Below are 55,741 nucleotides of genomic sequence, written 5' to 3'. Positions count from 1 at the left end.
ACATCACCCATTCACCCTGAACGTCCAGAGTGATCTGAAGTCTCTAAAACTTACGCACGCCGTAAGGAAGCTTGTTATGCGTTGTCTGTTATTCGCCTGCCTGTTGCTGGGCAGTGCACAAGGATGGGCCCTGGATCGTTTCCAGGTCGAAGGCTACACCCTGCCCAACGGCCTGCAACTACTGCTCAAGCCCGGCAGCGAACGCGGCCATGTGGCGATCCGCCTGGTGGTGGGCGTCGGCCTGGACGATTTCGCCTGTGCCGACAAGGAACTGCCGCACCTGCTTGAACACTTGCTGTTCAGCGGCATCGACGCCAGCGGCGAAGGCGGCCTGGAAGAACGCATGCAAGCCCTGGGTGGCGAATGGAATGCCTATACCAGCAATGCCGATACCACTTTCGTCATCGAGGCCCCGGCGAGAAACCAGCGCAAGGTCCTCGACCTGCTGCTGTCGCTGCTGACCCGGACCCGCCTTGACGACCAAGCCGTGGCCGCCGCCAAACAGGTGGTGGAGCGCGAAGACGGCGGCCATTACTCGCACCTGCAACGCTGGCTCGACCGCCAGGACCTGGGCCACAAGGCCGGCAACCAGCTGGCGGTGGAACTGGGGCTCAAATGCGCCGAGCGCGCCGAAGTCGGGCACTTGACCCTGGCCCAGCTGGAGCAAGTGCGCAAAGACTGGTACGCCCCGAACAACATGACCCTGATCGTCGTCGGCGAACTGGATCGCCTGCTGCCGGCTTATCTGGAGCGCACCTACGGCGCACTCGAGCCGATAGAGCCCAGCGAGCACCGCGAGCTGCCACAGATCCAGGGCACGGCCGCCACCGAGCGCAATTTGATCCATGGCTGGGTAGGGCAGAGCGCACAATTGCACTGGCTGTTTCCCGAACCCCTGCTGGAGCAGCAGCACGACGAGACCTTCGACCTGCTCAAGGACTATCTGGACTGGGCGTTATACCGTCAGTTGCGCCTGGAGCATGAGCTGTCCTACGGCCCCTGGAGCGACCGTGAAGTGTTTGGCGGCGTCGGTTTTCTCAGCCTCAATGCCGACCTCGAACGCGATGACCTGCCCCAGGCCCGACAGGTGGTCGAGCAGCTCAAGGCCAAACTGCTCAAGGACGGTCTGGACCCTGCGACTTTCGAGCGCCTGAAGCAGGCCGCCATCGATCGCCAGGCTTGGGCAGTACAGGGCAACAGCGCCTTGGCGGATTATTACTGGAGTGCCCTCGGCGACTTCGACAACGGCCGCTTCAGCGACCCGGCCAAGCGCCTGCGGGCGGTGAGCCTGAAGCAGGCCAACCTGGCACTGAGGCAATTGCTGCAACAGCCGGGCTATGTGCGAATCGAAAAACCCCTGTTGGGGGACGAGCAACTGCTCTGGCTGACCGGCGGCCTGCTGGCCCTGATCGTCTTCGGCAGCCTGGGCGGCTACCTGCTGTACCGCCGGCGCACCCACTAGCCGGTGTGGCGAGGGAGCCTGCTCCCTCGCCACAGGCCGCGGCCAACAGGTATCCTGTCACGGTTTTTTCCTGCCAAGACTGTGACCCCGCCCGATGCCTAACCTGACCCACTCTATTCAGCGCGTTCTGGAACTGATGAAGCGCTACCCGGGGGTCATTGCGCTCGGCGGTTTCATCTCCGGAGTCGGCAGCTTCATCCTGGTGGACCGGCAACAGAGCCTGGCCTCGTGGATCGCCGTGATCCTGTTGGTGAGCTGGGTCTGGCTGATGCTGGAAAACAGCCTGACCCAACTGTTCACCAAGGTCTTCAAGCGCGAGATCCCACAACCGCTGCTGCGCTACGCGACACAAATGATCCACCAGGAAAGTCTGTTCTTCGTCCTGCCGTTCTTCTTCATCACCACCAGCTGGAACAGCGGCCAACTGGTATTCACCGGGCTGCTGGGGGCAGCGGCGCTGATTTCCATCACCGACCCGCTGTACTACAAGTGGCTGGCGCCGCGGCGCTGGCTGTTCCTCGCCTTGCACACCCTGACCCTGTTCGCCGCCTTGCTCACGGCCCTGCCGCTGATCCTGCACCTGACCACGGCCCAGAGCTTCAAGCTGGCCCTGGGCATCGCCATGCTCCTGTCCTTCCCGAGCCTGGCGTCGATCCTGCCGATCCGCAGCGTGCGCAGCGCACTGGCGGTGCTGTGTATCACCCTGGCCATTGGCAGCACCGGCTGGCTGCTGCGCTCCTGGGTGCCGCCGGCCACCCTGTGGCTGACCGAGGACGCCATCAGCACCCAACTCCAGGACCGCACGCCCGGGGACAGCCTGGAACAGGTGAGTGCCAGCCAGGTACGCAGCAGCGGTTTGTACGCCTACACCGCGATCAACGCCCCCCGGGGCCTGGACGAGCGCATCTATCACGTCTGGAAGTTCAACGGCAGCGAAGTGGATCGCATCGCCCTGGATATTCACGGCGGACGCAAGGAGGGCTACCGCGCCTGGTCCCACAAGCAGAATTTCCCCGGCAACCCGGCGGGAAAATGGCAAGTGCGGGTGATCACCGAGGACGGACAGGTGATTGGTGTGCTGCGCTTCGAGATCACCGACCCAGATCAAGATCCAGCCAAGAGCGGCGAGGCAAAGTAACGGGGATCGTGCTATTACGTAGCACTGCGCAATCGCCCCACAAGCTCGGAGCTTATGAATACCCGCATGACGCCCGGCACCGCTCAACTGGACAACGCCCACTCTCCGGCGCAACTGCGCATCGGCGGAGACTGGACGCTGGCCCACTACAGCGACCTCAAGCGCCTCTGCCAGAGCCTCAACGGCCACTACGACAGCAGCACCCACGTCGACCTCAACGGCCTGGGAGCCCTGGACACCGCGGGTGCCTCGCTGCTGGTAGAACTCCTGGGAGCCGAACGCCTGGGGCGATCCGCCGAACACCCTGATTGCACCCTGTCCACCGCCGACCGCGCATTGCTGCATACGGTCTACAGCTCGCTCAACGATTTTTGTGTGCCGGTCAAGGAACCGGAGATTGCCGTCAGCGTGCAACTGCTCTCACGCATTGGCAGTGCGGTCTACACCGTCTGGCAGGACACCCTCAAGGTCCTGGGCTTTATCGGCCTGATCCTCGAAACCCTGGCCCGGGGCCTGCTGCACCCCAAGCGCTGGCGCATCACCCCGGTGGTGGCGCATATCGAGCAGACCGGCCTCGATGCCGCGCCCATCGTCGCCCTGCTGACCTTCCTGGTGGGGGCGGTGGTGGCCTTTCTCGGGGCCACAGTGCTGGCCAACTTCGGCGCCAGCATCTTTACCGTCGACCTGGTGGCGTTTTCCTTCCTGAGGGAATTTGGCGTACTGCTGACCGCGATCCTCATGGCCGGACGCACCGCCAGCGCCTTCACCGCGCAGATCGGCTCGATGAAGGCCAACGAAGAGATCGACGCCATCCGCACCTTGGGCCTGGACCCGATGGAGTTGCTGGTGCTGCCCCGGGTGCTGGCCCTGCTGGTGGCGCTGCCGATGCTGACCTTCCTGGCGATGCTCTCGGGGATCATCGGCGGCGCCGTGGTCTGTGCCCTGTCCCTGGATATTTCCCCGGCGATGTTCCTTTCGCTGCTGCACTCGGACATTGGCGTTAAGCACTTTCTGCTGGGCCTGGTCAAAGCGCCGATCTTCGCTTTCCTGATTGCCGCCATCGGCTGCCTGGAGGGCTTCAAGGTCAGCGGCAGTGCCGAATCGGTGGGCGCCCACACCACGTCCAGCGTGGTGCAGTCGATCTTCGTGGTGATCGTCATCGACGCCGTGGCCGCGCTGTTCTTCATGGAGATGGGCTGGTGAGCCGCCCGACGCGCCCGCCCGCCGAGGCGGTGATCGAGGTCCGTGGCCTGTGCAACCGCTTCGGCAAGCAGAGCGTGCACGAAAATCTCGACCTGGACGTGTACAAGGGCGAGATCCTCGGCGTGGTCGGCGGCTCAGGTAGCGGCAAGTCGGTGCTGCTGCGCAGCATCGTCGGCCTGCGCCACCCCAGCGACGGCTCGGTGCGGGTCTTCGGCCAGGACCTGCCCAGCCTGCCGGAAAAGCAACGTTCCCTGATCGAGCGGCGCTTTGGCGTGCTGTTCCAGAAGGGCGCGCTGTTCACCTCGCTGACAGTGACCGAGAACGTCGCCCTGCCACTGATCGAGCATGCGGGCCTGTCCCGCAGCGACGCCGAACACCTGGCGGCAGTGAAACTGGCCCTGGCCGGGTTGCCCTTGTCGGCCGCCGACAAATACCCATCCTCGCTCTCTGGCGGCATGATCAAACGCGCAGCACTGGCCCGTGCCCTGGCCCTGGACCCGGACATCCTGTTTCTCGACGAACCCACCGCCGGCCTCGACCCGGTGGGGGCGGCAGCCTTCGACCAACTGATCCTGACCCTGCGCGATGCCCTGGGCCTGAGCGTGTTCCTGGTCACCCACGACCTGGACACCCTCTACACCATCACCGACCGGGTGGCGGTACTGGCACAGAAAAAGGTACTGGTGGCGGACGCCATCGATGTGGTCGCCGAAACCCCGGACGAATGGATTCACCAATACTTCCATGGCCCACGCGGCCGCGCGGCCTACCAGGCCGCTACACAGACCAACGAGGGATGACATGGAAACCCGAGCCCATCATGTACTGATCGGCCTGTTCACCGTGATCGTGGTGGCCGGCGCCCTGCTGTTCGGCCTGTGGCTGGCCAAGTCCAGCGTCGACAGCGCCTTCCAGGACTATCAGATTGTCTTCAACGAGGCGGTCAGCGGCCTGTCCAAGGGCAGTGCCGTGCAATACAGCGGCATCAAGGTCGGCGATGTGGTCAACCTGCGCCTGGACCCCAAGGACCCGCGCCGGGTACTGGCGCAGATCCGCCTGGGCAGTGAAACCCCGATCAAGGAGGACACCCAGGCCAAGCTGGCCCTGACCGGCATCACCGGCACCTCGATCATCCAGCTCAGCGGCGGTACACCGCAAAGCCCGCCCCTCAAGGGCAAGGACGGCCACTTGCCGACCATCATCGCCTCGCCATCGCCCATTGCCCGCCTGCTGAACAACAGCAATGACCTGATGACCGGGGTCAACCTGCTGCTGCACAACGCCAACAGCATGTTTTCCCCGGACAACGTGGAGCGGGTCAGCAACACCCTGGACAACCTGCAGAAAACCTCGGCCAGCATCGCCGGACAACGTGACGACCTGCGCCAGCTGATGCAGCAACTGGGCTCTATCAGCAAGCAGACCAGCGCCATGCTGGAACAGACCACCGCGCTGATGCGCAATGCCAACGGCCTGCTCAACGACCAGGGCAAGCAGATGTTCGGCAGCGCCGAGCACGCCATGCGCAACCTGGAGCAGAGCAGCGCCACCCTGAACAAACTGCTGAGCGACAACCAGGACTCGCTGAACAATGGCATGCAAGGGCTCAACGGTCTGGCGCCGGCGGTGCGCGAGCTGCGCGAGACCCTGAGCTCGCTGCGAGCCATTACCCGCCGCCTCGAAGCCAACCCCGGCGGTTACTTGCTGGGTAACGAGAAGAACAAGGAGTTCACGCCATGAAGCCTGTCTGTCATCTGCTGGCGCCACTGGCCCTGGGGACCGCCATGGCCCTGACCAGTGCCTGTTCGATCCTGCCCAAGGGCGAGCCATTGGATATCTATCGGCTGCCGGTGAGCCAGAGCACGCCCACCGCCACGGGCAAGGCACTGTCGTGGTCGCTGCAGTTGCTCAAGCCCCAGGCCGGCGATGCACTGAACAGCGCACGCATCGCGGTGATTCCCCAGGGCAACCTGATCAGCAGCTACAAGGCTTCGCGCTGGAGCGACCCGGCACCGATCCTGCTGCGCAACCGCCTGCTGGACGGCTTCCAGCGCGATGGCCGGGTGCAGTTGTTGAGCACCGACGACAGCAACCTGCAGACCGACCTGGCCCTGGGCGGCGACCTGCAAGCCTTTCAGACCGAGTACCAGGGCAACGCCGTCCAGGTGGTGATCCGCCTGGATGCGCGGCTGATTCGAGGTTATGACCAGAAGATCCTCGCCAGCCGGCGCTTCGAAATACGCCAGCCCCTGGAGCAGACCCAGGTGCCGGGAGTCGTGACCGGGTTTGGCCAGGCCAGCGATGCGCTGACCCGGCAGGTAGTGGATTGGGCAGTGGGGCAGGGCAACCTGGCGCTGAAACAATGACCGGCCCGTCGCCGGCAATACGGCCGCTTGTAGCAGCCGGCTTGCCAGCGAAGAGCCGGTCAACTCAACCAAAGAACCAGTAGCAAACCGCAATCGCCGCCACCACCCCGGCGAATTCCGCCAGCAAGGCACAGCCCACCGCGTGCCGCACCCGCTGGATACCCACCGCACCGAAGTAGACCGCCAGCACATAGAAGGTGGTCTCGGTGCTGCCCTGGATGGTCGCTGCCACCAGTGCAGGGAAACTGTCCACGCCCTGGGTCTTCATGGTCTCGATGAGCATCGCCCGGGCGGCACTGCCGGAGAACGGCTTGACCATGGCGGTGGGCAGGGCGTCGACAAAGCGCGTATCCCAGCCGGCCCAGGCCACCAGATGACGAATCCCGTCGAGGCCGAAATCCAGGGCCCCGGACGCCCGCAACACACCGATCGCGCACAGCATGGCCACCAGGTACGGCAAGAGGTTCTTGGCGACGTCAAAACCCTCCTTGGCTCCTTCGACAAAGGCCTCGTAGACCTTGACCTTGCGCAGCGCACCGATCACCAGGAACAGCATGATCAGGCCGAACAGGGTGAGGTTGCCGAGGATCGACGACAGGGAGGCCAGGGCCGTGGCCGACAGAGTCGCCAGCAGCGCCATGAAGGCGCCCAGAGCCAGGGCCCCGGGAATCAGGTAGGCCAGCACCACCGGGTCCCAGAGACGCAGGCGCTGCATCACCGCCACCGACAGCAGGCCGACCAGGGTCGAGGCGCTGGTGGCCAGGAGGATCGGCAGGAACACCAGGGTCGGGTCCGCCGCACCTTGCTGGGCGCGGTACATGAAGATGGTCACCGGCAGCAGGGTCAGGGACGAAGCGTTGAGTACCAGGAACAGGATCTGCGCATTGCTGGCGGTGGTGGCGCTGGGGTTGAGTTCCTGCAGGGCGCGCATGGCCTTGAGGCCGATCGGCGTGGCGGCGTTATCCAGGCCCAGGCCATTGGCGGCGAAGTTCAGGGTGATCAGGCCCAGGGCCGGGTGCCCAGGCGGCACTTCCGGCATCAGGCGCTTGAACAGCGGGCCCAGGATCTTGGCCAGCCAATCGACGATGCCGGCCTTCTCGGCGATCCGCAGAAAGCCCAGCCATAGGGTCAGGGTGCCGAACAGCAGCACCATCACCTCCACCGACAGCTTGGCCATCGCGAAAATGCTTTCCACCATGGCGGCAAAGATCCCGGCGTTGCCGCCCACCAGCCACTGCGCCAGGGCGGACACGGTCGCTACGATAAAGAAGCCAAGCCACAGGCCATTGAGCATCGGTCATATCCCTCGGAAGATGCGGCGAATGATAGCGGGGCCCGTAGAAACGACAAACCCCGGATTACCCGGGGTTCGTTCGTTGCAGGAGGCGGCTTGTCGGCGAAGGCGCATCTGAGCCGTATAGAGGACCTGAGGGCATCTGCGTCGGCAAGCCAGTTCCTACACCGAGGCGCTTAGCCTTTGGAAGCTTCGCCTGCTGGCAGCTTCTCTTTGCTGCGCCAGTGCGGCAGGGAGTTCCAGTAGCGCTGGCCCTTGGCATCGTCGTACATGCCCTCCCAACGGGCGATGACCAGTACCGCCAGGGCGTTGCCGATCACGTTCAGGGCGGTACGCGCCATGTCCATCACACGGTCGACACCCGCGATGAAGGCCAGGCCTTCCAGCGGAATGCCCACACTGCCCAGGGTGGCCAGCAGCACCACGAAGGACACGCCCGGAACCCCGGCAATGCCTTTGGAGGTGACCATCAGGGTCAGCACCAACAGCAATTGCTGGCTGATGGACAGGTCGATGCCGTACAGCTGGGCAATGAAGATCGCCGCGATGGACTGGTACAGGGTCGAGCCGTCGAGGTTGAAGGAGTAGCCAGTCGGCACCACGAAGCTGCAGATGGCTTTCGGCGCGCCGTAGGCTTCCATCTTCTCGATGACCCGCGGCAGCACGGTTTCCGAGCTGGCGGTGGAGTAGGCCAGCACCAGCTCATCCTTGAAGATGCGCATCAGCTTGAGCACCGAGAAGCCGAACAGGCGGGCGATCAGGCCGAGGATCACGAAGGCGAAGAAGGCGATGGCCACGTACACCAGGATCACCAGCTTGGCCAACGGCAGCAGGGAGGCGAAACCGAAGTTGGCGACGGTCACCGAGATCAAGGCAAACACACCAATCGGCGCGTAGTTCATGATCATGTGGGTGACTTTGAACATGCTTTCCGAGACGCCCTGGAACATCTTCACCAGCGGCTCGCGCAGATCGGACTGCAGGCTCGACAAGCCCAGACCGAACAGCACCGAGAAGAAGATGATCGGCAGCATCTCGCCACGGGCCATGGCCGCGAAGATGTTCGATGGAATCAGGTTGAGAATGGTCTCGATGAACGCATGTTCATGCTGCACTTCGGCGGCGGTGGCCTGGTACTTGGAAATGTCCACGGTACCCAGGGTGCTCATGTCGATGCCCGCGCCCGGATGGAACAGGTTGGCCAGCAGCAGACCCACGACGATGGCGATGGTGGTGACGATTTCGAAGTAGATGATGGTCTTCAGACCGATGCGGCCAAGTTTCTTGGCGTCGCCGACACCGGCAATGCCGACGATCAGCGAGGAGATGACGATCGGAATCACGATCATCTTGATCAAGCGGATAAAGATATCGCCTGCAGGTTGCAGAACGTTGCTGACCCACCAGGCCTTTTCAGCACTGAAATGATTGAGCAGCGCGCCAATTGCAATCCCCAGGACCAGACCGATGAGGATCTGCCAGGCGAGGCTTAATTTTGCCTTCTTCATATCATTACCCTTACTTCAGTTGGACTCGGGCTGATGCGCGAACTGGAACGCTCAATGGCGGAAAAGTTTGTGCATCGGCCCCCGTATAAGGTCATCCCGAACGAGCATTTACGGCTCTCTGCGGGCGAAAAAAGGCGCAACTATTCCGATGCTAGGGGGGCGCGTCTAATGCCGTAAACGCCTACCCTATGCCGAATCGGCATGAGTTTTTACAAACTAAACGGGCGTCCCAACCGGTTCGAATACGACATTTCGGCAGGCAGAAATACCGTGAAACGGCCATTTCAGGCGGCGTGCAGGCTTGTCGGAAGGGTCAGGAAAAGGTCTAAAAAAGTTTAGGATTACTCTGATTCGGGCGTTCGGAAAGGTTGCGCAATTGACGCAAAGTTTCTCGATATACGGTCGCAGAGAAACACCAGGAAACGTTTGACTGGAGTCAAAGGAAGATTTTTTCCTTGGGGAATCACTAAAAAGACGGACCGATGGCTCTAGGACAAGACTTTGCTCTTCAAGCACGCCGCAAGCTCGTCAAGTCGATGCTCGACCTGAGAGCTTACGCCGCTGCTCTTTCCTGACCCGGCCCTTGCGGAGGCACTCCCTGTACCCCTAGGTCACTCCGATCATCGGTGGATCAGAACGTCCCGGCCCCTTGGTCATGCACTCACCCTCCTCGGGTGGTGCAACAGTCGAAAGAGCCAGGGCGGCCCTTTCTTCTAGCTGTTATGCAAAATCGGCAATGCGCGCTCAGTACCAGTTCGGGTCTTTGCGCAACTGCTCCTGAAGCAATGCCCGCATTCCTTCATCGGGTTTGCCGAGAAAGCGGTAGCTCGCGTGACGGGTCGGTGACTTGTCCGCAGGCAAGCCCGCAGGCACCTCCACCAACATCGCGTAGGCATGCTTCTTGTCGAAACTGAAGGCCACGATCAGGCGCTGGTTCTGACAACTCTGCGCAGTCTCGCAGAGCGGTCCGACCAGGTACTGATCGCCGTCTTCAGTCACTGCGTTCATCTGTTGCTGAGCATCGCCCGACAGGTTCATCACCCATTCAGGCAAGCGCTCTTCCTTGTGCACAACCCCCTGCCAGGTGTCACGAAACTGCGGGTCCGAACCCAGCAGTTGGTTGGTACGTGCCTGGCCATCATTGGCCGCCGACGCCAGGGCGCTGACGCCCAGCAGCAACGTGGCAGCCAATGTTTTCAACGAAAGACTCATGATCAGCCTCGACCACGACGGCCAAAGAAGAACGAAGCGATGAACATCACCAGGAACACGACAAAGAGAATCTTGGCGATACCCGTGGCGGTGCCCGCGATACCACCGAAGCCCAGGACCGCAGCGACAATGGCAATGATCAGGAATGTGATTGCCCAGCTCAGCATGATGATTCTCCTTACTCTTCTATTAATAGTGCTCAGGGGTGCTGCCTATGGAGCCGGTCATGCGCCGCCGAATGCGGCCCAGACCTTGGTGCCTAGAACACCCAGCGTTCCTGACGCGGAGCCTCAAGCGCCGGTTGTGCCTGGTCGACGGCCATCAGTTGCACTGGCGTTGCATCGTTGAGCTGACTGCTCACCGAACTGAAATGGGTCTGGGTGAAATGATGAGTCGGCACGCGCGGGGCGGGTGCCTGGCTATCCTGCCAACGCTGGAACTGCTGTCCGGCGATCAAGGTGACCAGTAACGCCAGGCTGGCAAACAGGCCTTGCTGGAGATGCAGTGGCGCGATACGCAATTGGGCAAGACCTTGGCGATTCATCCTGAAACTCCTCCCACACTGGTGGTGATGTTGTTATGGAAGCCCTGACTTGCGCTTCACGATGAGAGGGATATTGCAGTCTGCATGCCAGCTTTTAATCATATAAATAATTCAATAAAATCAATTACTTACAACAACTCAAAGACACTCACTCACACGCATCCTGCACGATCCCCACCGGCCAACCGTGCGAAATGCACGATCGGACCGTTCCGAGTCCATGGCTTTTTGATCAGAGGGGGAACTTTGCCGAGCCGCAGACAGCCTGATACAGACCCACCCAGGGTCTAGCCTTGGCAAAAGATTAGGGATTTCAGTCTGTTAGCCATTTCCGGCGGAGATATCTAACCTTCAGGCCGTGGAATGGATCAGAATCAACCTTGCAACTTGCCCGATTTTTCTGGGACTAATTAAGATCATTCATTAAAGGAGCCTGGGAAATGGAGTCAGCGCCGGAGAATCAAGGTCGCATCCTGCTGGTGGATGACGAATCCGCCATCCTCCGCACCTTCCGCTACTGCCTGGAAGACGAGGGCTATACCGTGGCCACCGCCAACAGCGCGGCCCAGGCGGATACGCTGTTGCAACGCCAGGTGTTCGACCTGTGTTTCCTTGACCTGCGCCTGGGGGAAGACAACGGCCTTGATGTGCTGGCCCAGATGCGCACTCAAGCGCCCTGGATGCGGGTGGTGATCGTCACTGCCCACTCCGCCGTGGACACGGCGGTGGACGCAATCCAGGCCGGTGCAGCCGACTACCTGGTCAAACCCTGCAGCCCCGACCAACTGCGCCTGGCTACCGCCAAGCAACTGGAAGTGCGCCAGCTCTCGGCGCGCCTGGAAGCCCTGGAAGGCGAAGTGCGCAAACCCAAGGACGGCCTGGACTCCCACAGTCCGGCGATGAAAGTGGTACTGGAAACCGCCCGCCAGGTGGCCAGCACCGATGCCAATATCCTGATCCTCGGCGAGTCGGGTACCGGCAAGGGCGAACTGGCCCGGGCCATCCACGGCTGGAGCAAACGGGCGAAGAAGTCCTGCGTGACCATCAACTGCCCATCGCTGACCGCCGAGCTGATGGAAAGCGAACTTTTCGGCCACAGCCGCGGCGCTTTTACCGGGGCCAGCGAAAGCACCCTGGGTCGGGTCAACCAGGCCGATGGCGGCACCCTGTTCCTCGACGAAATCGGCGACTTCCCCCTGACCCTGCAGCCCAAGCTGCTGCGTTTTATCCAGGACAAGGAGTACGAGCGTGTCGGCGACCCGGTGACTCGCCGGGCCGACGTGCGCATCCTCGCCGCCACCAATCTCAATCTCGAGGACATGGTGCGCGACGGGCGCTTCCGTGAAGACCTGCTGTACCGCCTGAACGTGATCACCCTGCACTTGCCGCCCTTGCGCGAACGCAGCGAAGACATCCTGACCCTGGCCGACCGCTTTCTTGCACGCTTCGTCAAAGAGTATTCGCGACCGGCCCGAGGCTTCAGCGACAACGCCCGGGAAGCCCTGCTCAATTACCGCTGGCCGGGCAACATCCGCGAACTGCGCAACGTGGTGGAGCGGGCAAGCATCATCTGTCCCCAGGAACGGGTTGAAATCAGCCATCTGGGCATGGCCGAACAGCCCACCAACAACGCCCCGCGAATCGGTGCCGCGCTGAGCCTGGACGAACTGGAAAAAGCCCATATCGGCGCCGTCCTGGCCACCAGCGACACCCTGGACCAAGCGGCCAAGACCCTGGGCATCGACGCTTCGACCCTGTACCGCAAGCGCAAACAGTACAACCTGTGAGCATCACCCTATGAAGTTAGCGATGAAACTGCGGACCCGGCTGTTTCTGAGCATTTCGGCCCTGATCACCGTGGCCCTGCTGGGTCTGGTGCTCGGGCTGGTCAGCGTGATGCAGATGGCCAGTACCCAGGAATCGTTGATCCGCAACAACTTCATCACCCTGGATCTGGGGCTCAAGCTGCGCCAGACCCTGGGTGATCAGTTGATCATCATGCTCAGCAACAAGCCCGACTCCGCAGCCCTGGAAGCCTCGCGGCAGCACTACCTGGACCTCCTCGACCAGGGCATCGCCCACGAACAGCAGAACCCGTCCGTGGGTGGTTTCAAGCAGGCCCGCAGCGACTACCTGAACTTCTACCAGGCCTTCGAACACAGCAACACTGCCGCGAGCCTGAACAACAACGAGGCGCTGACCGAGCGTTTCAATACCTTGCGCAACGGCCTGATCAACGAACACAAGCGAGCCCTGGACAACATCAGCCAGGTGGAACGCCAGGCCCGGGACCGTGCCTTGCTGGTAGCCGGCTTGCTGGGCCTGGTCGGCCTGGCGGTGCTGATCATCGGCTTCATCACCGCCCACGCCATTGCCCGGCGCTTTGGCGGACCGATCGAAGCCCTGGCCAAGGCCGCGGACAAGATCGGCCAAGGCAATTTCGACGTCACCCTGCCGATCTCGGCCGCCGCGGAAATGAACCTGCTGACCCGCCGCTTCGGCATCATGGCCGAGGCCCTGCGCCAGCATCAGGCCACCAATGTCGACGAACTGCTGGCTGGCCAGCAGCGCTTGCAGGCGGTGCTCGACAGCATCGACGACGGCTTGTTGATGATCGACCGCCAAGGCCGCCTGGAGCACCTCAACCCCGTGGCCCAACGGCAGTTGGGCTGGGACCAGGAGCGCCTCGGCCAGGGCCTGGGCAGCGCCCTGCAACGCCCGGAGCTGGATGAACAGCTGCAGCTGGTTCTGCGTGGCGGCAACCTGGAGCGGGCCCCGGAAGACCTGGATATCGAGGTCGATGGCGAATCGCGCCTGCTGACCTACAGCCTGACCCCGGTGAGCCACACCCAGGGCCATATTCTCGGCGCGGTGATGGTGCTGCATGACGTCACCGAACAGCGGGCATTCGAGCGGGTACGCAGCGAGTTCGTATTGCGCGCCTCCCACGAACTGCGAACCCCGGTCACCGGCATGCACATGGCCTTCGGCCTGCTTCAGGAACGCCTGCACTTTGCCGAAGAGTCCCGGGAAACCGACCTGCTCAATACAGTCAACGAAGAAATGCAGCGGCTGATGCAACTGATCAACGACCTGCTGAATTTTTCCCGCTATCAGAATGGCCTGCAGAAACTCACTCTCGCGCCCTGCCCCCTGGAAGAGTTGCTGGAGCAGGCCCAGGGCCGCTTCAACGAACAGGCGCAGCGGCAGGACATCAGCCTGCTGCTGGAGATCCAGGCGCCACTGCCGCGCCTGCACGCCGACCGTCCGCAACTGGAACGGGTCCTGGACAATCTGATCGACAACGCCCTGCGCCATACCGCCAGTGGCGGCCAGATCCGCCTGCAGGCCAGGCGCCATGGCGAACGGGTGATTGTCAGCGTCGAGGACAATGGCGAGGGCATCGCTTACGGTCAGCAGGGTCGGATCTTCGAACCCTTCGTTCAGGTCGGACGCAAGAAAGGCGGCGCCGGGCTCGGACTGGCCCTGTGCAAGGAAATCGTCCAGCTCCACGGTGGACGCATGGGCGTCTACTCAAGGCCGGGGCAGGGCACCCAGTTCTATCTGGCCCTGCCGCTCTAGGGCTTCAGGCTTCATCATCCAGGCGCCGGGGCACCAGACGCCGGCCCCGGGTAATCAGCTCGGTAAACTGCAAGGCACTCAGGGCATGGGCGAACAGCCAACCCTGACCGAAGCTCACCCCCTCGCTGCTGAGCAGCGAAGCCTGGTCCTCGAATTCGATGCCCTCAGCGATAACCGTGAGATTCAAGGCGTGGGCCATGCGAATGATGTGGGGCGCCACGCCACTGCTGGCAGCATCGTGACCCAGGGCGTCGATAAAGGCCTTGTCGATCTTCAGGCAATCCACCGGCAGGCTTTGCAGATAGGCCAGGCTGCAGTAGCCGGTGCCGAAGTCATCGATCAGCACCTGATGCCCGACATCCCGCAAGGCCTGCAGGTTGTTGCGCGCCACCACCACGTCGATCAGGCCACGCTCGGTGACCTCGAAGGCGATCTGTCGCGCCGCCACCTTGTGCAAGGCCAGAAGCCGCGCCATGACCTGACCGATGCGCGGCACCATGACATCACAGGCCGCCAGGTTGACCGAGATATACAGCTGGGGATTGGCTCGCAGTACGTGCCCCAGTTGCTCCAGCAGACGCTGCAGGACGAAGTCGGTGATCTGGCGGATCTGCCCGGTGTTTTCCGCCAGCGGAATGAACAGATCGGGACTGGTCAGGGTGCCGTCCGGACGCCGCCAGCGCAGTAACGCTTCGGCCCCTACACAGAGCCTGCTGTTGAGGTCGAAGATCGGCTGGTACAGCACCTGCAGCTCACCGCGTCGCAGCGCCCCTTGCAGCTCTGCTCCCAACGACTGGCGCTGCCGCGCCAACTGATACACCAGCCCGCCGATAAACAGCGCCAGCAACAGACTGAACGGTAACAACCACCACCAGCCATCGAGTATTTCCGCCTGCAGGCTGGCCCGGGGCGTGATCAGCACCAACTGGTACTCGGGATTCTGGGTGGGCATGCGATAGATCAGCAGGTCAGGGGTGACCTGCAGCGGCTCCTCGCGACTGGCGCGCCAGGGCTCCACCGGCGGCCAGGAACGGGCCTGACCCAGTACCGGAATCGCCCGGGAGCCATGCTCGACCACCACCATCAGGCTGCCACCGGCCGGCAGGTCCACCACATCGGTCAAGTGCCCACGGGAGGTGGCCACGCGAAAATTGCCCCGCCCCAGCATCAGAGCAGCGAGGTTTTCATTGGGTTGGGTCGAGGTGTTGAGCCAGTAGCTGTAGGTCGGCCCGCGGATATCCGGAGCTCTGGGCGAGGGCAGGAGATTCTGTCGCGGCCAGTTTGAGCACGTCTGGGTGGCATCCATGTAGGCCGCTTCATAAATGAAGCGATAGCTGTAGCTGACCTGTTGCAGGGCTGCGATCAGCTCGGCGTTGCACTCGCGCAGCGGCTGGGCCTCCAGTACATCCAGGCCTTCACGCAGTTGCCCGAACAGTTGCTCCAGACGCTCCAGAAAACGCTGGCCCTGGGCGTTCATCTGTTGGCTTTCTCGCTGCTGGACCTGATGCATGGCCACTCCGGCACTGCCCAGCAACAACACCGCCGCGCTCAGCACAGCCGCCAGCGTCGCCAGCAACCAGGGGCGATGGAACCAGGTACGCAGGGTCTGGCGAGCAACCGGCATCATGAAAGATCCGAAGGATTACCAATGAGTTATAGCAACTGATTGAGCAATCGGCCCGAACCGTCCGGCGGCGTCATTATTTTGTCTGGTTGAGCACCTGCAGGATGGCTGCACTTTCGGCGTCCGGGGTGCCATCGAATCGACCCGGGCGATAGTGCATCTGGAAAGCCGCCAGCACGTGGCGGGTGGCCACATCCAGTTCGCCAGTCTGCGGCGTGGCATAGCCCAGGACCGCCAACTGTTGCTGGAACCAGCTGATGCTCGGCAGGTTGGCGGCAAAAAACGCCTGTTGGCGGGCCACTGCCTGAGCGTTTGGCCACAGGCCGAGTCCGGCGTCGGCCAGGCGCTTCCAGGGGAACAGCGGGCCCGGATCGAGCTTGCGCGATGGCGCGATGTCGCTGTGGCCAATGATGTGACGCGGGGAGATGTTGTTGCGCTTGCTGATGTCCTTGAGCAGCACGATCAGGTTCTGGATCTGCGCTTCGCTGTAGGGATACCAGAGCCGTCCGTTGGGACCATCACGAAAGCCCGGGTTGACGATTTCAATGCCGATGGAGCTGGAGTTGAGCCAGGTCCGGCCCTGCCACTGGCTCTCGCCGGCGTGCCAGGCGCGGTATTGCTCGTCCACCAGTTTGTAGATCGTGGCGGACTTGTCGTCGCCGATCAGGTAATGGCTACTGACCTGACCATTGGTCAGCAGGGCCAGGGAGCGTTCCAGGGATGCCGAGGTGTAATGAACGATGATGAACTGGGCGCGCTGGTCGTAATTGACCGAAGGGTGGCTGGTGTCAATACGCGGACCGCTGGCACAACCGGCGAGGACCAGGAGCGAAAAAGCAAGAGCAAGAAGTTTCATGGCAAAGGGCAGTACGCTGAAGAAAAGAATGCAACAGTGTAACGTACTGCTCCCAACGCCATGGGCAAAACCGAGGTTTCAGACAGGAATCGGCAAGCGTCTCAGCCTGCCTCTACCCGGTTGCGACCCGCATCCTTGGCCCGGTACAACGCCTGATCGGCTCTTTTGATCACCAGATCGCTGCGATCACCGGCCTTGAAGGCACTCAGTCCGACGGACACGGTAATGGTCACTGGCTCGCCCTTGAAGTGGAACGGACACGTCTCGACCGCCGCTCGCAGCGCTTCCACTATCCGCGCGCCCGCTGGCAACGGGGTATTGGGCATCAGCAGGACAAACTCCTCGCCGCCGAAACGCGCGATAAAGTCGCTGCCACGCAGGCGCTTGCGCAACACGTTGGCGATGATCTTCAACACCTTGTCACCGGCCAGATGGCCGTAGTTGTCGTTGATCCGCTTGAAGTGATCGAGGTCGAGCATGGCCAGCAGCAAGCTGTTGCCATGTTGCCGCCATAGACCGACCTCGTGCTCCAGACGCTCGGTCCAGGCGGCGCGGTTGGGCAACCCGGTCAGCGGATCGATCAGGGCCTTTTGCCGCTGTTCCTCCAGGTGTTCACGGTAGCCCTGGGCCTCCTGCTCCATGCTCGAAACCCGCTCTGCCAGGCTTTGCAGACGGGCCGCCACTTCCTTCTCACGCTCATCGCGCTGCTTCTGGTGGTGATCCATGGTGCCCAGCAGGCCTTCCAGGTGGCTTTCCAGTACCTGCTTGAGGTCATCCAGATCTGCCGCCTCCTGCACGCTGCTCTGCAGGCCATCGACCTGCTCACGGATCTGGGTGTCCATGGCCCGTGCCGCCGAGCTGCTGTCGGCGTGGCCATCACTGGCCGCCTGCAGATTGCTCTGGAAGGCCTCAAGGCGCTCGTTAAGCTGTTTGAGGTACGTCTCGAACTCATGCTGGCCCGAATCGGTGATTGCCAGCATCAGTACCGCCAGATCATCGAGGATTGGCAGCAACTCGTACCAGTTCAGGCCATGTTGCAGACGATCACGCATGGCTTCGGCCTGAGGCCGATGGCGTTCCGGCAGACTCAGGTCATCGAGCAGTCCCAGCAGGGTGTGTTCGATATGCTTGGCCACCGAGCTGTAGGAGGGCTCAGGAGAGTCCGGCAGGGCGTAGAGCACATCGTGCTCGGATTGCTCTGGATCGATGGCGGCCAAGGCCTCGGCCATCACTGGCGGCAAGGGCAGGCTGTCGAGCAGCACTGCCGGGGAAACCGCGGGAAGCGGCAACAGCTCATCGGGGTTGAGCGGAACGGGCTCGCTCTGAGGTGCGGCGGGTACTTCTGCCGGCGGCTGCAGAGGCGCTACCGGTAAAGCATCGACGGCGACAGAGGCCGGAGGCGCGACCTCGACTGCAGCCGGAGCAGGCACTTCGATCGCGACCTGGGGCGCTGGCCCAAGGGACTCTTCCTGTGCCAGGACTGGTGGCACGAATGCCACCACCGACGACGGGGGCGGTACGCTGGCCGTTTCGGGCTCAATCTTGGCAGGGGCCTCGGAAACGGGCTGCGCAGCGGGTGTTGCCTCGGGCTTGGCCGGGGTCACGGCGACAGGTGCCGGAGGGACCTCAGCGACTTCCGGCAAATCCGTGGCCGGGGTCTGATAATGCTCGCGAACCACTTCGTCCGCTTCGCCAGCCTCTTCAACCTGGGGACGGGAGTTCACCGCAGGGACAGGAGCAGGCGCCGCTGGCGTAACCGCCTCAGCCTGGGGAGCATCGGCGGCGTCACGGGCCCCGAACAGGCGCTGCAACAGACTCGGGCGATCTGGTTCGGCGGGCGTTTCCAGCTGGCTCAAGGCCTTGCCCTGAAGATTGCTCAGCTCCCCCAGCAGCAAGGGGATCTCTCGCGCCTGACTGACCCGGCCATCCAGTTGCTTGGCGAAGGCCTTCAACGGGCGGCTGACTTCCCGGGGCAGGGGCAGGGACTGCAATTGGGTGACCAGGGCGGTCAAGGCACTGCTCATCTGGTTGACCCGGGTTTCACGCCGCTGCTCGGAGTCCAGCACGGCTTTTTCCAGACGGGGCAACAGCGCTGCAAGCCCGGCATCCATGTCGTCGGTGCGCACAACCTCGCGCATCTCCTTCATGCACTGGTCGACCGCACGATCGGTACCCTCCGCCGCCAGGGTGCTACGCACCAGGCCACGACGTAGCAAGTCCAGTCGAGCGGCCCATCGGCGCTCAAGCTTTTCCTGCTGCTCGATACTTTTGAGGTATTTCTCTTTCCAGCGTTGGGCGTCGTCGCTCATTCATCGGTTCCGCGAGGTGCAGGACTCAACGCGGGCAATGCATCGGCCGTGAGCGAACCCGGCAGACGAATCTCTACCGCGACCGGCAGGTGATCGGATATGGGTTGGGCCAGGACTTCGACTCGCTCCAGGGTCAGGCTGGGGCTGAGCAGGATATGGTCCAGGCAGCGTTGCGGACGCCAGCTGGGGAAGGTCGCCTGCAGTTGCGGCGCCAACAGGCTGAGGTCGCGTAAAGGGGAGTGCTCCAGCAGATCGCTGGCGTGGGTGTTCATGTCTCCCATCAGCACTTGATGCTTGTAGCCACCGATCAACTCGCGGATGTACGCCAGTTGCCGGGTTCGAGCCCGGGCGCCGAGCGCCAGGTGCATCATCACCACCACCAGCGCCTCGGGGCCTTCGCCAAATCGCACAAGGATCGCGCCGCGCCCCTTGGGGCCGGGCAGTGGATGGTCTTCGATGGCCCAGGGGCGCAAGCGACTGAGCACACCGTTGCTGTGCTGAGCCAGGCGTCCCAGGTTGCGATTGAGCTGTTGGTACCAGTAAGGGAAGGCACCCAGTTGGGCCAGGTGCTCCACCTGATTGACGTAGCCCGAACGCAGGCTGCCACCATCGACTTCCTGCAGGGCTACCAGATCGAAGTCCCCCAGCAGATTGCCGATCTTCTGCAGGTTGTCCGCACGTCCGTTATGGGGCAGCAGGTGCTGCCAGCCACGGGTCAGGTAATGGCGATAACGCTCGGTGCTGATACCGACCTGAATATTGAAACTGAGCAAACGCAGGCGACTGTCCGCCGGCAGGCCGGTCGACGCCAAATGGTGCTCGTTGACCTGCGGATCATGCAGGCCAACGATGCGTTCAGAGCCCCAGCGCGGCATGGCGGCGGCGCTTACTTGGCTGCGCGCTCTTTGGCAATCAACTGGTCGGCGACGCTCAGCGCACCTTCAGGACCACCGGCGGAACCCAGGTCGAAACGGTACTTGCCGTTGACCACCATGGTCGGTACGCCAGTGATCTGGTAGGCCTGAGCCTTCTTCTTGGCGTCTTCGACCTTGCCTTTGACGGCGAAGGAGTTGTAGGTGCTCAGGAATTTGTCCTTGTCGACGCCTTCGGCTACCAGGAATTCGGCCATCTCTTCTGGAGTGGCGAGTTTCTTGCCGCTATGGATGGCTTCGAACACGGCCTTGTGAACCTTGTGCTCGACGCCCATGGCTTCCAGGGTGATGAACAGTTGGCCATGAACGTTCCAGATACCGCCGAACATCGCCGGGATACGCACAAAGTTGACATCGCTAGGGAGTTTTTCAACCCAGGGATTGATGGTCGGCTCAAAGGCGTAGCAGTGCGGGCAGCCATACCAGAACAGCTCTACCACCTCGATCTTGCCAGGCACGGCAACCGGAACGGCGCTGCTCAACTCGACATATGTTTTACCGGCTTCAAGCGGCTCGGCGGCTTGAGCGGTCACGCCAAACAGGCTGGCGGTGACGAGAGCGGCGCTGAGAATCAGATTACGCATGCTTTACTCCTGGACAATTTTGGCGCCTCGCGCGACCTGAATTCAGACAGATCATGGCGGGCTTGAGTTCGCTAGTGTAGCGGCAGACGCCATAAAAAAGGGCGGCCTGAGCCACCCTTTATGCTTGCACCGTCAGATTAATCGATCATTAACGTTGCCGCGGCTCAACACCCTCGGCAACTTGATCGAGCAGGCCTTAGTGCAGGCCCTGAATATAGCTGGACACCGCCTCGATGTCTTTGTTGCTCAACTTGGCGGCGATGCTGCGCATGACCATGGTATCGCCGTCGTTGGTGCGGTTGCCTTCGCGGAAGTCAGTCAGCTGCTTGGCCACATATTGTGCGTGCTGCCCACCCAGGTGAGGGAAGCCGGCCGCTGCGTTACCGGCGCCATTTGGCGCATGGCAGCCGGTGCAGGCTGGCATGCCTTGATCCAGCTTGCCGCCCCGGAAGAGTTCTTCGCCACGGGCCACGACTTTAGGATCGGCGGCGCCGACGCTGCCTTTCTGGCTGGCGAAGTAGGCGGCGATGTCAGCCAGGTCCTGATCGTTCAGATTGGTCAGCATACCGGTCATTTCCAGCACTTGCCGCTTGCCGGACTTGATGTCGTGCAGCTGCTTCTCCAGGTACTTTTCCCCCTGACCCGCCAGCTTGGGAAAGTTTGGCGCCATGCTGTTCCCATCAGGGCCGTGGCAAGCGCCACATACTGCGGTTTTCGCCTGACCGGCAGCAGCGTCGCCTGCGGCATGGGCGACACCTGTGATGCCCAAGGTCAACAGCAGACTCACGAGTAATTTGTTCATCAGCTAATCCAACTACGGCTAAGGGTTAAGAGTTATGGACCGGAATCACTCGCTCATCCAATGGATGATGGCTCGGTAATCCTCGGCACTGCAGTCCATGCACAAACCACGCGGCGGCATCGCCTTGAAACCCTGGGTCACGTGTTGCACCAGCGTCTCCATACCTTGCGCCAACCTCGGCGCCCAAGCTTCCTGGTCGCCCTTGCGGGGCGCCGTGGGTAGTTGGCCGGAATGACAAGCCCCACAAACACGGTTGTACACAGCTTCCGGATCCTGTGTAGCCTGAGCGCTGTAAAGCGGCATCAAGACACCGGCAGCTAGCAGCCATTTCGTCATAAAACGACCTTTTCAGGGTTGAGAGCGTGCTGCGTTCTAATGCGCATTCAAGGTTTATCGCTCTCGTGAACTTCATCCTACGCTGGGACAAAGCGCACACAAAATCTGCGGCATTATATACTGGCGTTACTGAAACGGAAACGACACCGCTCGCCGCGTCCACTCTCGGCATCGCCCCTATCGGAAATCCCATGCAACTCAAGAACCCCATCCTCGGCCTGTGCCAACAGGCTACGTTCATGCTCAGCGCCGCCAAAGTCGACCAATGTCCTGACGATGACGGCTTTGAAGTGGCCTTTGCCGGGCGCTCCAACGCCGGTAAATCCAGCGCCCTGAACACCCTGACCCACGCCAGCCTGGCACGCACCTCGAAAACACCGGGTCGCACGCAGTTGTTGAACTTCTTCAAGCTAGACGACGATCGCCGTCTGGTCGACCTGCCGGGCTACGGTTACGCCAAAGTACCGATCCCGCTGAAGCAGCACTGGCAGCGCCACTTGGAAGCTTATCTGGGCAGCCGCGAGAGCCTTAAAGGCTTGATCCTGATGATGGACATCCGTCATCCCATGACCGACTTCGACCTGTTGATGCTGGACTGGGCGGTCGCCAGCGGCATGCCGATGCACATCCTGCTGACCAAGGCCGACAAACTGACCTATGGCGCAGCCAAGAACACCCTGCTCAAGGTGCAGTCGCAGATCCGCAAGGGCTGGGGCGAAGCGGTCACCATCCAACTGTTCTCGGCCCCCAAGCGCATGGGCCTGGAAGAGGCCTACACCGTGCTGGCAGGCTGGATGGAACTGGCCGACAAAGGCGCCGAAACCGAGGCCTGAGAAAGAGTTTCAAATTGTCTGCGCGGTGATCAGGCAAGGCAAAAAGCGGCGGGAAAGCGGAGTTTAGGGGCCTAAATGAGCATTTCCCGCCGCTTTTTAACGCAGCATGGTCGCCGCGCAGGCAATTTTCAGGCAAAAAAAACCCCGGACTTCGTATGGGGAGGGGGAAGTTCGGGGTTCAAGTTCTAGACCGCTAGGGCGGGGTCCAGATATCTGCCAACACTTAACACAACATAGGAGCATCGAAGGGCTTCACCAGCCATTCAGTAACTCTGAGTGAGCTTTCACCGATTTAGTTCCGGCGGATTGCAAAAACTATTGGCAATAAACGATGAAATTTTCCGTGCTAATAGCCCCTGGCCAGCTTTTACCGCGACACTATGCCGCGGCAAAAAACCCTTAAAAGAGCCCTTAGTGGGCCTCATCCCAGTTATTTCCCACGCCGACTTCAACCAATAACGGCACATCCAGAGTTGCGGCACCGCTCATGTAGCCGCGAATCTCATCACGTACTTGATCCACCAGGTCCTCACGCACCTCCAGTACCAGTTCGTCGTGTACTTGCAGAATGACCCGGGCATCCAGCCCCGAGGACTCCAGCCAGTTGTCCACCGCCACCATGGCCTTCTTGATGATATCCGCCGCCGTGCCCTGCATCGGCGCGTTGATCGCGGTGCGCTCGGCCCCGGCACGCTCCTGCGGCTTGTTGGAGTTGATCTCCGGCAGGTACAGCCGGCGACCGAAGATGGTCTCCACATACCCTTGGTCCGCCGCCTGGGCACGGGTACGGTCCATATACTCGCGAACCCCCGGATAGCGGGCGAAATAGGTATCGATGTAGGCCTTGGCCTGCTTGGTATCGACGCCGATATCCTTGCCCAGCTTCTGCGCGCCCATGCCATAGATCAGACCAAAGTTGATGGCCTTGGCACTGCGGCGCTGATCGGACGTAACGTCCTTGAGCTCCACCTTGAACACTTCGGCAGCCGTAGCGGTGTGCACATCCAGGTTGTTGCGGAAGGCATTGAGCAGGCCTTCGTCCCGGGACAAGTGCGCCATGATCCGCAACTCGATCTGCGAATAGTCCGCCGCCAGCAGCTTGTAGCCGGCCGGGGCGATAAAGGCCTGGCGAATACGCCGACCTTCCGCGGTGCGCACCGGGATGTTCTGCAGGTTCGGATCACTGGAGGACAGACGCCCGGTAGACGCCACAGCCTGATGATAGGAGGTGTGGATACGCCCCGTGCGCGGGTTGATCTGCTCGGGCAGGCGATCGGTGTAGGTGCTTTTCAGCTTGCTCATGGAGCGGTACTGCATCAACACCCGAGGCAGCGGATAGTCGTCTTCGGCGAGCTTGGCCAACACCTCTTCAGCCGTAGAAGGCTGGCCCTTGGCGGTCTTTTTCAGCACCGGCAGGCCGAGCTTGTCGTAGAGAATCGTCCCCAGTTGCTTGGGCGAGCCCAGGTTGAACTCCTCACCCGCGATCTCGAAAGCCTCGCGCTCAAGGGCAACCATCTTGTCCCCCAGCTCGATGCTCTGAAGCCCCAGCAGCTTGTCGTCCACCAGAGCGCCCTGACGCTCGATACGCGCCAGGACCGGCACCAGCGGCATCTCGATATCGGTCAATACGCTGGCCAGGCTCGGAATGGCTGTCAGCTTCTCGAACAGCACCTGGTGCAGACGCAAGGTCACATCGGCATCTTCAGCAGCATACGGCCCCGCCTGCTCAAGGGGGATCTGATCGAAAGTCAGCTGTTTGGCGCCCTTGCCGGCGATGTCCTGGAAGCTCACGGTGCTGTGGTCCAGGTACTTCTGCGCCAGGCTGTCCATGTCATGGCGAGTGGCGGTGGAGTTGAGCACGTAGGATTCGAGCATGGTGTCGAAGGCAATGCCGCGCACGGTGATGCCATTGGCCTGATCGCCACCTATGGCGCAATTGGCCAGGATGTTCATGTCGAACTTGGCGTGCTGACCGACCTTGAGCAGCTTGGGATCTTCCAGCAACGGCTTCAAAGCCAGCAGCACAGTGTCGCGATCCAGCTGCTCCGGAACGCCCATATAGGAGTGGGTCAACGGAACGTAGGCCGCTTCCCCGGCCTTGACCGAGAAGGACAGCCCCACCAGTTGCGCCTGTTGTGCATCGATACCGGTGGTCTCGGTATCGAACGCAATCAGCTTGGCGTTTTTCAGCTTCTCCAGCCAGACCGCAAAACGCTCCTGGTCGAGGATGGTTTCGTACTGCAACTCAAGTGGCGCCTGCTCCGCCGCTGCCGGTTGCTCTGCCACCGCCTCAGGCGCCTCGGCAGAGCTGAGCTCGACGCGCTTGGCGTCACGCTGCAAATCATCGAGCCAGCTCTTGAATTCCAGCAGGCTGTAGAGCTCCGCCAGTTTCTCGCGGTCGGGCTCGCGCAAGTGCAGGTCATCCAGCCCCACATCCAGGGCCACGTCTACCTTGATGGTCGCCAACTGATAGGAGAGAAAGGCCATCTCCTTGTGCTCTTCCAGCTTGGCCGGCAAGGTCTTGGCGCCGCGAATCGGCAGCGTCGGCACGATATCAAGCTGCTCGTAGAGTTCCTTCAGGCCACCATTGACCCCGACCAGCAAACCGGAAGCCGTCTTCGGACCAATACCCGGTACGCCCGGAATGTTGTCGGAAGAATCGCCCATCAGCGCCAGGTAATCGATGATCTGCTCGGGAGCGACGCCGAATTTCTCCTTCACGCCTTCCACATCCATGCTGCTACCGGACATGGTGTTGACCAAGGTAATGTGCCCGTCGACCAACTGGGCCATGTCCTTATCACCGGTGGAAATCACCACCGGGCGATCCGCCGCCGCGCTGCTGCGGGCCAGGGTGCCGATCACGTCATCGGCCTCGACCCCTTCCACGCACAGCAGCGGGAAGCCCAAGGCGATCACGCTGGCGTGCAGCGGCTCGATCTGCACCCGCATGTCATCGGGCATGCTCGGGCGGTTGGCCTTGTATTGGGCGTACATGTCATCGCGGAAGGTCCCGCCCTTGGCATCGAACACCACCGCGAACGGGCTGTCCGGGTACTGCTTGCGCAGGCTCTTGAGCATGTTCAGCACGCCCTTGACCGCGCCGGTGGGCAGGCCTTTGGAGGTGGTCAGAGGTGGCAACGCGTGAAACGCGCGGTACAGATATGAAGAACCGTCCACCAGGACGAGGGGGGCTTGGCTCATGAGCAGGATCAACCTTTTCGGCGGGTCCGGCGCTAGAATAGCGGGACCGTTGACGACAAAGGGACAAGGTTATCATGCGCACACTAAATCGCTTGCTGCTGGCCGGCTTGATTGCAATCGCTCCAATGGCCGTGATCGCCGCAGAAGATGCGCCGTCAGCGGACCCGGAAGTGACCATTCGCACGGAAGGCGACAAGACCATCCAGGAATACCGGCAAAATGGCTTTCTGTACGCCATCAAAGTCACGCCCAAGGGCGGTAAACCCTACTTCCTGGTGCGCGCCGATGGCTCCGACGGCAACTTCATCCGTTCGGATCAGCCGGATATGCTGATCCCTTCGTGGAAAATCTTTGAGTGGTAAACCACTCCGACTTCAACTCATTGGCGCTGGCTCGATAGCGGCGCCCGTACTGGCAGTTTTTAACCATGTCTGTGTTCACCCCCCTGGCTCGGCCCGAGCTGGAAACCTTTCTCGCCCCTTATGGGCTCGGCCGCCTGCTTGACTTCCAGGGGATCGCCGCTGGTAGCGAAAACACCAACTTCTTCATCAGCCTGGAGCAGGGCGAGTTCGTCCTGACCCTGGTGGAGCGCGGCCCGGTCCAGGAAATGCCGTTCTTCATCGAACTGCTGGACGTGCTGCACCAGGCCGACCTGCCGGTGCCTTATGCGCTGCGCACCACAGACGGCGTGGCCCTGCGGGAATTGGCTGGCAAACCGGCGTTGCTGCAACCGCGCCTGGCAGGCAAGCACATCAAGGAAGCCAACGCCCAGCACTGTGCCCAGGTGGGTGAGTTGCTCGGGCATCTGCACGTGGCGACCAAGGACAACATGATCAAACGCAAGACCGATCGTGGCCTGGACTGGATGCAGGAGGAGGGCACCCAGCTGTTGTCGCATCTCGATACTCCCGCTCAAGACCTGCTGCAGCGGGCGCTGGATGAAATCACCAAACAGAAGACCAGCATCCTCGCCCTGCCCAGGGCCAACATCCACGCCGATCTGTTTCGCGACAACGCGATGTTCGAAGGCACCCACCTGACCGGCCTGATCGATTTCTACAACGCTTGCTCGGGGCCGATGCTCTACGACGTGGCCATTGCCTTGAACGACTGGTGCTCCGACGCCGAAGGCGTGATCGACGGACCACGGGCCCGGGCGCTGTTGGGCGCCTATGCGGCGCTGCGACCATTCACTGCGGCCGAGGCCGAACTCTGGCCGACCATGCTGCGGGTAGCCTGCGTGCGCTTCTGGCTGTCACGACTGATTGCCGCCGAGAGTTTCGCCGGGCAGGACGTACTGATTCACGATCCAATGGAGTTCCAGCAGCGTCTGGCACAGCGGCAACAGGTCAGCCTCACGCTGCCGTTCGCCCTGTAAAACGCTTCGCGGGCCAGCCCGCTCCTACAGGTGCACTCTGTAGGAGCGGGCTGGCCCGCGAAAGTCGTCCCACAACAATCCCTGCTTAAAGCTGCTCCAGACAGCCCGCCAGATCGTTCCCCAATTTCTCCAGCACCTGCTCATAGCCCTGAGCGGTTGCGGGCGTATAACCACCCAGCGCATCCAGCTCCGCCAGTTTCACCGGCAGCCCGGCCACCAGGGTTTCCGCCAGCCGCGGACGCAGAGGCGGCTCGCTGAACACACAGGTCTTGCCCACCTGCTGCAAACGCGCGCGCATGGCCGCCACGTGCTGCGCACCCGGCTGCACTTCCGCAGCAACGCTGAACACCCCGGCGTGCTTGAGGCCATAAGCGTCCTCGAAGTAATCGAATGCCTCATGGAACACGAAGTAGGGCTTGCCGGCGATCCCCGCCAGACGAGCCTTCAAACGGGTATCCAGGGCATCCAGACGCTCATTGAATGCTTTCAGATTGCTCTGGTAACGGGCAGCGTTGGCCGGGTCGGCAGCACTCAAGTCCGCAGCAATGCGCGCCGCGATCACCCGGGCATTTATCGGCGACAGCCACAGGTGGGCATCCAGGGTTCCCGGGCGATGATCGTGATCGTGTTCGTCGGCTTCTTCGGCATGCGAGTGGCTATCTTCGGCGAAATGGCGAAGCTTCATGCCCGGCAGATCCTGCACCGCCACCGAGGGCAGGGTGCGTCCCTTAAGGACCCGCGGCAGAAAACCCTCCATGTCCGGGCCGATCCAGTACAGCAGGTCCACACTCTGCACCTTGCGTACGTCCGACGGACGCAGCGCATAGTTGTGCGGCGACGCACCCGGCGGCAGCAGCACCTCAGGAACCGCAACGCCGTCCTGCACCGCCGCCGCGATCAGTTGCAGCGGCTTGATGCTGGTGAGTACCCGGACTTCGGCCTGGGCCGAGCCGATCGCGAACAAGCTAAAGGTAAAAGCGACAAAAAGGCGAAAAAGTGTGGGCACGATGGACACTCGAAGAGGCGAGAACGGGTAACATAATAACGTCTCTCACAAACCTCGTCGCCGCTCATGCCTAAAACACCCCTTGCCAGCCGTCCACACGACCACTCTCACTGCGTACACAGCGCACTGTCTGAGGCCGACGCCCTGTGCGCACGGCAAGGCCTGCGCCTGACCGCCCTGCGTCGGCGGGTACTGGAGTTGGTGTGGCAAAGCCACAAGCCCCTGGGGGCTTACGACATTCTCGCCGTACTCAGCGAGCAGGACGGTCGCCGCGCCGCCCCGCCAACGGTTTACCGGGCCCTGGATTTCCTCCTGGAAAACGGCCTGGTACACCGCATCGCCTCGCTTAACGCCTTCGTCGGCTGCAACCACCCGGAACACGCGCACCAGGGCCAGTTCCTGATCTGTCGCGAATGCCACGCCGCCATCGAGCTCGAACAGAAATCCATCAGCGACGCCATCATCACCAGCGCCCGCGACGTCGGCTTCGTGGTCGAGGGCCAGACCGTCGAAGTGGTCGGACTCTGCTCGGGCTGCCAGGGGGCTTGATGAGCACTGCGTTGATCCGCCTCGAGCAGGTCGGGGTGACCTTTGCCGGGCAGAACGTCCTGGACAACATCCAGCTCAGCGTCGAGCCCGGGCAGATCGTGACCCTGATCGGCCCCAACGGCGCCGGCAAGACCACCTTGGTGCGCGCCGTACTGGGCCTGCTCAAGCCCGACAGTGGCAGCGTCTGGCGCAAGCCCAAGCTGCGGGTCGGCTACATGCCGCAAAAGCTCCATGTCGACCCGACCCTGCCCCTGTCGGTGCTGCGCTTTCTGCGCCTGGTGCCGGGCGTGGATCGCAGCCGAGCCTTGGCAGCCCTCAAGGAAGTCGGCGCCGAGCAGGTGATCGACAGCCCGGTGCAAAGCATTTCCGGCGGCGAAATGCAGCGCGTGCTGCTGGCCCGGGCATTGCTGCGCGAGCCTGAACTGCTGGTACTCGACGAGCCGGTACAAGGCGTTGACGTCGCCGGCCAGGCCGAGCTCTACAGCCTGATCACTCGCCTGCGGGACCGTCATGGCTGCGGCGTGCTGATGGTCTCCCATGACTTGCATCTGGTAATGAGCACCACCGACCAGGTGGTCTGCCTGAACCGCCACGTCTGCTGCTCGGGCCACCCCGAACAGGTCAGCGGCGATCCCGCCTTCGTCGAGCTGTTTGGCAAGAACGCACCAAGCCTGGCGATCTACCACCACCATCACGATCACGCCCATGACCTGCATGGCTCGGTGGTCACCCAGCCCGCCTCGGGCCACCCCCATGTCCACGGAGAAAACTGCAAGCATGGCTGATTTTCTGCTCTACGCCCTGCTCGCAGGTTTGGCCCTGGCGGTGGTTGCCGGCCCCTTGGGGTCCTTCGTGGTCTGGCGGCGCATGGCCTACTTTGGCGACACCCTGTCCCATGCTGCGCTCCTGGGAGTCGCCCTGGGTTTCCTGCTGGATGTCAGCCCCGCCGTGGCCGTCACCGTAGGTTGCCTGTTGCTGGCGGTGCTGCTGGTGACCCTGCAACAACGCCAGCCTCTGGCATCCGACACGCTGCTGGGGATTCTTGCTCCCAGCACCCTGTCCCTGGGCCTGGTGGTACTAAGCTTCATGCATGAAGTGCGAATCGACCTGATGGCCTACCTGTTCGGTGACCTGCTGGCGATCAGCCCAGGCGATCTGGCGTGGATTCTCGGCGGCAGCGCAGCGGTGCTGTTGCTGCTGGTGGCACTGTGGCGGCCCCTGCTGGCAATCACCGTGCACGAGGAGTTGGCCAAGGTCGAAGGCCTGCCCGTGGCTTCGCTGCGCCTGGCGCTGATGCTGTTGATTGCCGTGGTGATTGCGGTGGCAATGAAGATTGTCGGGGTATTGCTGATTACCTCGTTGCTGATCATCCCGGCCGCTGCGGCACAGCGTCACGCCCGTTCGCCGGAGCAGATGGCCCTGGGCGCAAGCCTGCTGGGCATGCTCGCGGTGTGCGGCGGGCTGGCGCTGTCCTGGTTCAAGGACACCCCGGCCGGGCCGTCGATCGTGGTCACGGCCGCCGCATTGTTTCTGCTGAGTTTTGTTCTGCCCCGTCGAGGGGTGTAGACTTGCTCGCTTTTTGCGCAATTAGAGAGTCGCAGGAATGAAGCCGTTCGCCTCCCGTTATCTGCTCCTTGTCGCATTCTCCCTGCTGCTGGGGGCCTGCCAAAGCACGCCACCGGCGCCCCCCCAGGTCCCCGATGCGCGGGCCTCGGCCATCGCGCAGCTGGAACAAAACATTGCCAGCAGTGAGCTGGCCACCGCTGAAGACCAACTCAGTGCGCTGCAGGCACAAACGCCTGACGACCCACAGTTGGTGCAATACCAGCGGCAGATTGCCGAAGCCTATCTGCAGCGCAGCCAGATCGTCCTGCAAAAGGGCGATGTGAATGCCGCGGCCACAGCCCTGAGTCGGGCTCGGGCGCTGATGCCCAAGGCGCCGGCGCTGACCGGTGGTGTCAACAACGCCATTGCCCATGCACGCAAGGCCGAGCTGGACCAGGCCGAAGCCGCCTTGAAGGCTGCCGAAGCGCGCCCAGCGGCCAAGCTGATCGATCCTGCGGCCCAGAGCACCACCATCGCCTTGAACGTCACCGATATCCGCAAGCTGCGTCATCAGCTCGATGCGCTGGCCACCGATGTGGTGAATTATCAGTGCGACGTGAGCATCCAGGTGCCGCGCACCGAGGATTATCCCTGGCTGTCGACCTTGCTCGGCAAGCGGGTGAAGAAGCTCGACCCCGACTTTGAACAGAAGATCAGCCGGCAGATCGTGCGCCACGTACCGGCGCAGATGGTCTTGAGCCCGCGCAAGGCGCAGTAAAGCCTTCGCCGGCAAGCCGGCTCCTACCGGGAGCGGGCTGGTCGGCGAAAGTTTGTTCAGGCCGGGATTGCCTTGGCCTTTTCCTCTCGATCCCAGACCCGATGCTGCCCAATGGCGGCAAAGAACGCTTTGAATGCCTTGGCATCTCCTCCAACGATCAAGCCCTTGTCTGCTTCCAGCTTGAGCACCGCCAGCAGCTCCCGGGCTTCGCCGTGCAAGGCGATGGCCTTGAGATGTTTGTAGGCCTCCAACAGGTAATGCAGCGCCACACCATTGCCGCTCAGGGTCTTGATCGACTGCGCGCCGCCCGGCACGAACACCGCGTCGAACGCCACTGACGGCAGGCCCTCCATGGAAGCATCCACCGGCAAACGCTTGCCGTCCGCGGTGGTGACCGGTGCCGAGGTCGGCCCCAACAGCTTAGCGTGCGCCCCTTCGGCCGTGAGAGCCTTCTTCAACGCGTCAATCGCTGCACCATCAACGCCGTTGGCCGCAAGAATCGCCACTTTCCGCGTTTTGATATGACCCGGCAGCAGGTTCGCCTGGCTCAGGGCCGGCGAGCGCGTCAGCGACGTCTTGCGCTCAGCCACAGTGGCCTTCTTCGGCGCCGCCAGGCCCAGGTTCTCGGCCACACGAGCGGCCAGGTGCAGATCGATGTTGGCGAGAATTTCGTTTACCTGCCGCTCACGGATCCACTGCCGCTCGACCTTGCCCAGCTCGAAGCTGTAGGCCGCGATGATGTGTTCCTGCTCGTGCTTGCTCATGCTGTTGAAGAACAGCCGTGCCTGGGAGAAATGATCGCCGAACGACTCGCTGCGCTGGCGGATCTTGTGGGCATCGATGCGCTCGTTATAACTCTCGAAACCACCATCCTGGGCCGCCGGCGGGGTTTCTTTCGGCCAGCCACCATCAATGGAGTTCGGCTCGTAGGCAGCCCGCCCCTTGTCGATGGTGCTGCGGTGCATGGCGTCGCGCTGACCATTGTGTAAAGGGGTCAGCGGTCGGTTGATGGGCAGCTCATGAAAGTTCGGCCCACCCAGGCGACTGATCTGCGTATCGGTGTAGGAAAACAGCCGCCCTTGCAGCAACGGGTCGTTGGAGAAATCGATCCCCGGCACGATGTGCCCCGGGCAGAAGGCGACCTGCTCGGTTTCGGCAAAATAATTGTCGGGGTTGCGGTTGAGCACCATCTTGCCCAGGGGCGTGATGGGCACCAGTTCCTCGGGGATCAGCTTGGTGGGGTCGAGAATGTCGAAGTCGAAATTGTGTTCGTCTTCTTCGGCGATGATCTGCACGCCGAACTCCCACTCCGGGTAATCCCCGGCTTCGATGGAGTCCCACAGGTCACGGCGATGGAAGTCGGTGTCCTTGCCGGCGAGCTTCTGCGCCTCGTCCCAGACCAGGGAACAGGTGCCCACCGCCGGCCGCCAGTGAAACTTGACGAAGCTTGCGCGCCCCTCGGCGTTGATCAAACGAAAGGTGTGCACGCCAAAGCCCTGCATGCTGCGCAGGCTTTTCGGAATGGCCCGGTCGGACATGGCCCAGATCACCATGTGCGCCGATTCCGGCTGCAGGGAGACAAAGTCCCAGAAGGTGTCGTGGGCCGAGCCGCCGGTGGGGATCTCATTGTGGGGTTCGGGTTTCACCGCATGCACGAAGTCGGGGAACTTGATCGCGTCCTGGATGAAGAACACCGGCATGTTGTTGCCCACCAGGTCGAAGTTGCCCTCGTCGGTGAAGAATTTCACTGCAAAACCCCGGACATCACGCACGGTATCGCCGGAACCTCTTGGTCCCTGGACCGTGGAAAAGCGCACGAACACCGGGGTCTTCTTCTGCGGATCGCGCAGGAAACCGGCCTTGGTCAGCGCCGAATGATTGTCGTAGCTCTGGAAGTAGCCATGGGCGCCAACACCCCGGGCGTGGACGATGCGCTCGGGAATCCGCTCATGGTCGAAGTGGGTGATCTTCTCCCGCATGATGAAGTCTTCCAGCAGCGAAGGACCACGAGCGCCCGCCTTGAGGCTGTTCTGGTTGTCAGCGACCTTCACCCCCTGATTGGTCCGCAGGGCCTGGCCCGTGGCGTCGGAGCGGAACGGCTCCAGGCTCTGCAACTTGGTGTTGCTGTTGCCCCGGTCCAGGGTATCGGTCCCGGCCATCTGGCTTTTCGGGGCATTGGGTTTTTTCGTACTCATCAGACAAAAACTCCTCGTTGGCGAAGTCCCTGGCACGCCGGGGCTTCGTGAACACAGGCCCGCAGGCACGGCACCTGGGGCTTCTCGAGTGGCTTAAGTAGTGACTGACGAGAAACTGCGAGCGTTCCTTTTTTATGACCTTTGATCGCGTTATTGCCAAATGGCAGGATGATTGCGAAATAAATGCTAAGAACCTCTATACGGACAGGCTAAAATGCGCGCCCGGCTAACCGCTGATCCTTTTCTAACGCGCCCCACAAGGTTCGCTACGTGATCGAGTTTCAAAACGTCCATAAAACCTACCGGGTCGCCGGTAAGGATATTCCCGCCCTGCACCCGACCAGTCTTCGGGTCGAGAATGGTCAGGTGTTCGGCCTGATCGGTCATTCCGGCGCGGGCAAAAGCACGCTGCTGCGCCTGATCAACCGCCTGGAAAACCCCAGCGGCGGCACGATCATCGTCGACGGTGAAGAAGTCACCGCGCTGGACGCCAACGGCCTGCGCCGCTTCCGCCAACAGGTCGGGATGATCTTCCAGCACTTCAATCTGCTGTCCTCCAAGACTGTGGCTGACAACGTCGCCTTGCCCCTGACCCTGGCCGGCGAGCTGTCGCGCAGCGACATCGAACGCCGTGTGGCTGAGTTGCTGGAGCGGGTCGGCCTGTCCGACCACGCCAAGAAATACCCGGCACAACTGTCCGGCGGCCAGAAACAGCGCGTCGGCATCGCCCGTGCCCTGGCCACCAAGCCAAAGATCCTGCTGTGCGACGAAGCCACCAGCGCCCTCGATCCGCAGACCACGGCCTCGGTCCTGCAATTGCTGGCCGAGATCAATCGCGAGCTGAACCTGACCATCGTTCTGATCACCCACGAAATGGACGTGATCCGTCGCGTCTGTGACCAGGTGGCGGTCATGGACGCCGGCCAGATCGTCGAACAGGGCTCGGTGGCCGAGGTGTTCCTGCACCCCAAGCACCCGACCACCAAACGCTTCGTCCAGGAAGACGAGCAGATCGACGAGAACGAGCAACGCGACGACTTCGCCCACGTACCGGGGCGTATCGTGCGCCTGACTTTCCAGGGCGACTCCACCTACGCACCGCTGCTGGGCACTGTGGCCCGGGAGACCGGGGTCGACTACAGCATCCTCGCCGGACGCATCGACCGCATCAAAGACACCCCTTACGGGCAACTGACCCTGGCCATCACCGGCGGTGACATGGAAGCGGCCTTCGCCCGCTTCACCGCGGCGGATGTCCACATGGAGGTGCTGCGCTAATGAGCGGCTTACTGCATTACTTCGACAACGTTGACTGGGCCGATATCGGAGTGGCAACCAGCGACACCATGGTCATGCTCAGCACGTCCCTGGTATTCACCGTACTGGTCGGCCTGCCGCTGGGGGTCTTGCTGTTCCTGTGCAGCCCAAGGCAGTTGCTGGAACAGAAAAATGTCTATTCGATCCTGGGCTTTGTGGTCAACGCCATCCGCTCGCTGCCGTTCATCATCCTGCTGATTGTGATGATTCCGACCACTATCCTCATCACGGGCACCTCCCTGGGTGTGGCGGGCGCCATCCCTCCGCTGGTGGTGGGCGCTTCCACCTTCTTCGCGCGCCTGGTGGAAACCGCTCTGCGTGAAGTGGATCGCGGCATTATCGAGGCCACCCAGGCCATGGGCGCCACGACCCGGCAGATCATCATGAACGCCCTGCTACCCGAGGCCTGCCCCGGTATCATCGCGGCGATCACGGTCACCGCCATCGCCCTGGTCGGCTACACCGCCATGGCCGGTGTCGTGGGTGCAGGCGGCCTCGGTGACCTGGCCATTCGTTATGGTTACCAGCGTTTCCAGGACGATGTGATGGTGGTGACCGTGGTAATGCTGATTGTGTTGGTTCAGGTTCTGCAAACCGTTGGCGATAAGCTGGTGGTGCACTTTTCCCGCAAATAATTGCAATCGCCGGCCCCGGCCGGCAGGCGCCCGGGGTCGGGCGACTTACAAGGAGCTTGTTCGATGAAAAAACTACTCGTCGCTTTCGCAGCCGTTGCCGCGTTCTCCGCGCACGCCGCCGAAACCCTGACCGTGGCCGCCACACCGGTGCCCCACGCCGAGATCCTGGAATTCGTCAAACCGGCCCTGGCCAAAGAAGGCGTGGACCTGAAGGTCAAGGTCTTCACCGACTACGTGCAGCCCAACGTGCAAGTGGCCGAGAAACGCCTGGACGCCAACTTCTTCCAGCACCAGCCATACCTGGATGAGTTCAACAAGGCCAAGGGCACCAAGCTGGTGAGCGTGGCCGGCGTGCACCTGGAACCCCTGGGCGCCTACTCCAGCAAATACAAGCAACTCGCCGAACTGCCAGGCGGCGCCACCGTGGTGATCCCCAACGACGCCACCAACGGCGGTCGCGCCCTGTTGCTGCTGGACAAGGCCGGCCTGATCAAGCTCAAGGATTCCAACAACATCCTGGCCACCATCAAGGACATCACGGAGAACTCCAAGGACCTGAAGTTCCGCGAACTGGAAGCCGCCACCATCCCCCGCGTGCTGACTCAGGTCGACCTGGCCCTGATCAACACCAACTACGCCCTGCAGGCCAAGCTGGACCCTTCCAAGGATGCCCTGGTGATCGAAGGCAAGGATTCGCCTTACGTGAACATCCTGGTCGCCCGTCCTGACGACAAGGACTCGGACGCCATGAAGAAACTGGTCGCCGCCCTGCACAGCCCAGAAGTGAAGCAATTCATTCTCGAGAAGTACAAAGGCGCCGTGCTGCCAGCGTTCTGATCGGTTGCAGAAATACAAACGGGGCGCCTTGGGGCGCCCCGTTTTGTTTGTAGCCGCTGCCGAAGGCTGCGATAAGGCGCGAAGCGCCTTCCGCGGGCCTCAAGCACGCGTCCTCTTCGAGGCCGATCGCAGCCTGCGGCAGCGGCTACAGGGTTCAGCGGTTCAGCGGTTCAGCGGTTCAGCGGTTCAAGCATGCCGCGTTATTGGCGCTGCAACATCACCGGCAACTGGGCCACCAGCTTCTGGTTGTTCAACGGTGCGCGGATAAAGCCACGCTGGTGACCGTCCGGACCGATCACCGCGAGGTTGCCGCTGTGGTCCACGGTGTAATTGGGCTTGCTGGTGTCCGCCGGAATGAAGGGAATGCTCACCGCGTTGGCCAGCTTCTGCAGGTCTTCCACCGAGGCGGCGGTCAGGCCCTTGAAGTCCTTGTCGAAATAGCCCAGGTACTGCTTGAGCTGTTGCGGCGTATCGCGGTTGGGGTCGACGCTGACCAGGATCACCTGCAGCTTGTCCACCGCCTCCTTGGGCAGCTCACTCTTGATCTGCCGCAGTTGGGCCAGGGTGGTGGGGCAGATGTCCGGGCAGAAGGTATAGCCGAAGAACAGCAGCGACCACTTGCCCTTCAACTCATCGATCACCACGGGCTGGCCGTCCTGGTCGAGCATCTTCACCGCAGGCAGGGTACGGCTCTGGGGCAGGAGGATGATGCCGGCGTCGATCAATGCGGTGGGATCGCCCTGACCCTTGCCGGACAGTACTTTGTTGACGGTCAGCCCCAGGATCAGGGCCACCAGCGCAACGAGAATAAAGACGGTTTTCTGAGTTCGAGTCATAGGTTCAACAATAGGTAGTGGTCTACGAGCAGGGCGATGAACAGCAGGAACAAGTAGTAAATAGAGTACTTGAAGGTGTTGATCGCCGCGTGCGGCCGAGTGCCACGGTACAGCACCCAGGCCCATTGCAGGAAGCGCCCGCCCAGAAGCAAAGCGCACACCAGGTACAGCACGCCGCTCATGTGGATGGCATAGGGCAGCAGGCTGACCGCCAGCAGGGCAAAGGTATAGAGCAGGATGTGCACCTTGGTGTAGTGCTCACCGTGGGTCACCGGCAGCATCGGGATATCGGCCTTGGCGTATTCCTCCTTGCGATGGATGGCCAGGGCCCAGAAGTGCGGCGGGGTCCAGGCGAAAATGATCAGCACCAGCAGCAGCGGCTCGGCGCTCAAGTGCCCGGTAGCAGCAACCCAGCCCAGCAGCGGCGGCGCCGCACCGGCCAGCCCGCCGATCACGATGTTCTGCGGCGTCGCGCGTTTCAGAAAGCCGGTGTAGACCACCGCGTAGCCCAGCAGGGACGCCAGGGTCAGCCAGGCCGTGAGCGGATTGGTGAACGCCAGCAGCAGCGCTTGCCCGGCCAACGCGAGGCACAGGGCGAACGCCAAGGCCGCCCGGGGTGAAACCCGGCCTTGGGCCAGGGGCCGTTTGTGGGTCCGGGCCATCAGCGCGTCGATGCGCCGGTCCACCACATGGTTCACCGCCGCCGCGCCACCCGCACACAGGGCAATGCCCAGGTTGCCGAACACCAGCACCGTCCACGGCACCCCCGCGCGGGTGGCGAGGAACATGCCCACCAGGGAGGTGATCAGCATCAGCACCACCACCTTGGGTTTGGTCAGTTCCAGGTAATCGCGCCAGATGGCCTGGGGATGCTGACGTTCGCTGATCAGAGTCGCCATGGCATCTCTCCTTTGATGGTGATGGGACCCGCCATCTGTTTGCGCGGGCTCAGACGCCAGCCCAGGGGCAGGCGATCCCGGGCCTGCACCAGGCTGGTACGGGCGTGATAGTTGACCAGCACCAGGGTCAGCAGCAGCGCCGCGCCCCCGGCGTTATGCGCCACCGCCACCGGCAGCGGCAAATGGAACAGCACGTTGCTGATGCCCAGGCTGACCTGCGCCGCCAGCGCCACCAGCACCAGCCCGGCCAGACGGGTCATGCCGGTTTGCCGCAACTGCCAGGCCAGCCCCAGCAACACCAGGGTCACCAGCACCGCGCCGACCCGGTGGGTCATGTGGATGGCGGTGCGGGCGTCGCTGTCCAATTGTCCGCCCAGGTAGTTGGGGCCGATGTGCTGGGTCAGATGAAAGCCGTTGGCAAAATCCATGTTCGGCCACCACTGGCCATGGCAGGTGGGCAGGTCGATGCAGGCCACGGCGGCGTAGTTGGAGCTGACCCAGCCGCCCAGGGCGATCTGCCCGATCACCAGCACCAGCCCGGCCGTTGCCCAGTACTGCAGGCGTCGCGGCACAATCAGCGCCGGCAGCACGCCGGACAGGCGCAAGGTCAGCAGGAACAGCAGGCTCAAGGTGGCAAAGCCCCCCAGCAGGTGCGCGGTGACCACTTGCGGCCAGAGCTTGAGGGTGACCGTCCACATGCCGAAGGCCGCCTGGGCAAACACCACCACCATCAGGAACAGCGGCAGCTTCAGGGGCTGCCCGGGATGCCGGCGATGGGTCCAGGCACGGGCCGCCAGCAGCACGATCAACAGCCCCAGGGTGCCGGCGAAATAGCGGTGGATCATCTCGTTCCAGCCCTTGTGGGCTTCCACCGGGGTGTCGGGAAAATGCAGTTCGGCATGGGCCAGTTGGACTTCGCTGTTCGGCACGCTGATAAACCCGTAGCAGCCGGGCCAGTCCGGGCAGCCCAGGCCCGCGTGGGTCAGCCGGGTGTAGGCGCCCAGCAGCACCACGATCAGAGCCAGCAAAGTGGCAAACAACGCGAGGCGAAATCCAGGTTTGGCCATGACGATGCCCTTATCCGATATTCGACAGTTTCAGCAGGTGCCGCAGGTCGTTGAGCAGGTCCTTGCCCTTGACCCGAGCGTCGTAGCGCAACACCAGATTGCTGTGGGGATCGACGATCCACAGCTGCGGCGCGTCCTTGTCGTTGACGCCTTTGGCATAGGTCGCCAGGTCCAGGGGGTAGCGTTGCAACTGCGGGTACTCGCGCTGCAGCCTGGCTTGGTATTCGGCGCTCAGCGGCTGGGCGCTGGCCAGGGCATGGCTGGCCCGCGAAGCATCACGGCCCAGGGCCACCTGGATCTGCCGCGCCAGGTACACCAGTTGCTGGCAATCGGCATCACACGCCTTGGGGGCCGTGACCAGGATCTGCCAGCGATCCTCCTCGGACTGCACGCCGATCTGCGCCCGGGTCTGGCCATTGCCGATCAGTTCACCGTGATAGCTGCGGCTTTCCGGCACCCAGAACTGCAGCTTGTACATGCCGGTGGCGAGGATCATCGGACCGATCACCATCAGCAGGATCAGGATCAGTTGCCAACGGCCGCGGCGCCGGTTGGGCACCTGGGCGTCAGAGATGTTGGGTGGATTCATGGCCGTTCCCATGGCGGTTCTCCCGTGCGTTGTGCCAGCCGAAATAGAGATAGAGGAGCAGCAGGGCCAGGGCCATGGCGAACCACTGCACGGCATAGCCCAGGTGTTTTTCCGGCCCCATGGCCACCACCGGCCAAGCCGTCAGGTAGGCGCCAGCACCGGACTCCTGACGCACTTCATGCTTGAAGCCGCTGCGGCCAAGCTCGGCCCAGAGAGCCTCCGGGTTCACGGCGGTGATCAATCGTGGCCAGCGCGCAGCCGCCGGGTCGGCCTGCAGTTGGAACGCCGCGCCCGGAGAAACGTAGACCCAGGCATCCAGACTCAGGCTCTGTTCCGGGGTGCTGAATGCCGCAGGCGTGCGCCGATCGGGCCAGGGCAGCCAGCCACGATTGACCAGCAACCAGCGCCCGCTGGCCTGATCGAGGAAGGGTTGCAGCAGCTCGACCCCGACCTGGCCGTCGTGCAGGCGGTTGTCCAGGAGCAGGCTGTGATCGGCATCGAAATGACCGTGCAGGCGCACCCGGCGAAAGGCCGGGTCCTCGACCGCCAGCAACTCGAACAACGACACAGGCTCGGCCGCTCGGCGCTCGGCGTAGCTGGTCAGCAATTGGCGCTTCTGCTCGCCACGGCTCAGTTGCCAGAAGCCCAGGGAAACCAGCGCAGGCAGCAGCAACAGCACCACCAGGGTCGGCACGACTCCCGGCCGGAAGCCTTTCATGACCGGCCCGCAAGGCTGAGAAATCCACTCGCTATACTGCTGTACATCGCGTTTCCCCCGGAGTCCCACCATGCTCAAAGCAGCCATCGTCCTGATGCTGATTGCCACGGTTATCAGCCTGTTCAGCGGCCTGTTCTTTCTGGTCAAGGACGACAGCCAATCCAAACGCCTGGTGACCGCCTTGAGTATTCGGGTATGCCTGGCCGCGATCACCGTGGGCTTGATCGCCTGGGGTTTCTTCAGCGGCCAGCTGGTGTCCCACGCGCCCTGGTAGGGCGCAGCAGGCCCTCAGAGCACGTAGACAAAAACGAACAGGCCGATCCACACCACATCGACGAAGTGCCAGTACCAGCTGGCTGCTTCAAAGCCGAACTGATGTTCGGCGTCGAAATGCCCATGCATGATGCGCATCAGCATCACGAACAGGATCAAGGTGCCGATGGTCACGTGGGCGCCGTGGAAACCGGTGAGCATGAAGAAGGTGGCGCCGTAGATCCCCGAGCCCAGAGTCAGGCCCAGCTCGCGATAGGCGTGGATGTACTCTTCGGCCTGGAAGCCGAGGAAGGCGCACCCCAGCAGCACGGTCAGCGCCAGCCAGATTTTCAGCGCTCCACGATGGCCTTTCTTCAGGGCATGGTGGGCGATGGTCACGGTGACACTGGAACTGACCAGCAGCACAGTGTTGAGCAGCGGCAAGCCCCAGGGGCTGATGGTGCCCGTGGGCGATGAAAAGAGTTTCGGATCGGGGTTGTTGAGCAGGGGCCAGACGAACTCGAAGTTCGGCCAGAGCATATGGGCGATGCCCTTGTTCCCCTCACCGCCGAGCCAGGGCCCGGACAGGTGTCGCACATAGAACAGCGCGCCGAAGAAGGCCAGGAAGAACATCACTTCGGAAAAGATGAACCAGCTCATGCCCCAGCGGAACGAGCGGTCCAGCTGAGCACTGTACAAGCCGGCGCGGCTTTCCTTGATCACCGCGCCAAACCAGCCGAACAGCATGTAGGCCAGCAGCAGGCTACCGACGAAAAAGATCAGCGGGCCATGGGATTCCGGGCGCGCCGCCTTGAGGTCGTTGAACCAGGTCGCCAGGCCGAACACGGTGACGAACATGCCCACCGTCGCAATGATCGGCCACTTGCTCTGGGCAGGAACGTAATAGTGCTCATGAGTCGCCATGGGTTGTTCTCCTTATCGGGCACGCCAGATCGTCTATCCACCGGTCTTGGCGGCAACCGCCACCGGTGGATGACGCGCGGTGATATCGAACAGCGTGTAAGCCAGCGTCAGGTGCTTCACATCCTTGGGCATGTCGCGGTCAACGATGAAACGCACCGGCATCTCGATCTTCTCCCCGGGCTGCAGCACCTGCTGGGTAAAGCAGAAGCACTCGGTCTTGTGGAAATACATGGCCGCGCTGCTGGGGGAGATGCTCGGGATGGCCTGGGCGCTCATCGGGTGATCGCTGGGGTTGCGGGCGATGAAGACCATCTCGTTCACCGCCCCCGGATGGACCACGATGTCATCGGACTTGGGATAGAACTCCCAGACCATGTCGATGGCATTGGTGGACAGGAACTGCACCCGCACCTGGCGCGAAGCGTCGATCTGCTGCCCCTGGTCCGCGTACTGCCCGCCGGTCTTGCCATTGATGCCCAAGGCCTTGCACATCACGTCGTAGATCGGCACCAGGGCAAAACCGAAAACGAACATCGCCGCCACCACCAGCAACAGGCGGGTCACCAGCTTCTTCAGCGAGATCTCGGCCATCTCAACGTCCCCCCGAACCTGTAGGAGCCGGCTTGCCGACGAGCAGGGCACCACCTTCTGGCGCCTTCGCGAGCAAGCTCGCTCCTACAACACAGCTGTTCATTTCACTTCCGGTGGCGTGACGAAGGTGTGGTACGGCGCCGGCGATGGAATGCTCCACTCCAGCCCTTCGGCCCCTTCCCACGGCTTGGCCGGGGCCGGTTTGCCACCGCGAATGCACTTGATGACGATGAACAGGAAGAAGATCTGCGTCGCGCCGAAGGTGAAGGCACCGATAGAGGACACCATGTTGAAGTCGGCGAACTGCAGGTTGTAGTCCGGAATCCGCCGCGGCATGCCCGCCAGACCCACGAAGTGCATAGGGAAGAACGCCAGGTTCATGCCGACGAAGGACAGCCAGAAGTGCAGCTTGCCCAGGGTTTCGTCGTACATGTACCCGGTCCACTTGGGCAACCAGTAATAGGCCGAGGCGAAGATCCCGAAGATCGCCCCCGGCACCAGCACGTAGTGGAAGTGCGCCACCACGAAGTAGGTGTCCTGGTACTGGAAGTCCGCCGGGGCGATGGCCAGCATCAACCCGGAAAAGCCGCCAATGGTGAACAGAATGACAAAGGCCACGGCGAACAGCATCGGCGTCTCGAACGTCAGGGCGCCCTGCCACATGGTGCTCACCCAGTTGAACACCTTGACCCCGGTGGGCACGGCAATCAGCAGGGTGGCGTACATGAAGAACAGTTCGCCCACCAGCGGGATGCCCACCACGAACATGTGGTGCGCCCAGACGATGAACGACAGGAAGGCAATGGCTCCGGTGGCATAGACCATCGAGGTGTAGCCGAACAGCGGCTTGCGGCTGAAAGTGGGGATGATCGAGCTGACGGCGCCGAAGGCCGGCAGGATCATGATGTACACCTCGGGGTGGCCGAAGAACCAGAACACGTGCTGGAACAAGACCGGGTCGCCACCGCCGGCGGCACTGAAGAAGCTGGTGCCGAAGTGGATGTCCATCAGCATCATGGTCACGCAGCCGGCCAGCACCGGCATCACTGCGATCAGCAGAAAGGCAGTGATCAGCCAGGTCCAGACGAACAGCGGCATCTTCATCAGGGTCATGCCCGGGGCACGCAGGTTGAGGATGGTGGCGATCACGTTGATCGCCCCCATGATCGAACTGATCCCCATCAGGTGGATGGCGAAAATGAAGAAGGTCACGCTTTCCGGGGCGTAGGTGGTGGACAGCGGGGCGTAGAAGGTCCAGCCGAAGTTGGGCCCGCCGCCGGGCATGAATAACGTCGAAACCAGCATCAGGAAGGCCGCCGGCAACAGCCAGAAGCTGAAGTTGTTCATCCGCGGCAGGGCCATGTCCGGGGCGCCGATCATCAGCGGAATCATCCAGTTGGCCAGGCCGACGAAAGCCGGCATCACCGCGCCGAAGACCATCACCAGGCCATGCATGGTGGTCATCTGGTTGAAGAACGCCGGCTCGACGATCTGCAGCCCGGGCTGGAACAGTTCGGCGCGGATCACCATGGCGAACGAGCCGCCGAGGAGGAACATGCTGAAGCTGAACCACAGGTACAGGGTGCCGATATCCTTGTGGTTGGTGGTCAGAACCCAGCGCATCAGGCCCTTGGCGGGACCATGGGCGTGGTCATCATGGCCGGCGTGGCCGTGGTCATCGATCACTGCACTCATGCCCTGTCTCCTGCAAACGGGTGGGCTGGACGCTCAGGGACACTGCACCCCGAGCGGTTGCGGAAATACCCAATAAGCCGGCTCATTTGCTTTCCGCCTGTTTCAGCGCCAGCACTTCTTTTGGCGTGACCATGTCGCCCTTGTTGTTGCCCCAGGCGTTGCGCTCGTAGGTCACCACCGCAGCGATGTCGACCTCCGACAACTGCTTGCCGAAGGCCGCCATGGCAGTCCCCGGTTTGCCGTGAAGGACGATATTCAAGTGATCGCCCTTGGGCCCGGTGGCGATCTTCGAGCCCTTGAGGGCCGGGAACATCGGCGGCAGGCCCTGGCCTTCCGCCTGGTGACAGGCGACGCAAGCGGTGTGGTAGACCTTATCGCCACGGGCCACCAGCTCATCGAGGGTCCATTCCTTGCTGGTCAGCTCCTTGAGCTTGGCGGCCTCGGCCTTGCGCTCGCCCATCCAGGTGTCGTAGTCGGCCTGGCTCTTGACCTCGACCACGATCGGCATGAAGCCGTGGTCCTTGCCGCACAGCTCGGCGCACTGGCCACGGTAGATGCCGGGCTTGTCGACCCGGGTCCAGGCTTCGTTGACGAAGCCCGGGATGGCGTCACGCTTGACCGCAAAGGCCGGCACCCACCAGGAGTGGATCACGTCGGCGGCGGTCACCAGGAAGCGCACCTTGGCCCCCACCGGCAGCACCAGGGGCTGGTCGACTTCCAGCAGGTAGTGCTCGCCCTTGACGCTCTTGTTGTGGATCTGCTCGGCGGGAGTGGCCAGGTTGCTGAAAAACTCCACATCCTGGCCGAGGTATTTGTAGTGCCACTTCCATTGGTAGCCGGTGATCTGGATGTCCACATCCGGCTCGCTGGTGTCGTACATCTTGATCAGGGTCGCCGTCGCCGGGACGGCCATGGCCACCAGGATCAGGAAGGGGATGATGGTCCAGAGGATTTCCACGGTGGTGCTTTCGTGGAACCGGGCCGGGACCTGGCCCGTGGAGCGACGGTGAACGATCATTGACCAGAACATCGCGCCGAAGACGATGACGCCGATCACCACACAGATCCAGAAGATGGTCATGTGCAGGTCGAATACCGCGTGGCTTATCTCGGTAGCCCCAGGCGTCATATTCACCGTCCAGGCGGCTTGCGCCTGGCTGAATATCGACAACAACAGGAGGCCCATCCAGACATGTGGATGTCGCATCATTGCGGGTTCCCCTTATCGTTCTTGTTATCCCGCCGGCTTAACACCTGCGGCAAGGGAGCGGCTGCCTAGACTACGAACTTAAACCGGCCGGGCCTCGCTGCATCTGCAGTCGGGCGTCATCAGCTAACTTCACACAATGGCGAGTATAGACAGCGACTCTGACCTCGCAACGCGAGGGCGTAAATCAGCTGAAACACTGGAAAGGAGGTTTGCAGGCCACGGCACAAAAGGGGTCGAGTGCCCGGGATGGCAGAGCGATATAACCCCGCCGTCTAAGCATGAAATAATTATGACAAATGCGTCTTAAGCATTTTCGTAAGCAGGCTAACTTATGTGCTCCCTATTCATGTCCTTGTCCCTGGAGTTTTCATGAACACCGCCGCATTGCGCGAGCAGATCCAACTGGCCCGGCAACACGAAGCCAGCACAGGCCTTCTGACCCGTCAGTTGGAAACGCAACTGCCTCACCTGCACCCTGCCATCCAGCTGCCCGAAGTCGACGCCAAGGACGTCATGACCCGTTTCGTCAGCGCCTACATCGACCAGGTTCCGGACCTGCTGGACGCCGCCAATGCGGTGGCCCGTGAAGCCGGAATCGAATCGCAGATCAAGCCGGTACTGAAGATCGCCGAGCAATTCTTCCTCCAGCCGCCGGCCATCATGGACGGCCACGTCGGCCTCGACAGCCTGCTGGACGAAGCCTACCTGGCCCTACGCCTGGTGGAAGAAGTCAACGACCTGTACATCAAGCACTTCGGCCGTCCACTGATCCCCCTGGACATGACGGTCGCCAACCTCATCGCCCACCAACTGATCGGCGAAACCTTCGCCAACCAACTGGACGAAGCGGTGCACCACGCGGTCGACGCCATGCTCAACGAAGAAAGCTTCGCCCTGGAATCAGTGGAAGCCTACCGCGACACACTCAATAGCCCGGACACCGAGGCCGCGTGGAAGCGCTGGCCCTGCCTGTCGCGTCAGCTGGGCGTGGAGCTAGAGCTCGACCAGCCCGCCGCCTGAACCCACTCCTCGCCAGCAAGGCTCGCAACGAGCCTTGTGGCGAAGGGGCAGCCCATTCCCTGCCATCAACTTCTTGCTGACGCCACTCCAATCCCACCACCACTGCTCAAGCGTCCTTCCAGGCGTCGCTTCAAGCCCCGCGCCTCAATCATCAACCGCGAACCCTTGGCCTGATTGGCCCGAGTCCATTCCTCCAGCAGCTCCAGGCAGGCGTGATCGATGTAACTGAGGTGGTTGAGAGGCACATGCACCGTTGTCGCCGGTGGAATGCTCGCCAGAACCCGAGTCAGGGCCGGCACTTTGAGAAAGGTCGCGGCCCCCATCAGTCGCAGCTCCATCTCGCCAGCGGCTGGAAGGTCGATCAGGCTGATCTTCAAGCGCGAGGCCTTGAACGCCAGCTTGGCCAGCGTCAGGGCAAAACCTATCAGCACACCGGTCAGCAGATCGCTGAAGACAATCGCCAGGGCCGTCACCGCGTAGGTCAACATCGGCATCCGCCCGTAGCGCCCCAGGCCGCGAAACACCTTGAGGTCCACCAGCTTGAAGCCGGTGTAGACCAGCACCCCGGCCAGGCTCGCCACCGGAATGCTCTGCAGCACGCTGGACAGCAGCAACACGAAACCCAGCAGCCACAGACCATGGAAGATCGTCGAGAAACGGGTCTGGGCCCCGGCCTGGACGTTGGCCGAACTGCGCACGATGACCCCGGTCATCGGCAAGGCCCCAAGCAAGCCGCAGAGCATATTGCCCACGCCCTGGGCCGACAGTTCACGGTCGAAGTCCGAACGCACGCCGCTGTGCATGCGATCCACCGCAGCGGCAGACAGCAAGGTCTCGGCGCTGGCAATGAAAGCCACGGCGAAGGCCGCGATCAACAGGTTGGGGTCCGCCAGATTGAGCAGGTCGGCGGGGCGCAGCCAGTCGATAGCCTCACTCAGGTTGGCCGGCACCTCGACCCGCTTCACCTCCAGGGCCAGGACCAGGCTGGCCAGGGTCGCCAGGCCCACCCCCAGCAAAGCCCCCGGAATGAAGCGCAGCGATTGTGGCCGCCACTTGTCCCACCCCCACATCAGCGCGATGGTCGACAACCCCAGCAAGCCCGCCTGCCAACCCAGGCTCGGCAAGGCCTGGGCCAGCGCCTGAGGGAAACCGACAAGGTTAGCCAGCCCCGAGGCCTGGGGCGCGGCATCAAGCATCACATGCACCTGGGACAGCACGATCAACACACCTATGCCCGCCAGCATGCCGTAGACCACCGCCGGCGCCGTGACCCGGAACCAGCACCCCAGGCGCAGACGCCCGGCCAGCAATTGCAGCAGCCCGGCCAACAGCAGGATCGGCCCGAGCATGGCCACACCGTGCTGGCGCACCAGTTCGAACACCAGCACCGCCAGCCCGGCAGCCGGACCGCTGACCTGCAAGGGCGAGCCCGCCAACCAGCCCACCACCAGCCCGCCGATGATCCCGGTGATCAGGCCCTTGGCTGGCGGCAGGCCCGAGGCAATGGCGATCCCCATGCACAGGGGCAGGGCCACCAGAAACACCACCACCGAAGCCAGCAGCTCCCGTGGCAGGACACTTTTCAACTGTGCTGCACGCATGACAGTTCTCCTGACTTTTGTTCAGGCGTGGCAAAGCCGGACCGCCAAACGGCGGCCCTGGCTACAACCACTCAGGTGTATTTAGGCGGGATTAGAAGCGCGCTTTGGGCGTCGCCACGGGGATCGGATGAGTGCCATCGAGCGGCAGGAAACAGCCCTTGTCCGCGTCGTAGGCCTTGATCGAACTGGTCTCGATGTCGTAGACCCAGCCATGGATGAACAATTGGCCGTTGGCCATGCGCGAAGCCACCGAAGGGTGGGTGCGCAGATGCTGCAACTGGGCGATGACGTTCTCCTCGGTCAGCACATGCATGCTGGAGGATTCATCGGCGCAATCGCAGTTCTCGTGGACCATGGTCCGCGCCACTTCAGCGTGCCGCAGCCAGGCCTTGACCGTAGGCATTTTCTCCAGGCTTTGCGGATTGAGCACCGCCCGCATGGCGCCGCAGTCCGAGTGCCCGCAGACGATGATGTGGTGCACCCCAAGGGCCAGCACCGCGTATTCGATCGCCGTGGAAACACCCCCGTTCATCTGCCCATAGGGCGGCACCACGTTGCCCACGTTGCGGGTCACGAACAGGTCGCCGGGAGAGCTCTGGGTAATGAGTTCGGGAACGATGCGCGAATCCGCGCACGCAATGAACATCGCCCTTGGCCGCTGGGCGGTGGCGAGTTTCTTGAACAGTTCTTCCTGCTGCGGGAAGACTTCATGATGAAAATGCAAAAAGCCGTCAACGATATGCTGCAGCGCTGCATCGGCGGTTTCGGCAACCTCGGTGGGTGCGGGAGCCGACGCAGCCAACGGCTGTTTATCCTTGTCACTCATGATTCAGCCTCTCTGTCGGATTTGGTGAATTTTCCAGAATTATCCGGCACGACGCCAGTAATCGATTAAAAAATAACCGGGGCGCCGACCGCGACCCGTCGGTCACTTGATGGGCAAGGTAGCGCTAAAAACTTAACTCAAACTGAATGGAACGCTCTAGAACGCCACTATTGGCGATGTCAAAAGGTGACCAGCGGACCTCCGTCAGCAACATCCGCTAGGCAACCATAGGCCAATGCATCTCACAGCAACGACATCTGCCCCCCCGGCGGACAGAAGGCCGAGCAATCAAGATCGAAGCCCGCGCGCCGATCGAGCCCCAGGCGCTTGAGCGCCTTGGCGAAACGCTGGGCCAACAGGTCGGCGAAGGGTCCCTCACCGCGCATGCGGCTGCCGAAACGGCTGTCGTAGAGCTCACCACCCCGGCTCTGGCGGATCAGGCTGAGCACATGGGCGGCCCGCTGCGGGTAATGCGCCGCCAGCCACTCCTCGAACAGCGGCGCCACCTCCAGGGGCAGGCGCAGCATCATGTAGGCCGCGCTCTGCGCCCCGGCGGCATGGGCCTCGCTGAGCAGGCTTTCCAACTCGCTGTCGTTGATCATCGGGATCATCGGCGAACACAGCACCCCCACCGGAACGCCCGCTTCACGCATCACCTGGATCGCCCGCAAACGCGCCTTGGGCGCCGCCGCCCGGGGTTCGAGAATGCGCTTCAACTCATCGTCCAGGGTGGTCAGGCTGATCATCACCGCCACCAGCCGCTGCCGGGCCAGCTCGACCAGCAGGTCCAGGTCCCTCAGGATCAGCGAGCCCTTGGTGACGATGGTCACCGGATGCCGATAGCGCAGCAGCACTTCCAGGGTGCGTCGGGTCAGTTGCTGCTCACGCTCGATGGGCTGGTAGGGGTCAGTATTGGACCCCAGGTTGATCGGGGCACAGCGATAGCCGGGCTTGGACAGTTGCTGCTCCAGCAGCGCGGCGGTGTTGCTCTTGGCGATCAGCTTGGTTTCAAAATCCAGCCCCGGGGACATATCCCAATAGGCATGGCTGGGCCGCGCGTAGCAATAGATGCAGCCGTGCTCACAGCCGCGATAGGGGTTGATCGAGCGATCGAAGGGCAGGTCAGGCGAGGTGTTGCGGGTAATGATGGATTTCGCCGTTTCATAACGCACCTCGGTGCCCTGGGTTAGCGGCACTTCCTGGTACCAGCCGTCGTCCTCGGCCACCGAACGATTGGGCGCGAAACGATTGTGCGGATTGCTCGCGGTACCGCGACCACGGGGAGGCAGGGGGGTGAACATGGGAGCGCTCCATTACTGTATGCATACACAGTAATGGAGCCGGATTTATCTGACCAGCACCGCCGGACCGAAACCCACCCCCTGCAAGTGAACGCTCCCCAGCGCACACAGGCCGCACCTTCGCCGGCAAGCCGGCTCCTACAGGTTTGTGCCGTTGGGGTATAAGGCAGGCTCAAAGAACAGGAGCGCAAACATGCCCAGGACACCTGGCAGGCTGGAAAAGATCTTCTACGCAGCGGATGCCTACCTCCCCAGCTACGAACAAGGCGCCGACCTGATCATCGTCAGGGCGCCCGATGGCCAGCTCTGGGGCGTGGCCTGCGAATTCGAGCTGTGCACCCAGGACATCGAAAAGGCCGCGGTGAACAACCAGCAACCTTTCGATGAAGCGGACCCGAAGTTTGCCGCGGTGCGCTGGAGCGCCCACCACAATGGCATCGGCCTGCTCCCCGCAAGCTGGGAAGACCTGATGAACGCCGGACTGGCGGACTGCATCGCCGGCTATCAACTGGAAAGCCGCTTGGGCATCCAGCGCTTTACCCAGGACTGAACAGCCACCGCCGGACCGACGCCCGCAGCGGGCGCCGGCCTCGACGCTAGCGACCAGTGAACGGCCCCAAATCATCGTTGGACGTGCTCTGCAGGTCGCCATTGCGCAACGCCGCCACGTCCCCGGCCTTCACCGCCGACGCCTGGTTGCCCCAGCTGCCGCGGATGAAGTTGACCACATCGGCCACCTCCTGGTCCGACAGGCGCCAGGCGAAAGGCGGCATGGTGAAGGTCGACGGCGCGCTGTGGGTGGCCGGCAAGGTGCCGCCCTTGAGCACGATGTGAATCAGCGAGGTGGCATCCGCCGATTGCAGCACCGGATTGCCCGCCAGCGCCGGGAACACCCGGGTGTAGCCCTGGCCGTCGGTGCGATGGCAGGCTGCGCAGTTGTCGATGTACACCGCCGCGCCGGGCTGGCTGTCGTCACCTTTCCACAGAGCCTCGGCCACCTGCTGGTCATACGAGTGCGGCTGATCCTTGGGATCATTGGCCGGCAGCGACTTGAGGTAGCGGGCAATCGCCGTCAGGTCGGCCTCGCTCATGTACTGCATGCTGTGCACCACCACATCGCTCATGCCGCCAAACACCGCGCTGCGATCGCTGCGGCCGGTCTTGAGGAACTGCACCAGTTGCTCTTCGCTCCAACTGCCCAGGCCATCCTTGTGGTCACCGCGCAGGCTCTTGGCGATCCAGCCCTCCAGCGGCGCACTGCCGGACAGGAAAGCACTGCCGTCGCTGGCGCTCAGGGCCTTCTCCTGCATGGTCAGGGCCCGGGGCGTGTGGCAGGCCCCACAGTGGCCCAGGCCCTCCACCAGATAGGCACCGCGGCTGATCACCGGATCGCTGCCGGTCGCGAGCGCCGGGGTCTCCACGCTCGGGGCGAACATCCAGCGCCAGATCGACAGCGGCCAGCGCATGCTCAGGGGCCAGGGAATGTCGCTGTCCTGGTTGTCCCTGGCCACCGGTGCCACGCCCTTCATGAAGTAGGCGTAGAGCGCCTGCATGTCGGCGTCGCTGACCCGGGCATAGGACGGGAAGGGCATGGCCGGGTACAGGGTACTGCCGCCCTTGGCCACGCCATGGCGCACGGCCTGGTCGAAGTCCTCGAAGCTGTAGTCGCCGATGCCGGTCTTGTCCGGGGTGATGTTGGTGGAATAGATCACCCCGATGGGGGTTTCCATCGGTAGCCCGCCGGCGAACGGCTGGCCGTCCTTGGCGGTGTGGCAGGCCACGCAGTCACCGGCACGGGCCAGGTACTCGCCCTGCTGCACCAGGGCCTGCTGATCCGCTTCGGCGGCGCTGACCGAGGCGCTGCCCAGCAGCGCCAGGGTGGCGATAACGAGTGCTTTCATGGTCATCGCTCCTTATGCCTGCACCAGCGGGCCGGGGTTCTTCAGGTACTGCTCGCGGATCGCCCGGGCCGACCAGTAGGTCAACGCCGCCACCAGGCCGGTGGGGTTGTAGCCCAGGCCTTGGGGGAAGGCCGAAGCCCCGGGAACGAAGACGTTGTGCACGTCCCAGCTCTGCAAGTAGCGGTTCAGGGCACTGGTCTTGGGGTCGGTGCCCATGATCGCGCCACCGTTCAGGTGCGTGGTCTGGTAGGACGCGGTGTTGAAGTGCTCCCCTACCTGCTTGCCCAGCCGGGCAATGGCCTTGGGATTCATCGCCTCGGCGATCTTGCTCATCTTCTCGACCATGAAGCGGTTCATCTTGATGTCGTTTTCCTGCCAGTCGAAGGTCATCCGCAGCAGCGGCAAGCCGTAGGCATCGCGGTACACCGGGTCCAGATCCAGGTAGTTGCCACGGTAGGACTGATGCGCACCGTGGGCGTCCATGGATACCTGGTGGGTGTAGTAATCGGCAGTGGCCTTCTTCCAGGCGCTGCCCCAAGTCGGGGTGCCCGGTGGGTTCGAGGTGCCGGCAATCGGCCGGCTGCCGGCCTGGTTGACCCACATCGGCGAGCCGCCGACGAAACCGTGCGGGCCGTGGTCGAAGTTGTCGGCGTTGAAGTCGTCCACCGCCACACCGTTGCCGCCGGCGCCGATGAAGTTGTTGGTGTGCACGTCCTTGTCGAAGTAGGCCTTGATGGTGGCCATGTTCTGGTAGGCGAAGTTCCTGCCCACCACGCCTTCGCCGCTGATCGGGTCGTAGGGCTTGCCGATGCCCGACAGCAGCATCAGGCGCACGTTGTGCAGCTGGAAGGCGCCGAGGATCACCAGGTCCGCCGGCTGCTCGATCTCCCGGCCCTGGCCATCGACATAGGTGACACCGGTGGCGCGGGTCTTGCTGCTGTCGAGGTTGACCTTGAGCACGTGGGAATTGGGGCGCAACTCGAAATTCGGCAACGGCTTGAGGGCCGGCAGGATGTTCACGTTGGGCGAGGCCTTGGAATACATGTAGCAGACGTAGCCGCTGCAGAAGCCGCAGAAATTGCACGGGCCCATTTGCGCGCCATAAGGGTTGGTGTAAGGCCCTGAGGTATTGGCCGACGGCAGGTTGTAGGGCTTGTAGCCCACTTCATGGGCGGCTTTCTGGAACAGCTGTGCGGAATAGGTGTTTTTCTGCGACTCCAGGGGGAAGTGGTCCGAGCGATCCGGTGCATAAGGGTTGCCGCCCTTGCCGTCGCCCACCAACTGGCCCTTCACGGTCCAGGCCTGGCCGGAGGTGCCGAAGACCTTTTCCGCAAAGTCGAAGAACGGCTCCAGCTCTTCATAGCTGACGCCGAAGTCCTGGATGGTCATGTCCTTGGGGATGAAATGCTTGCCGTAGCGCTCTTCGTAATGACTGCGCATGCGCAGTTCGATGGGGTCGACGCGAAAGTGCACGCCAGACCAGTGCAGGCCGGCACCGCCCACGCCGTTGCCCGGCAGGAAGGCGCCCAGTTGCCGGTTGGGCAAGGCCACATCGTTGACGCTGTGGCGAATGGTCACCGTTTCTTTGGAAATGTCCTGGAAGAGTTTCTTGCGCACGCTGTAGGTGAGCTCGTCGATCACCTGGGGATAACTGCCGTCAGGGTAGGTGTCCTGCATTGGCCCGCGCTCCAGCGCCAGCACGTTGAGCCCGGCTTCGGTCAGTTCCTTGGCCATGATCGCGCCGGTCCAGCCAAAACCAACGATCACTGCGTCGACCTTCTTCATCACTGTTGCCATGCTCAAGCCCTCTGGCCGCGAATCGATACTGCCGGGAAGGGGTATTGCTCGTTGCGCTCCACCCAATCCATGAAATCGGCGCGTGCGCCGGGAAAGCCGATCAGGGTCCAGCCCACCAGGCCTTGGTTGCCACCGTGGATCGGATCGCTGAAGAAGCCTTCCTTGGTGTTTTGCAGCAGCAGATTGAAGAAAAGCTTGGCCGGGACCGCCTCGAACTGCGGGGTTCCGGCCTCCAGCTGCTTGAGCAAAGCGTCTCGGGTAGCGCTGTCTTGCGCAGCAAAAACTTGACCCTTGAGGTCTTTGCACCATGCATCCACAGCGGCAATGCCCAGGCGATAGATCTCCTTGGGCACCAGCTTGCTCTGCCAACCCATCTCCGGTGCGGCGTCGGCCTTGAACGGACCTTGCATGTACCACAGGGCGCCGGCGGCGTAGGGGGTGTTCATTTGGCGGTCGATGTACTCCGGCACCCCGGCTTCCAGGGCACCTGGCCCCATTTCGTCCGCCGGGATCAGGCGCTCTACCGCCGCCTTGATGAAGGCCCACTCTTCGGCGCTGAAGTAACTGGGCTCATAGTTCTGGCTGCCGCTGGGCAGCTTGCTCGGCGCCGCCGGCCTGGCAGGGGCGGCCGTCTCGGGCGCGGCCGCCAGCATGGAACTGCCCAGGCCGGTACTGGCGACAGTGACCACAGGGATCAAGGTCAAGGATTTACGCAAAAACTCACGCCGCGGGTTGTCTCGATCTTGATCAGACATGGGTGCACCTCATCAGGCATTGATGGAAAGGTCAGCCGCGTCATGGCGCGACTTTGTGTTTTGGCAACGCAGAAGGCCGGGCAAGACCCGGTTTGTATGAGCACATCAGCAAAATTTGGTTACAAATGGTAGCAGGCTAAGCATTTGGATGAACCGTTTCAGGCGAAAAAAAGATCAGAAGCGGCGGAAAATTACGTATCAGCTTCACGTTTCTATGACAGTTGGCTCACGGGGCTTTGCTGGCCAATGGCGGCTGCAGCACCCGTGTGTTCGCCACCTGTTCGGTGAAAAGCTGGTTCGAAACGGTGGGGGTCAGAGGGCCGCGTAGGAGCGAGCTGGCTCGCCAAAGCCCACGGGGCGAAGGAAGGATGGCGAATCGTTTCGCCGGCAAGCCGGCTCCTAAGAGGGAGCCGGCTTTGTCTGGCGTGGTCAGTCGGTTTTTTTCTTCAACTTGGGGTTGGGGAAGAACTGCACCGATTGCACCTTGGTGTCAGCCACCTTGGGCGTCGCGCTGTTGACCCGGGTCCCGAGTTCCTTGGGCACCGACAGGCCCTGCTCGTTGAGGGTGTCGGAGTAGCCACAGGCCACGCACTCGCGATGGGGTACGTCGTCCTCACTCCACATCATCAGCTTGTCCTGCTCACTGCACGCCGGGCACACCGCACCGGCGATAAAGCGTTTCTTGGTCTTCACGGGTGCGTCACTCATGCTGCCGCGTCCTCGCTGAGGCCGCTGTGGCGCAAGAGTGCGTCAATCGACGGCGCCCGTCCGCGGAAATCGACAAACAGCACCATCGGCTCCTGGGAGCCGCCACGGGCCAGGATCGCCTCGCGGAACGCCCGCCCGGTGGCCGGGTTGAGCACGCCGTCTTCCTCGAATTTGGAGAAGGCATCGGCCGACAGCACTTCCGCCCACTTGTAGCTGTAGTAGCCCGCGGCATAACCGCCGGCAAAGATGTGGGCGAAGCTGTTGGGGAAACGGTTGTAGGCCGGCGGACGCATCACCGAGACCTCGTCACGCACGGTTTCCAGCACTTGCAGCACGCTGCGGCCATCGCCGTGGGTGGCATGCAGTTCGAAGTCGAACAGCGAGAATTCCAGCTGGCGCACCATCATCAGCCCGGACTGGAAGTTCTTCGCCGCCAGCATCTTCTGCAGCAGGTCCTGGGGCAGCGGCTCGCCGGTTTCATAGTGACCGGAGATCAGCGCCAGGCCTTCCGGCTCCCAGCACCAGTTCTCCATGAACTGGCTCGGCAGCTCCACCGCGTCCCAGGCCACGCCGTTGATACCGGAGACCCCGGCATGCTCGACCCGGGTCAGCAGGTGGTGCAGGCCATGGCCGAACTCGTGGAACAGGGTGGTGACTTCGTCGTGGGTCAGGAGCGCAGGCTTGCCGCTGTCGGCCGGGGTGAAGTTGCACACCAGGTTGGCCACCGGGCTCTGCAACACACCGTCAACGGTGCGGCGACGGTCGCGGGCACCGTCCATCCAGGCACCGCCACGCTTGTTGGAGCGGGCGTAGAGGTCGAAGAAGAAACGGCCGACGTGCTGACCGTTTTCCTTGATTTCGAACAGGCGCACGTCCGGGTGCCAGCTGTCGAAGCCCTGCTGCTCGGCAATCTCGATGCCGTACAGGCGCTGGACAATGGCGAACAGGCCGCCAAGTACCTTGTCGATGGGGAAGTAGGCGCGCAGGGCTTCCTGGGACACGCTGTAACGCTGCTCACGCAG

54 protein-coding genes (2 of these 54 only partly in view) are annotated in these 55,741 nt (G+C 62.4%); 22 read left to right on the top strand and 32 right to left on the bottom strand.

Going from position 1 to position 55,741, the window contains the following annotated elements; translation table 11 throughout:
- The 7 genes from Q8O96_RS18450 to Q8O96_RS18420 form a co-directional block, all read left to right on the top strand.
- Positions 1–20, top strand: partial view of a Na/Pi cotransporter family protein gene (locus tag Q8O96_RS18450; RefSeq protein ID WP_102862513.1) — the final stretch only. The gene continues 1,639 nt to the left of window position 1, outside the view; the window shows 20 of its 1,659 coding nt (coding positions 1,640–1,659); its start codon lies beyond the left edge, outside the window; its stop codon occupies positions 18–20.
- Between the two features lie 56 nt (positions 21–76).
- A complete protein-coding gene (locus tag Q8O96_RS18445; protein WP_115581313.1) occupies positions 77–1,462 on the top strand; it encodes a pitrilysin family protein in 1,386 nt (461 codons plus the stop codon).
- A gap of 94 nt (positions 1,463–1,556) precedes the next feature.
- Positions 1,557–2,600: a DUF5924 family protein gene (locus Q8O96_RS18440; RefSeq protein WP_102862511.1), complete on the top strand. Its 1,044-nt coding sequence runs from the start codon at positions 1,557–1,559 to the stop codon at positions 2,598–2,600.
- 54 nt (positions 2,601–2,654) lie between these two features.
- Positions 2,655–3,803 carry an ABC transporter permease gene (locus Q8O96_RS18435; RefSeq protein ID WP_102862510.1) on the top strand — a complete coding sequence of 383 codons (1,149 nt, stop codon included), beginning with the start codon at positions 2,655–2,657 and terminating at the stop codon, positions 3,801–3,803.
- Entirely contained in the window at positions 3,800–4,603 is an 804-nt protein-coding gene (locus Q8O96_RS18430; protein WP_305949190.1) for an ABC transporter ATP-binding protein, read from the top strand. Before Q8O96_RS18435 ends, Q8O96_RS18430 begins: the two co-directional genes overlap by 4 nt.
- A 1-nt stretch (position 4,604) precedes the next feature.
- On the top strand, positions 4,605–5,543 hold the full coding sequence (locus Q8O96_RS18425; protein ID WP_102862508.1) for an MlaD family protein: 939 nt from the start codon (positions 4,605–4,607) through the stop codon (positions 5,541–5,543).
- Entirely contained in the window at positions 5,540–6,169 is a 630-nt protein-coding gene (locus Q8O96_RS18420; protein WP_305949189.1) for an ABC-type transport auxiliary lipoprotein family protein, read from the top strand. The genes Q8O96_RS18425 and Q8O96_RS18420 overlap by 4 nt, the downstream gene beginning before the upstream one ends.
- Before the next feature lie 64 nt (positions 6,170–6,233).
- Here Q8O96_RS18420 and Q8O96_RS18415 read toward each other — a convergent pair whose 3' ends face one another.
- The 5 genes from Q8O96_RS18415 to Q8O96_RS18395 form a co-directional block, all read right to left on the bottom strand.
- The gene (locus Q8O96_RS18415; RefSeq protein WP_102862506.1) at positions 6,234–7,463 is read right to left on the bottom strand and encodes a nucleoside recognition domain-containing protein; all 1,230 of its coding nucleotides are present in this window, start codon (positions 7,461–7,463) and stop codon (positions 6,234–6,236) included.
- Between the two features lie 176 nt (positions 7,464–7,639).
- Positions 7,640–8,971, bottom strand: coding sequence for a glutamate/aspartate:proton symporter GltP (gene gltP, locus Q8O96_RS18410; protein ID WP_102862505.1), 1,332 nt, complete (start codon positions 8,969–8,971; stop codon positions 7,640–7,642).
- 744 nt (positions 8,972–9,715) lie between these two features.
- The gene (locus tag Q8O96_RS18405; RefSeq protein ID WP_102862504.1) at positions 9,716–10,183 is read right to left on the bottom strand and encodes an inhibitor of vertebrate lysozyme family protein; all 468 of its coding nucleotides are present in this window, start codon (positions 10,181–10,183) and stop codon (positions 9,716–9,718) included.
- A gap of 2 nt (positions 10,184–10,185) precedes the next feature.
- A complete protein-coding gene (locus tag Q8O96_RS18400; protein WP_003170804.1) occupies positions 10,186–10,350 on the bottom strand; it encodes a DUF1328 domain-containing protein in 165 nt (54 codons plus the stop codon).
- Positions 10,351–10,442: 92 nt separating this feature from the next.
- Positions 10,443–10,727, bottom strand: coding sequence for a hypothetical protein (locus Q8O96_RS18395; protein WP_102862503.1), 285 nt, complete (start codon positions 10,725–10,727; stop codon positions 10,443–10,445).
- A gap of 440 nt (positions 10,728–11,167) precedes the next feature.
- Between Q8O96_RS18395 and algB the strand changes: the two genes are divergently transcribed.
- Both algB and Q8O96_RS18385 read left to right on the top strand, forming a co-directional pair.
- Positions 11,168–12,514 (top strand): sigma-54-dependent response regulator transcription factor AlgB, encoded by a 1,347-nt coding sequence (algB, locus tag Q8O96_RS18390; RefSeq protein WP_102862502.1) that lies wholly within the window; start codon positions 11,168–11,170, stop codon positions 12,512–12,514.
- Positions 12,515–12,524: 10 nt separating this feature from the next.
- Positions 12,525–14,309, top strand: coding sequence for a KinB sensor domain-containing domain (locus tag Q8O96_RS18385; protein ID WP_102862501.1), 1,785 nt, complete (start codon positions 12,525–12,527; stop codon positions 14,307–14,309).
- 4 nt (positions 14,310–14,313) lie between these two features.
- Here the strand turns inward: Q8O96_RS18385 and Q8O96_RS18380 are convergent, their stop codons facing one another.
- From Q8O96_RS18380 to Q8O96_RS18350, 7 genes are all read right to left on the bottom strand, one after another.
- Positions 14,314–15,933 carry an EAL domain-containing protein gene (locus tag Q8O96_RS18380; protein WP_115582452.1) on the bottom strand — a complete coding sequence of 540 codons (1,620 nt, stop codon included), beginning with the start codon at positions 15,931–15,933 and terminating at the stop codon, positions 14,314–14,316.
- A 76-nt stretch (positions 15,934–16,009) separates the two neighbouring features.
- Positions 16,010–16,789, bottom strand: a complete 780-nt coding sequence (locus Q8O96_RS18375; RefSeq protein WP_207814892.1) for an N-acetylmuramoyl-L-alanine amidase — start codon at positions 16,787–16,789, stop codon at positions 16,010–16,012.
- Positions 16,790–16,890: 101 nt separating this feature from the next.
- Positions 16,891–19,098: a diguanylate cyclase gene (locus Q8O96_RS18370; protein WP_305949188.1), complete on the bottom strand. Its 2,208-nt coding sequence runs from the start codon at positions 19,096–19,098 to the stop codon at positions 16,891–16,893.
- Positions 19,095–19,973: an endonuclease/exonuclease/phosphatase family protein gene (locus Q8O96_RS18365; RefSeq protein ID WP_102862498.1), complete on the bottom strand. Its 879-nt coding sequence runs from the start codon at positions 19,971–19,973 to the stop codon at positions 19,095–19,097. The genes Q8O96_RS18370 and Q8O96_RS18365 overlap by 4 nt, the downstream gene beginning before the upstream one ends.
- Positions 19,974–19,984: 11 nt before the next feature.
- Positions 19,985–20,614 carry a thiol:disulfide interchange protein DsbA/DsbL gene (locus Q8O96_RS18360; protein WP_102862497.1) on the bottom strand — a complete coding sequence of 210 codons (630 nt, stop codon included), beginning with the start codon at positions 20,612–20,614 and terminating at the stop codon, positions 19,985–19,987.
- A gap of 196 nt (positions 20,615–20,810) precedes the next feature.
- Entirely contained in the window at positions 20,811–21,416 is a 606-nt protein-coding gene (locus Q8O96_RS18355) for a cytochrome c (RefSeq protein WP_102862496.1), read from the bottom strand.
- 45 nt (positions 21,417–21,461) lie between these two features.
- Positions 21,462–21,752: a cytochrome c5 family protein gene (locus Q8O96_RS18350; RefSeq protein WP_016963939.1), complete on the bottom strand. Its 291-nt coding sequence runs from the start codon at positions 21,750–21,752 to the stop codon at positions 21,462–21,464.
- A gap of 191 nt (positions 21,753–21,943) precedes the next feature.
- Between Q8O96_RS18350 and yihA the strand changes: the two genes are divergently transcribed.
- Positions 21,944–22,585, top strand: a complete 642-nt coding sequence (gene yihA, locus Q8O96_RS18345; protein WP_060836883.1) for a ribosome biogenesis GTP-binding protein YihA/YsxC — start codon at positions 21,944–21,946, stop codon at positions 22,583–22,585.
- Positions 22,586–22,996: 411 nt separating this feature from the next.
- On the opposite strand, the gene polA is transcribed toward yihA, so the two are convergent.
- A complete protein-coding gene (polA, locus tag Q8O96_RS18340; protein ID WP_102862494.1) occupies positions 22,997–25,789 on the bottom strand; it encodes a DNA polymerase I in 2,793 nt (930 codons plus the stop codon).
- A 74-nt stretch (positions 25,790–25,863) separates the two neighbouring features.
- On the opposite strand from polA, the gene Q8O96_RS18335 reads away from it, so the two are divergent.
- Together Q8O96_RS18335 and Q8O96_RS18330 are read left to right on the top strand one after the other, a co-directional pair.
- Positions 25,864–26,151, top strand: coding sequence for a DUF2782 domain-containing protein (locus Q8O96_RS18335; RefSeq protein ID WP_102862493.1), 288 nt, complete (start codon positions 25,864–25,866; stop codon positions 26,149–26,151).
- Positions 26,152–26,216: 65 nt separating this feature from the next.
- Positions 26,217–27,167, top strand: coding sequence for a homoserine kinase (locus tag Q8O96_RS18330; RefSeq protein WP_102862492.1), 951 nt, complete (start codon positions 26,217–26,219; stop codon positions 27,165–27,167).
- Positions 27,168–27,252: 85 nt separating this feature from the next.
- On the opposite strand, the gene Q8O96_RS18325 is transcribed toward Q8O96_RS18330, so the two are convergent.
- A complete protein-coding gene (locus Q8O96_RS18325) occupies positions 27,253–28,182 on the bottom strand; it encodes a zinc ABC transporter substrate-binding protein ZnuA (protein WP_102862491.1) in 930 nt (309 codons plus the stop codon).
- Between the two features lie 57 nt (positions 28,183–28,239).
- Here Q8O96_RS18325 and zur point away from each other — a divergent pair, with 57 nt between their 5' ends.
- The 4 genes from zur to Q8O96_RS18305 are packed head-to-tail and all read left to right on the top strand — an operon-like array spanning position 28,240 to position 31,045.
- Entirely contained in the window at positions 28,240–28,722 is a 483-nt protein-coding gene (gene zur / locus Q8O96_RS18320; RefSeq protein ID WP_060836879.1) for a zinc uptake transcriptional repressor Zur, read from the top strand.
- A complete protein-coding gene (gene znuC / locus Q8O96_RS18315; RefSeq protein ID WP_102881444.1) occupies positions 28,722–29,507 on the top strand; it encodes a zinc ABC transporter ATP-binding protein ZnuC in 786 nt (261 codons plus the stop codon). The genes zur and znuC overlap by 1 nt, the downstream gene beginning before the upstream one ends.
- Entirely contained in the window at positions 29,500–30,288 is a 789-nt protein-coding gene (znuB, locus tag Q8O96_RS18310) for a zinc ABC transporter permease subunit ZnuB (protein ID WP_102862489.1), read from the top strand. Before znuC ends, znuB begins: the two co-directional genes overlap by 8 nt.
- 37 nt (positions 30,289–30,325) lie before the next feature.
- Entirely contained in the window at positions 30,326–31,045 is a 720-nt protein-coding gene (locus Q8O96_RS18305; RefSeq protein ID WP_102862488.1) for a PA5502 family lipoprotein, read from the top strand.
- A 56-nt stretch (positions 31,046–31,101) separates the two neighbouring features.
- Here Q8O96_RS18305 and katE read toward each other — a convergent pair whose 3' ends face one another.
- Positions 31,102–33,276, bottom strand: coding sequence for a catalase HPII (gene katE, locus Q8O96_RS18300; protein WP_305949187.1), 2,175 nt, complete (start codon positions 33,274–33,276; stop codon positions 31,102–31,104).
- A gap of 234 nt (positions 33,277–33,510) precedes the next feature.
- Here katE and Q8O96_RS18295 point away from each other — a divergent pair, with 234 nt between their 5' ends.
- The 3 genes from Q8O96_RS18295 to Q8O96_RS18285 all read left to right on the top strand — a co-directional run bounded on the left by Q8O96_RS18295 (position 33,511) and on the right by Q8O96_RS18285 (position 36,029).
- The gene (locus Q8O96_RS18295) at positions 33,511–34,518 is read left to right on the top strand and encodes a methionine ABC transporter ATP-binding protein (protein ID WP_102862486.1); all 1,008 of its coding nucleotides are present in this window, start codon (positions 33,511–33,513) and stop codon (positions 34,516–34,518) included.
- Positions 34,518–35,192 (top strand): methionine ABC transporter permease, encoded by a 675-nt coding sequence (locus tag Q8O96_RS18290; protein ID WP_102862485.1) that lies wholly within the window; start codon positions 34,518–34,520, stop codon positions 35,190–35,192. Before Q8O96_RS18295 ends, Q8O96_RS18290 begins: the two co-directional genes overlap by 1 nt.
- A gap of 63 nt (positions 35,193–35,255) precedes the next feature.
- A complete protein-coding gene (locus Q8O96_RS18285) occupies positions 35,256–36,029 on the top strand; it encodes a MetQ/NlpA family ABC transporter substrate-binding protein (protein WP_305949186.1) in 774 nt (257 codons plus the stop codon).
- A 200-nt stretch (positions 36,030–36,229) separates the two neighbouring features.
- On the opposite strand, the gene Q8O96_RS18280 is transcribed toward Q8O96_RS18285, so the two are convergent.
- From Q8O96_RS18280 to Q8O96_RS18260, 5 genes are read right to left on the bottom strand one after another with little or no spacing between them, the layout of a single operon-like run.
- A complete protein-coding gene (locus tag Q8O96_RS18280) occupies positions 36,230–36,865 on the bottom strand; it encodes an SCO family protein (protein ID WP_102862483.1) in 636 nt (211 codons plus the stop codon).
- Positions 36,862–37,764, bottom strand: coding sequence for a heme o synthase (gene cyoE, locus Q8O96_RS18275; RefSeq protein ID WP_102862482.1), 903 nt, complete (start codon positions 37,762–37,764; stop codon positions 36,862–36,864). The genes Q8O96_RS18280 and cyoE overlap by 4 nt, the downstream gene beginning before the upstream one ends.
- On the bottom strand, positions 37,752–38,831 hold the full coding sequence (locus tag Q8O96_RS18270) for a heme A synthase (protein ID WP_305949185.1): 1,080 nt from the start codon (positions 38,829–38,831) through the stop codon (positions 37,752–37,754). Before Q8O96_RS18270 ends, cyoE begins: the two co-directional genes overlap by 13 nt.
- Positions 38,832–38,841: 10 nt before the next feature.
- The gene (locus Q8O96_RS18265) at positions 38,842–39,432 is read right to left on the bottom strand and encodes a hypothetical protein (protein WP_102862539.1); all 591 of its coding nucleotides are present in this window, start codon (positions 39,430–39,432) and stop codon (positions 38,842–38,844) included.
- Entirely contained in the window at positions 39,398–40,138 is a 741-nt protein-coding gene (locus tag Q8O96_RS18260) for an SURF1 family protein (protein WP_102862480.1), read from the bottom strand. The genes Q8O96_RS18265 and Q8O96_RS18260 overlap by 35 nt, the downstream gene beginning before the upstream one ends.
- 70 nt (positions 40,139–40,208) lie before the next feature.
- On the opposite strand from Q8O96_RS18260, the gene Q8O96_RS18255 reads away from it, so the two are divergent.
- The gene (locus Q8O96_RS18255) at positions 40,209–40,412 is read left to right on the top strand and encodes a twin transmembrane helix small protein (RefSeq protein ID WP_016967712.1); all 204 of its coding nucleotides are present in this window, start codon (positions 40,209–40,211) and stop codon (positions 40,410–40,412) included.
- Positions 40,413–40,426: 14 nt separating this feature from the next.
- Here the strand turns inward: Q8O96_RS18255 and Q8O96_RS18250 are convergent, their stop codons facing one another.
- The 4 genes from Q8O96_RS18250 to coxB form a co-directional block, all read right to left on the bottom strand.
- Positions 40,427–41,314: a cytochrome c oxidase subunit 3 gene (locus tag Q8O96_RS18250; RefSeq protein ID WP_305949184.1), complete on the bottom strand. Its 888-nt coding sequence runs from the start codon at positions 41,312–41,314 to the stop codon at positions 40,427–40,429.
- A gap of 33 nt (positions 41,315–41,347) precedes the next feature.
- On the bottom strand, positions 41,348–41,905 hold the full coding sequence (locus Q8O96_RS18245; RefSeq protein WP_102862478.1) for a cytochrome c oxidase assembly protein: 558 nt from the start codon (positions 41,903–41,905) through the stop codon (positions 41,348–41,350).
- Between the two features lie 99 nt (positions 41,906–42,004).
- Entirely contained in the window at positions 42,005–43,600 is a 1,596-nt protein-coding gene (gene ctaD / locus Q8O96_RS18240) for a cytochrome c oxidase subunit I (RefSeq protein WP_102862477.1), read from the bottom strand.
- Positions 43,601–43,682: 82 nt separating this feature from the next.
- A complete protein-coding gene (gene coxB, locus Q8O96_RS18235; protein WP_102862476.1) occupies positions 43,683–44,810 on the bottom strand; it encodes a cytochrome c oxidase subunit II in 1,128 nt (375 codons plus the stop codon).
- 369 nt (positions 44,811–45,179) lie between these two features.
- Here coxB and Q8O96_RS18230 point away from each other — a divergent pair, with 369 nt between their 5' ends.
- Complete coding sequence (locus Q8O96_RS18230; protein ID WP_102862475.1) at positions 45,180–45,830, top strand: hypothetical protein; 651 nt, start codon at positions 45,180–45,182, stop codon at positions 45,828–45,830.
- 65 nt (positions 45,831–45,895) lie between these two features.
- Here the strand turns inward: Q8O96_RS18230 and Q8O96_RS18225 are convergent, their stop codons facing one another.
- The 3 genes from Q8O96_RS18225 to Q8O96_RS18215 form a co-directional block, all read right to left on the bottom strand.
- Positions 45,896–47,431 carry a SulP family inorganic anion transporter gene (locus tag Q8O96_RS18225; protein ID WP_110652528.1) on the bottom strand — a complete coding sequence of 512 codons (1,536 nt, stop codon included), beginning with the start codon at positions 47,429–47,431 and terminating at the stop codon, positions 45,896–45,898.
- A 91-nt stretch (positions 47,432–47,522) separates the two neighbouring features.
- Positions 47,523–48,257, bottom strand: a complete 735-nt coding sequence (locus Q8O96_RS18220; protein WP_102862473.1) for a carbonic anhydrase — start codon at positions 48,255–48,257, stop codon at positions 47,523–47,525.
- 242 nt (positions 48,258–48,499) lie between these two features.
- Positions 48,500–49,558, bottom strand: coding sequence for a PA0069 family radical SAM protein (locus Q8O96_RS18215; protein WP_305949183.1), 1,059 nt, complete (start codon positions 49,556–49,558; stop codon positions 48,500–48,502).
- Between the two features lie 193 nt (positions 49,559–49,751).
- On the opposite strand from Q8O96_RS18215, the gene Q8O96_RS18210 reads away from it, so the two are divergent.
- The gene (locus Q8O96_RS18210; protein WP_102862471.1) at positions 49,752–50,108 is read left to right on the top strand and encodes a hypothetical protein; all 357 of its coding nucleotides are present in this window, start codon (positions 49,752–49,754) and stop codon (positions 50,106–50,108) included.
- A 46-nt stretch (positions 50,109–50,154) separates the two neighbouring features.
- Here Q8O96_RS18210 and Q8O96_RS18205 read toward each other — a convergent pair whose 3' ends face one another.
- The 5 genes from Q8O96_RS18205 to prlC all read right to left on the bottom strand — a co-directional run.
- Positions 50,155–51,459: a cytochrome c gene (locus Q8O96_RS18205; RefSeq protein WP_115581302.1), complete on the bottom strand. Its 1,305-nt coding sequence runs from the start codon at positions 51,457–51,459 to the stop codon at positions 50,155–50,157.
- A 12-nt stretch (positions 51,460–51,471) separates the two neighbouring features.
- Entirely contained in the window at positions 51,472–53,256 is a 1,785-nt protein-coding gene (locus tag Q8O96_RS18200; protein ID WP_305949182.1) for a GMC family oxidoreductase, read from the bottom strand.
- 2 nt (positions 53,257–53,258) lie between these two features.
- On the bottom strand, positions 53,259–54,011 hold the full coding sequence (locus tag Q8O96_RS18195) for a gluconate 2-dehydrogenase subunit 3 family protein (protein ID WP_102862468.1): 753 nt from the start codon (positions 54,009–54,011) through the stop codon (positions 53,259–53,261).
- 429 nt (positions 54,012–54,440) lie between these two features.
- A complete protein-coding gene (locus Q8O96_RS18190; protein ID WP_047290196.1) occupies positions 54,441–54,719 on the bottom strand; it encodes a YheV family putative zinc ribbon protein in 279 nt (92 codons plus the stop codon).
- On the bottom strand, positions 54,716–55,741 hold the 3' end of the coding sequence (prlC, locus tag Q8O96_RS18185) for an oligopeptidase A (protein ID WP_180988544.1). The gene runs 1,053 nt beyond the window's last position; 1,026 of the gene's 2,079 nt are visible here — the last part of the coding sequence; its start codon lies beyond the right edge, outside the window — the gene reads right to left on this strand; the stop codon is at positions 54,716–54,718. The genes Q8O96_RS18190 and prlC overlap by 4 nt, the downstream gene beginning before the upstream one ends.

The sequence above is a fragment of the Pseudomonas sp. LPH60 genome (assembly GCF_030718165.1).
GTDB lineage: Bacteria > Pseudomonadota > Gammaproteobacteria > Pseudomonadales > Pseudomonadaceae > Aquipseudomonas > Aquipseudomonas danubii.
The sequence above is the reverse complement of the archived record's forward strand: the minus strand, read 5'-3'. Positions and strand labels throughout refer to the sequence as shown.

Excerpts from the sequence above, each read along its gene's own strand:
- Q8O96_RS18445 (WP_115581313.1), top strand. The coding sequence starts at position 77 with ATGCGTTGTCTGTTATTCGCCTGCCTGTTGCTGGGCAGTGCACAAGGA.
- Q8O96_RS18440 (WP_102862511.1), top strand. The coding sequence starts at position 1,557 with ATGCCTAACCTGACCCACTCTATTCAGCGCGTTCTGGAACTGATGAAG.
- Q8O96_RS18435 (WP_102862510.1), top strand. The coding sequence starts at position 2,655 with ATGAATACCCGCATGACGCCCGGCACCGCTCAACTGGACAACGCCCAC.
- Q8O96_RS18425 (WP_102862508.1), top strand. The coding sequence starts at position 4,605 with ATGGAAACCCGAGCCCATCATGTACTGATCGGCCTGTTCACCGTGATC.
- Q8O96_RS18420 (WP_305949189.1), top strand. The coding sequence starts at position 5,540 with ATGAAGCCTGTCTGTCATCTGCTGGCGCCACTGGCCCTGGGGACCGCC.
- Q8O96_RS18415 (WP_102862506.1), bottom strand. The coding sequence starts at position 7,463 with ATGCTCAATGGCCTGTGGCTTGGCTTCTTTATCGTAGCGACCGTGTCC.
- gltP (WP_102862505.1), bottom strand. The coding sequence starts at position 8,971 with ATGAAGAAGGCAAAATTAAGCCTCGCCTGGCAGATCCTCATCGGTCTG.
- Q8O96_RS18405 (WP_102862504.1), bottom strand. The coding sequence starts at position 10,183 with ATGAGTCTTTCGTTGAAAACATTGGCTGCCACGTTGCTGCTGGGCGTC.
- Q8O96_RS18400 (WP_003170804.1), bottom strand. The coding sequence starts at position 10,350 with ATGCTGAGCTGGGCAATCACATTCCTGATCATTGCCATTGTCGCTGCG.
- Q8O96_RS18395 (WP_102862503.1), bottom strand. The coding sequence starts at position 10,727 with ATGAATCGCCAAGGTCTTGCCCAATTGCGTATCGCGCCACTGCATCTC.
- algB (WP_102862502.1), top strand. The coding sequence starts at position 11,168 with ATGGAGTCAGCGCCGGAGAATCAAGGTCGCATCCTGCTGGTGGATGAC.
- Q8O96_RS18385 (WP_102862501.1), top strand. The coding sequence starts at position 12,525 with ATGAAGTTAGCGATGAAACTGCGGACCCGGCTGTTTCTGAGCATTTCG.
- Q8O96_RS18380 (WP_115582452.1), bottom strand. The coding sequence starts at position 15,933 with ATGCCGGTTGCTCGCCAGACCCTGCGTACCTGGTTCCATCGCCCCTGG.
- Q8O96_RS18375 (WP_207814892.1), bottom strand. The coding sequence starts at position 16,789 with ATGAAACTTCTTGCTCTTGCTTTTTCGCTCCTGGTCCTCGCCGGTTGT.
- Q8O96_RS18370 (WP_305949188.1), bottom strand. The coding sequence starts at position 19,098 with ATGAGCGACGACGCCCAACGCTGGAAAGAGAAATACCTCAAAAGTATC.
- Q8O96_RS18365 (WP_102862498.1), bottom strand. The coding sequence starts at position 19,973 with ATGCCGCGCTGGGGCTCTGAACGCATCGTTGGCCTGCATGATCCGCAG.
- Q8O96_RS18360 (WP_102862497.1), bottom strand. The coding sequence starts at position 20,614 with ATGCGTAATCTGATTCTCAGCGCCGCTCTCGTCACCGCCAGCCTGTTT.
- Q8O96_RS18355 (WP_102862496.1), bottom strand. The coding sequence starts at position 21,416 with ATGAACAAATTACTCGTGAGTCTGCTGTTGACCTTGGGCATCACAGGT.
- Q8O96_RS18350 (WP_016963939.1), bottom strand. The coding sequence starts at position 21,752 with ATGACGAAATGGCTGCTAGCTGCCGGTGTCTTGATGCCGCTTTACAGC.
- yihA (WP_060836883.1), top strand. The coding sequence starts at position 21,944 with ATGCAACTCAAGAACCCCATCCTCGGCCTGTGCCAACAGGCTACGTTC.
- polA (WP_102862494.1), bottom strand. The coding sequence starts at position 25,789 with ATGAGCCAAGCCCCCCTCGTCCTGGTGGACGGTTCTTCATATCTGTAC.
- Q8O96_RS18335 (WP_102862493.1), top strand. The coding sequence starts at position 25,864 with ATGCGCACACTAAATCGCTTGCTGCTGGCCGGCTTGATTGCAATCGCT.
- Q8O96_RS18330 (WP_102862492.1), top strand. The coding sequence starts at position 26,217 with ATGTCTGTGTTCACCCCCCTGGCTCGGCCCGAGCTGGAAACCTTTCTC.
- zur (WP_060836879.1), top strand. The coding sequence starts at position 28,240 with ATGCCTAAAACACCCCTTGCCAGCCGTCCACACGACCACTCTCACTGC.
- znuC (WP_102881444.1), top strand. The coding sequence starts at position 28,722 with ATGAGCACTGCGTTGATCCGCCTCGAGCAGGTCGGGGTGACCTTTGCC.
- znuB (WP_102862489.1), top strand. The coding sequence starts at position 29,500 with ATGGCTGATTTTCTGCTCTACGCCCTGCTCGCAGGTTTGGCCCTGGCG.
- Q8O96_RS18305 (WP_102862488.1), top strand. The coding sequence starts at position 30,326 with ATGAAGCCGTTCGCCTCCCGTTATCTGCTCCTTGTCGCATTCTCCCTG.
- Q8O96_RS18290 (WP_102862485.1), top strand. The coding sequence starts at position 34,518 with ATGAGCGGCTTACTGCATTACTTCGACAACGTTGACTGGGCCGATATC.
- Q8O96_RS18285 (WP_305949186.1), top strand. The coding sequence starts at position 35,256 with ATGAAAAAACTACTCGTCGCTTTCGCAGCCGTTGCCGCGTTCTCCGCG.
- Q8O96_RS18280 (WP_102862483.1), bottom strand. The coding sequence starts at position 36,865 with ATGACTCGAACTCAGAAAACCGTCTTTATTCTCGTTGCGCTGGTGGCC.
- cyoE (WP_102862482.1), bottom strand. The coding sequence starts at position 37,764 with ATGGCGACTCTGATCAGCGAACGTCAGCATCCCCAGGCCATCTGGCGC.
- Q8O96_RS18270 (WP_305949185.1), bottom strand. The coding sequence starts at position 38,831 with ATGGCCAAACCTGGATTTCGCCTCGCGTTGTTTGCCACTTTGCTGGCT.
- Q8O96_RS18265 (WP_102862539.1), bottom strand. The coding sequence starts at position 39,432 with ATGGGAACGGCCATGAATCCACCCAACATCTCTGACGCCCAGGTGCCC.
- Q8O96_RS18260 (WP_102862480.1), bottom strand. The coding sequence starts at position 40,138 with ATGAAAGGCTTCCGGCCGGGAGTCGTGCCGACCCTGGTGGTGCTGTTG.
- Q8O96_RS18255 (WP_016967712.1), top strand. The coding sequence starts at position 40,209 with ATGCTCAAAGCAGCCATCGTCCTGATGCTGATTGCCACGGTTATCAGC.
- Q8O96_RS18250 (WP_305949184.1), bottom strand. The coding sequence starts at position 41,314 with ATGGCGACTCATGAGCACTATTACGTTCCTGCCCAGAGCAAGTGGCCG.
- Q8O96_RS18245 (WP_102862478.1), bottom strand. The coding sequence starts at position 41,905 with ATGGCCGAGATCTCGCTGAAGAAGCTGGTGACCCGCCTGTTGCTGGTG.
- ctaD (WP_102862477.1), bottom strand. The coding sequence starts at position 43,600 with ATGAGTGCAGTGATCGATGACCACGGCCACGCCGGCCATGATGACCAC.
- coxB (WP_102862476.1), bottom strand. The coding sequence starts at position 44,810 with ATGATGCGACATCCACATGTCTGGATGGGCCTCCTGTTGTTGTCGATA.
- Q8O96_RS18230 (WP_102862475.1), top strand. The coding sequence starts at position 45,180 with ATGAACACCGCCGCATTGCGCGAGCAGATCCAACTGGCCCGGCAACAC.
- Q8O96_RS18225 (WP_110652528.1), bottom strand. The coding sequence starts at position 47,431 with ATGCGTGCAGCACAGTTGAAAAGTGTCCTGCCACGGGAGCTGCTGGCT.
- Q8O96_RS18220 (WP_102862473.1), bottom strand. The coding sequence starts at position 48,257 with ATGAGTGACAAGGATAAACAGCCGTTGGCTGCGTCGGCTCCCGCACCC.
- Q8O96_RS18215 (WP_305949183.1), bottom strand. The coding sequence starts at position 49,558 with ATGTTCACCCCCCTGCCTCCCCGTGGTCGCGGTACCGCGAGCAATCCG.
- Q8O96_RS18210 (WP_102862471.1), top strand. The coding sequence starts at position 49,752 with ATGCCCAGGACACCTGGCAGGCTGGAAAAGATCTTCTACGCAGCGGAT.
- Q8O96_RS18205 (WP_115581302.1), bottom strand. The coding sequence starts at position 51,459 with ATGAAAGCACTCGTTATCGCCACCCTGGCGCTGCTGGGCAGCGCCTCG.
- Q8O96_RS18200 (WP_305949182.1), bottom strand. The coding sequence starts at position 53,256 with ATGGCAACAGTGATGAAGAAGGTCGACGCAGTGATCGTTGGTTTTGGC.
- Q8O96_RS18195 (WP_102862468.1), bottom strand. The coding sequence starts at position 54,011 with ATGTCTGATCAAGATCGAGACAACCCGCGGCGTGAGTTTTTGCGTAAA.
- Q8O96_RS18190 (WP_047290196.1), bottom strand. The coding sequence starts at position 54,719 with ATGAGTGACGCACCCGTGAAGACCAAGAAACGCTTTATCGCCGGTGCG.